At 50.1% G+C, this 57,671-nt stretch carries 53 protein-coding genes and 1 pseudogene (1 of these 54 cut by a window edge); 10 read left to right on the top strand and 44 right to left on the bottom strand.

The genetic code is table 11. The annotated features are described in order from the left end of the window. Nucleotides 1–161 precede the first annotated feature (161 nt). The 20 genes from V8Z74_RS15045 to V8Z74_RS14950 form a co-directional block, all read right to left on the bottom strand. Complete coding sequence (locus V8Z74_RS15045) at nt 162–995, bottom strand: type IV secretion system protein (protein WP_349709906.1); 834 nt, start codon at nt 993–995, stop codon at nt 162–164. Then, on the bottom strand, nt 979–1,788 hold the full coding sequence (locus V8Z74_RS15040; protein ID WP_349709905.1) for a TrbJ/VirB5 family protein: 810 nt from the start codon (nt 1,786–1,788) through the stop codon (nt 979–981). The genes V8Z74_RS15045 and V8Z74_RS15040 overlap by 17 nt, the downstream gene beginning before the upstream one ends. After that, entirely contained in the window at nt 1,775–4,345 is a 2,571-nt protein-coding gene (locus tag V8Z74_RS15035) for a VirB4 family type IV secretion system protein (protein WP_349709904.1), read from the bottom strand. The genes V8Z74_RS15040 and V8Z74_RS15035 overlap by 14 nt, the downstream gene beginning before the upstream one ends. After that, entirely contained in the window at nt 4,300–4,605 is a 306-nt protein-coding gene (locus tag V8Z74_RS15030) for a VirB3 family type IV secretion system protein (RefSeq protein ID WP_349709903.1), read from the bottom strand. Before V8Z74_RS15030 ends, V8Z74_RS15035 begins: the two co-directional genes overlap by 46 nt. Beyond that, nucleotides 4,606–4,944, bottom strand: a complete 339-nt coding sequence (locus V8Z74_RS15025) for a hypothetical protein (protein WP_349709902.1) — start codon at nt 4,942–4,944, stop codon at nt 4,606–4,608. Beyond that, a complete protein-coding gene (locus V8Z74_RS15020; RefSeq protein WP_349709901.1) occupies nt 4,922–5,866 on the bottom strand; it encodes an ATPase, T2SS/T4P/T4SS family in 945 nt (314 codons plus the stop codon). Before V8Z74_RS15020 ends, V8Z74_RS15025 begins: the two co-directional genes overlap by 23 nt. Before the next feature lie 119 nt (nt 5,867–5,985). Beyond that, nucleotides 5,986–6,546: a hypothetical protein gene (locus tag V8Z74_RS15015; RefSeq protein WP_349709900.1), complete on the bottom strand. Its 561-nt coding sequence runs from the start codon at nt 6,544–6,546 to the stop codon at nt 5,986–5,988. 3 nt (nt 6,547–6,549) lie between these two features. Further along, nucleotides 6,550–7,077, bottom strand: a complete 528-nt coding sequence (locus V8Z74_RS15010) for a hypothetical protein (RefSeq protein WP_349709899.1) — start codon at nt 7,075–7,077, stop codon at nt 6,550–6,552. Between the two features lie 103 nt (nt 7,078–7,180). Then, entirely contained in the window at nt 7,181–8,215 is a 1,035-nt protein-coding gene (locus V8Z74_RS15005; protein WP_349709898.1) for a DUF7146 domain-containing protein, read from the bottom strand. Between the two features lie 191 nt (nt 8,216–8,406). After that, complete coding sequence (locus V8Z74_RS15000) at nt 8,407–10,146, bottom strand: VWA domain-containing protein (protein ID WP_349709896.1); 1,740 nt, start codon at nt 10,144–10,146, stop codon at nt 8,407–8,409. A gap of 15 nt (nt 10,147–10,161) precedes the next feature. Next, nucleotides 10,162–11,406, bottom strand: a complete 1,245-nt coding sequence (locus tag V8Z74_RS14995) for a DUF3150 domain-containing protein (protein ID WP_349709895.1) — start codon at nt 11,404–11,406, stop codon at nt 10,162–10,164. An 844-nt stretch (nt 11,407–12,250) separates the two neighbouring features. After that, nucleotides 12,251–13,141: a hypothetical protein gene (locus tag V8Z74_RS14990; protein ID WP_349709894.1), complete on the bottom strand. Its 891-nt coding sequence runs from the start codon at nt 13,139–13,141 to the stop codon at nt 12,251–12,253. A gap of 7 nt (nt 13,142–13,148) precedes the next feature. Further along, complete coding sequence (locus V8Z74_RS14985) at nt 13,149–13,814, bottom strand: hypothetical protein (RefSeq protein WP_349709893.1); 666 nt, start codon at nt 13,812–13,814, stop codon at nt 13,149–13,151. Then, complete coding sequence (locus V8Z74_RS14980) at nt 13,804–14,907, bottom strand: AAA family ATPase (protein WP_349709892.1); 1,104 nt, start codon at nt 14,905–14,907, stop codon at nt 13,804–13,806. The genes V8Z74_RS14985 and V8Z74_RS14980 overlap by 11 nt, the downstream gene beginning before the upstream one ends. Before the next feature lie 12 nt (nt 14,908–14,919). Next, nucleotides 14,920–15,540: a hypothetical protein gene (locus V8Z74_RS14975; protein WP_349709891.1), complete on the bottom strand. Its 621-nt coding sequence runs from the start codon at nt 15,538–15,540 to the stop codon at nt 14,920–14,922. A gap of 52 nt (nt 15,541–15,592) precedes the next feature. Then, nucleotides 15,593–15,739, bottom strand: coding sequence for a hypothetical protein (locus V8Z74_RS14970; RefSeq protein ID WP_349709890.1), 147 nt, complete (start codon nt 15,737–15,739; stop codon nt 15,593–15,595). Between the two features lie 420 nt (nt 15,740–16,159). After that, nucleotides 16,160–16,795, bottom strand: a complete 636-nt coding sequence (locus tag V8Z74_RS14965; protein WP_349709888.1) for an IncC plasmid conjugative DNA transfer DtrJ family protein — start codon at nt 16,793–16,795, stop codon at nt 16,160–16,162. Further along, a complete protein-coding gene (locus V8Z74_RS14960; protein WP_349709887.1) occupies nt 16,792–17,346 on the bottom strand; it encodes a hypothetical protein in 555 nt (184 codons plus the stop codon). The genes V8Z74_RS14965 and V8Z74_RS14960 overlap by 4 nt, the downstream gene beginning before the upstream one ends. After that, nucleotides 17,346–19,256 (bottom strand): conjugative transfer system coupling protein TraD, encoded by a 1,911-nt coding sequence (gene traD / locus V8Z74_RS14955; protein WP_349709886.1) that lies wholly within the window; start codon nt 19,254–19,256, stop codon nt 17,346–17,348. The genes V8Z74_RS14960 and traD overlap by 1 nt, the downstream gene beginning before the upstream one ends. Nucleotides 19,257–19,271: 15 nt before the next feature. Next, entirely contained in the window at nt 19,272–21,242 is a 1,971-nt protein-coding gene (locus tag V8Z74_RS14950; protein WP_349709885.1) for a TraI domain-containing protein, read from the bottom strand. 212 nt (nt 21,243–21,454) lie between these two features. On the opposite strand from V8Z74_RS14950, the gene V8Z74_RS14945 reads away from it, so the two are divergent. Next, nucleotides 21,455–22,648: a hypothetical protein gene (locus V8Z74_RS14945; RefSeq protein ID WP_349709884.1), complete on the top strand. Its 1,194-nt coding sequence runs from the start codon at nt 21,455–21,457 to the stop codon at nt 22,646–22,648. A 61-nt stretch (nt 22,649–22,709) separates the two neighbouring features. Here the strand turns inward: V8Z74_RS14945 and V8Z74_RS14940 are convergent, their stop codons facing one another. The 8 genes from V8Z74_RS14940 to V8Z74_RS14905 all read right to left on the bottom strand — a co-directional run bounded on the left by V8Z74_RS14940 (nt 22,710) and on the right by V8Z74_RS14905 (nt 31,338). Further along, entirely contained in the window at nt 22,710–24,584 is a 1,875-nt protein-coding gene (locus tag V8Z74_RS14940; RefSeq protein WP_349709883.1) for a UvrD-helicase domain-containing protein, read from the bottom strand. A 65-nt stretch (nt 24,585–24,649) separates the two neighbouring features. After that, nucleotides 24,650–25,462 carry a hypothetical protein gene (locus V8Z74_RS14935; protein WP_349709881.1) on the bottom strand — a complete coding sequence of 271 codons (813 nt, stop codon included), beginning with the start codon at nt 25,460–25,462 and terminating at the stop codon, nt 24,650–24,652. Between the two features lie 91 nt (nt 25,463–25,553). Next, on the bottom strand, nt 25,554–26,687 hold the full coding sequence (locus V8Z74_RS14930) for a carbon-nitrogen hydrolase family protein (protein WP_349709880.1): 1,134 nt from the start codon (nt 26,685–26,687) through the stop codon (nt 25,554–25,556). A 100-nt stretch (nt 26,688–26,787) separates the two neighbouring features. Beyond that, nucleotides 26,788–27,630, bottom strand: coding sequence for a hypothetical protein (locus tag V8Z74_RS14925; protein WP_349709879.1), 843 nt, complete (start codon nt 27,628–27,630; stop codon nt 26,788–26,790). After that, on the bottom strand, nt 27,630–27,989 hold the full coding sequence (locus V8Z74_RS14920; RefSeq protein WP_349709877.1) for a polymer-forming cytoskeletal protein: 360 nt from the start codon (nt 27,987–27,989) through the stop codon (nt 27,630–27,632). The genes V8Z74_RS14925 and V8Z74_RS14920 overlap by 1 nt, the downstream gene beginning before the upstream one ends. A 2-nt stretch (nt 27,990–27,991) precedes the next feature. Beyond that, on the bottom strand, nt 27,992–29,437 hold the full coding sequence (locus V8Z74_RS14915; protein WP_349709876.1) for a hypothetical protein: 1,446 nt from the start codon (nt 29,435–29,437) through the stop codon (nt 27,992–27,994). A gap of 16 nt (nt 29,438–29,453) precedes the next feature. After that, entirely contained in the window at nt 29,454–30,344 is an 891-nt protein-coding gene (locus V8Z74_RS14910; RefSeq protein ID WP_349709875.1) for a recombination directionality factor, read from the bottom strand. A 40-nt stretch (nt 30,345–30,384) separates the two neighbouring features. Further along, nucleotides 30,385–31,338: a hypothetical protein gene (locus V8Z74_RS14905; RefSeq protein WP_349709874.1), complete on the bottom strand. Its 954-nt coding sequence runs from the start codon at nt 31,336–31,338 to the stop codon at nt 30,385–30,387. Nucleotides 31,339–31,434: 96 nt separating this feature from the next. On the opposite strand from V8Z74_RS14905, the gene V8Z74_RS14900 reads away from it, so the two are divergent. Continuing rightward, on the top strand, nt 31,435–32,301 hold the full coding sequence (locus V8Z74_RS14900) for a PD-(D/E)XK nuclease-like domain-containing protein (RefSeq protein ID WP_349709872.1): 867 nt from the start codon (nt 31,435–31,437) through the stop codon (nt 32,299–32,301). An 11-nt stretch (nt 32,302–32,312) separates the two neighbouring features. Beyond that, nucleotides 32,313–32,612 carry an H-NS histone family protein gene (locus V8Z74_RS14895; protein WP_349709870.1) on the top strand — a complete coding sequence of 100 codons (300 nt, stop codon included), beginning with the start codon at nt 32,313–32,315 and terminating at the stop codon, nt 32,610–32,612. 448 nt (nt 32,613–33,060) lie between these two features. On the opposite strand, the gene V8Z74_RS14890 is transcribed toward V8Z74_RS14895, so the two are convergent. The 5 genes from V8Z74_RS14890 to V8Z74_RS14870 form a co-directional block, all read right to left on the bottom strand. Continuing rightward, nucleotides 33,061–33,243, bottom strand: a complete 183-nt coding sequence (locus V8Z74_RS14890; protein WP_349709867.1) for a hypothetical protein — start codon at nt 33,241–33,243, stop codon at nt 33,061–33,063. A 125-nt stretch (nt 33,244–33,368) separates the two neighbouring features. After that, nucleotides 33,369–34,121, bottom strand: a complete 753-nt coding sequence (locus V8Z74_RS14885) for a hypothetical protein (protein ID WP_349709866.1) — start codon at nt 34,119–34,121, stop codon at nt 33,369–33,371. Nucleotides 34,122–34,171: 50 nt separating this feature from the next. Next, entirely contained in the window at nt 34,172–34,711 is a 540-nt protein-coding gene (locus tag V8Z74_RS14880) for a bactofilin family protein (RefSeq protein ID WP_349709865.1), read from the bottom strand. 28 nt (nt 34,712–34,739) lie between these two features. Beyond that, nucleotides 34,740–35,285: a bactofilin family protein gene (locus V8Z74_RS14875; protein WP_349709863.1), complete on the bottom strand. Its 546-nt coding sequence runs from the start codon at nt 35,283–35,285 to the stop codon at nt 34,740–34,742. Beyond that, a complete protein-coding gene (locus V8Z74_RS14870; RefSeq protein WP_349709862.1) occupies nt 35,272–36,480 on the bottom strand; it encodes a DUF1173 family protein in 1,209 nt (402 codons plus the stop codon). The genes V8Z74_RS14875 and V8Z74_RS14870 overlap by 14 nt, the downstream gene beginning before the upstream one ends. Before the next feature lie 1,117 nt (nt 36,481–37,597). Here V8Z74_RS14870 and V8Z74_RS14865 point away from each other — a divergent pair. Together V8Z74_RS14865 and V8Z74_RS14860 are read left to right on the top strand one after the other, a co-directional pair. Beyond that, nucleotides 37,598–38,845: a ParA family protein gene (locus V8Z74_RS14865; RefSeq protein ID WP_349709861.1), complete on the top strand. Its 1,248-nt coding sequence runs from the start codon at nt 37,598–37,600 to the stop codon at nt 38,843–38,845. A 21-nt stretch (nt 38,846–38,866) separates the two neighbouring features. Further along, a complete protein-coding gene (locus tag V8Z74_RS14860; protein WP_349709860.1) occupies nt 38,867–39,844 on the top strand; it encodes a ParB/RepB/Spo0J family partition protein in 978 nt (325 codons plus the stop codon). Nucleotides 39,845–40,169: 325 nt separating this feature from the next. Here the strand turns inward: V8Z74_RS14860 and V8Z74_RS14855 are convergent, their stop codons facing one another. After that, nucleotides 40,170–40,649, bottom strand: coding sequence for a hypothetical protein (locus tag V8Z74_RS14855; RefSeq protein ID WP_349709859.1), 480 nt, complete (start codon nt 40,647–40,649; stop codon nt 40,170–40,172). Nucleotides 40,650–43,056: 2,407 nt separating this feature from the next. On the opposite strand from V8Z74_RS14855, the gene V8Z74_RS14850 reads away from it, so the two are divergent. After that, nucleotides 43,057–44,502 carry a replication initiation protein gene (locus V8Z74_RS14850; RefSeq protein WP_349709858.1) on the top strand — a complete coding sequence of 482 codons (1,446 nt, stop codon included), beginning with the start codon at nt 43,057–43,059 and terminating at the stop codon, nt 44,500–44,502. 308 nt (nt 44,503–44,810) lie between these two features. Here the strand turns inward: V8Z74_RS14850 and V8Z74_RS14845 are convergent, their stop codons facing one another. After that, on the bottom strand, nt 44,811–45,509 hold the full coding sequence (locus V8Z74_RS14845) for a hypothetical protein (RefSeq protein ID WP_349709857.1): 699 nt from the start codon (nt 45,507–45,509) through the stop codon (nt 44,811–44,813). 58 nt (nt 45,510–45,567) lie between these two features. On the opposite strand from V8Z74_RS14845, the gene V8Z74_RS14840 reads away from it, so the two are divergent. After that, nucleotides 45,568–46,110: a hypothetical protein gene (locus V8Z74_RS14840; protein WP_349709855.1), complete on the top strand. Its 543-nt coding sequence runs from the start codon at nt 45,568–45,570 to the stop codon at nt 46,108–46,110. An 83-nt stretch (nt 46,111–46,193) separates the two neighbouring features. Next, the gene (locus tag V8Z74_RS14835; protein WP_349709853.1) at nt 46,194–46,766 is read left to right on the top strand and encodes a hypothetical protein; all 573 of its coding nucleotides are present in this window, start codon (nt 46,194–46,196) and stop codon (nt 46,764–46,766) included. 321 nt (nt 46,767–47,087) lie between these two features. Here V8Z74_RS14835 and V8Z74_RS14830 read toward each other — a convergent pair whose 3' ends face one another. From V8Z74_RS14830 to V8Z74_RS14810, 5 genes are all read right to left on the bottom strand, one after another. Beyond that, a complete protein-coding gene (locus V8Z74_RS14830; RefSeq protein ID WP_349709852.1) occupies nt 47,088–47,411 on the bottom strand; it encodes a hypothetical protein in 324 nt (107 codons plus the stop codon). Between the two features lie 111 nt (nt 47,412–47,522). Next, nucleotides 47,523–47,711: a hypothetical protein gene (locus V8Z74_RS14825; RefSeq protein ID WP_349709851.1), complete on the bottom strand. Its 189-nt coding sequence runs from the start codon at nt 47,709–47,711 to the stop codon at nt 47,523–47,525. 67 nt (nt 47,712–47,778) lie between these two features. Continuing rightward, a complete protein-coding gene (locus tag V8Z74_RS14820) occupies nt 47,779–48,051 on the bottom strand; it encodes a hypothetical protein (protein WP_349709850.1) in 273 nt (90 codons plus the stop codon). 74 nt (nt 48,052–48,125) lie between these two features. Then, nucleotides 48,126–48,446, bottom strand: a complete 321-nt coding sequence (locus tag V8Z74_RS14815; protein WP_349709849.1) for a hypothetical protein — start codon at nt 48,444–48,446, stop codon at nt 48,126–48,128. A 970-nt stretch (nt 48,447–49,416) separates the two neighbouring features. After that, entirely contained in the window at nt 49,417–49,608 is a 192-nt protein-coding gene (locus V8Z74_RS14810; protein ID WP_349709847.1) for a helix-turn-helix domain-containing protein, read from the bottom strand. On the opposite strand from V8Z74_RS14810, the pseudogene V8Z74_RS14805 reads away from it, so the two are divergent. Then, nucleotides 49,572–49,934: pseudogene (locus V8Z74_RS14805) on the top strand (DDE-type integrase/transposase/recombinase); the annotation flags it as partial. The gene V8Z74_RS14810 and the pseudogene V8Z74_RS14805 sit on opposite strands and share 37 nt — an antisense overlap. Before the next feature lie 1,035 nt (nt 49,935–50,969). Here the strand turns inward: V8Z74_RS14805 and V8Z74_RS14800 are convergent. The 4 genes from V8Z74_RS14800 to V8Z74_RS14785 form a co-directional block, all read right to left on the bottom strand. Next, nucleotides 50,970–51,896, bottom strand: coding sequence for a DUF4942 domain-containing protein (locus tag V8Z74_RS14800; RefSeq protein WP_349709845.1), 927 nt, complete (start codon nt 51,894–51,896; stop codon nt 50,970–50,972). Beyond that, nucleotides 51,893–52,690, bottom strand: a complete 798-nt coding sequence (istB, locus tag V8Z74_RS14795; protein ID WP_349709843.1) for an IS21-like element helper ATPase IstB — start codon at nt 52,688–52,690, stop codon at nt 51,893–51,895. Before istB ends, V8Z74_RS14800 begins: the two co-directional genes overlap by 4 nt. Further along, a complete protein-coding gene (gene istA / locus V8Z74_RS14790; protein WP_349709841.1) occupies nt 52,680–54,206 on the bottom strand; it encodes an IS21 family transposase in 1,527 nt (508 codons plus the stop codon). Before istA ends, istB begins: the two co-directional genes overlap by 11 nt. Before the next feature lie 466 nt (nt 54,207–54,672). Beyond that, the gene (locus V8Z74_RS14785) at nt 54,673–55,248 is read right to left on the bottom strand and encodes a hypothetical protein (protein ID WP_349709839.1); all 576 of its coding nucleotides are present in this window, start codon (nt 55,246–55,248) and stop codon (nt 54,673–54,675) included. 1,845 nt (nt 55,249–57,093) lie between these two features. Here V8Z74_RS14785 and V8Z74_RS14780 point away from each other — a divergent pair. Beyond that, nucleotides 57,094–57,671 carry the 5' portion of a hypothetical protein gene (locus V8Z74_RS14780; RefSeq protein ID WP_349709837.1) on the top strand. The gene runs 496 nt beyond the window's last position, so only the first 578 of its 1,074 coding nucleotides appear in the window; its start codon is at nt 57,094–57,096; its stop codon lies off the right edge, out of view.

Raw genomic sequence — 57,671 nt, 5'->3', positions numbered from 1 at the left:
AGGCAATACCAGGCACCATGATCATCAGATAGGCTGCACATGCCGACATGAGAATAATTGCCACGTGTACAAGAAAGTTACCGGAAAACAAGGATAGAGCGTCGACGTCTGTATCGACTTTCACTTTCGTTGCTATTGTGGCAATGCCTGTTATCCAGTTATCAGTCAGCTTTATGAAGAATGCACCAATGACTTTGAACATGCATGCCCCTAAAAAAAAACTTCAACCAGCCGTCGAATAGGAAACTTGCTGAGGGTAGAAGTAGCCATGGGATCATGATCGGCGCAAGTGCTTTCGCAATGATGAGCGATCCATACGCCAAAACTACATTAGCAACGAAAATAGCACAGCTAAGAACTACGAACGCGGCAGAAATAAACTTTGCGAACACCTGCAGAATTGTTTGGGGTATTGCAACAAGCACCTGAGCGACATTCCATCCACTGTTACTTTCAATTGATGGCATAGTGAGAATATCAAGGCAGGCTTTGAATGTTCTCTTCAGCGACGATTCGAGCGTTGAAGAAAGATTCGATAAATCGTCTCCAGCAATGTTCGTCGCAATGCTATTAATGAATTTCTCAATTCCGTCAATTCCGCCACTCCATAAAAGAAGCTGAATAATACCCATAACTAAAAGTAGTGAGATGGCCTCTTCCAGAAATGCATTAATACCTGCACCGAACATAGATCTGACTGATGCCCAAGCTAACATAACAGCCATAAGCATATACATGATTGTCTGACCAACATCATCAAAGCCAGCATTGTTCGCCAGGTCGTCAAATCCCTTCACTACTGCTTGGACAATTTCTGATATGACTTGCTGGATAAGCGCAGCTCCAGGGTAAGTAGCCTGGGGCTTCTTCTCACTGGAGCTGGTTGCAACAGCCTCTGTTCCATCAAGTGATGATTGAGCGAATACGTTGAAACCTGAAAGCAGAATAACGCAAACGAAAGAAAGCAGCCTAATTAATCTATTTACTTTGCACATTTAGGCGCTTCCCGGTCATTGCATTGAAATCGTCATTAAGCTTTGTTGCATTGGAGGTTGCGGTCGCCTTGTCCAACGCTTCTGCAAATTTTGCAGCGTGTCTAGCATTGGCTACTGCATCAGATTCTTCCTGAGCCTTCTTTACGTTTTCTTGACCAAGCTGAATGATCTGACCGATTCTGTTCATTGACACCAGAAGTTTATTCATCTGGGTATTCATAAGTCCCAGGCTTTGCTGCGTACCCTCGCTGAGTGGGATTTTCGTAGCCAAGTCTGCCACGTCATTTAGATCATCTTTCAAATGCTCAACGATACTCTGTTCCTGCTTAACACGTGCAACCGCCTGTTTCTCTTTGCGCTCGATCTTTTCCCCTTCATTCTGTATATAGTCTTTGATACTCAAACCCTGGTTATATGCCTCCTGATAACGCACCTCGATTCGTTTACCAAGATCAGAAACGTTCCCATAGATTGACTCAGAAAGATCAATCATTTTCAAGAGGTTTCTTAAGTCCTTCTCCTTAGCCATCCGCGCTAGACGAGTGACATCATTACCAATGCTCTTCAGATGCAATATTTCACGTTCGGCAGCCTGGTAGAGCTCGTACAGTTGTTTGATCTGGGCCACCGTCTGTGATTTGGCCTCGATAACCTGCATCATCAGTTGACCATTATTCAGAAGCTGCGTTATTTCAGTCGCCCCAGCTATGGCTCCACTCGCGTTCGCATTCTGGGAGGCAACACTGCAAATCGCAATGCAGACGGATGCTATGTATTTCTTAGATTTGGACATTTAGAACCTCCTTAATATATTTCCTGGACCAATTGATTGTTCCATCCCGGACCATTTCAAAAGCCGCTTCTCTTGCTTTCTCGACAGCACATGCGTCGTTGGATGCTAGTGTGAGTTCAGGCATCTTTGATATAACAACTTTCGTTATATCTGGCTGCTTGATGATGTAGTCACGCTTTGGAATTGCGTTTTCAATCATCTGAAACTCATCATCATTGACGCCAAATACCTCCTGAAAGCGAATCCGCTCTTTCGCGGTCATTTCCGATACTAATGGAGCAAATATTTTCGTTGGGCACAGATTGACGATCATGTCTCCACACGGAATTTCATCAAACTCTTTGGCGCCTTGAGTTGCAAATACGAGAAATGCCAGTTTCTTCCGCAGAGTTCTAGCCCAATCCTCAAATATTTCTGCAAATGAAAGATTTTTAAAATAATGCCAGCATTCCTCGATATAGATGATCGTTGGTGTCGAGCCATCCAAGCTTTTCTCTATGCAATACGTGACATAGAAAAGAAATGCTGGGCTTATCTCTTGAGACTTGATAATCTTAGTACATTCAAAGCACATGATGTCAGATATGCCATACACATCATCATCTGCATCGAAGTATCCAGAGAACAAGCCTTTACCGCTTAATCCACTATCTTCGGATATGTCAACGTAGGGTCGCAGCCTCTTGGCCAAAAGAGGATCTACACCTCGCACCATGGTGTAGAACATGGTCAAATTCCAGCTATCTTCACCGCTAGCCTGCGTCTTCAGGAGTGCATTACTTAAAACTTCTTTTTCGGCTCCTGTTAAATTCTCTCCTGAACTTTCAATAAGGATGCGGAGCCAATAATTTGCATTATGCAGGTCGCCATCCTTAAGGAATCGCTTCAAAGGATTAGAGTTAAGAGCTCCAGGTGTTGAGCCGTCAAGGTGCTTTCCACCCATCAACAACGTGGGAACCGACATTGAATAGTCTTTATCAAAAATATACGTCCTACAAGGTGTATATTTCTGATGTTCCGTCAGAGCCAAGTTAACAAAGGTTGTTTTGCCAGAGCCAGTGGTTCCAACAATAATAGCGTGACCAACATCACCCACATGGAAATTGAACTGAAATGGGACATTGCTATATGTCTCAAAGCTCATATGACATGCAACTTCGCGCCCTAACTTTTCACTGAATAGCTTGTGAATTGCGTTACCTTCATGCTTTCCACGCATGGGCATTAGGTCAGCGATCTTTTCAACAGACGAAAGGTACTTACGTGGGTTAACCACAGTATTGCCAGGCAGAGTAGACAGAAAAGCGCCGAAAAGACCGGTAGTCTCGGGTGTTAAGGAGTAGCCTTTCACCCGGAGCATTGAGGCAACTTTACCTGTGTCCTTTCTAAGATTTTCTTTGTCATTACCGTATACCAAGAGTCTCGAAGAGTGAAAACCATATTTCTTGTTCTTGACAGTAATGTCAATCAAGGCATCTTGGGCCTCATCTGCCAGAACCTGATTACCATGATTCTCCTTCTTTATCTCCTGATTTGTGAAGCGCTCGGCAATTCTTGTAAAAACATCCTTCACCTCACTTTGGTAATACATTTCATGAGATTGAATTAACTTCTTTGCCTTTTCTGTTTCGATAACCTGAAATACTTGGCACAGGGTATATTCAGCCTCAACATCGAGCAGTGCATCTATATGAATAGAGCTAACTTCATCCGGCTCTTCAACGATAGACAGAACATTAACGTACTTATCCATCGTTGCACCGATGAACTTAATAGTTCTGCCATCACGAACCATGGTATCGGATGTCATTCGCGATGGAAGATACCAGTTATTCTTAGGAACTTTTATAGGGCCGGCAATAGATGCAGGATTGGCCCGCTTGTGCAATTCGCCGTTTAGATCTTCGCCGATCAAGCGACGAATCTTAACGACATTACCAACCATAGTAATAAGGTTTGAAAGCATCACCTCGAAGTTTTCGAAGAGCTCACCAAACTGTCTTTTGATACTTGCGACAGTCCCTCTGCCGGACCATACATCAGTCGCAGCCTGGACTGCAGCTACGAGAATATTAGTATTTTCATCTGTGTAAGCAATTGTCTTGCTTACTAAGCTTGACGCCAAAGTAGGCTGTTTATAGCCAATGAAGAATGTATGCCTGAATGTCGAGTAATCATTTTTCTGTTTCTTCCTCAACTGTCCATGGCAAGTCTCGGCATACCAATTATTAAAAGTAGATGGTTTCCGATTAAATCCAAATCGCCTGTCAATATACGAGAACAATGTTGTTTTCTCGTCCAATGTATTCAGACACTTCTCCAACATTTCGATTTGGAGGTTTATATAGTCGTCTGTTTTTCCATCAACGTCAGTTCCTTCGAACTGGAATCCAGCCAATAGCATCCCATCGACTGTAAGGACAAGTCGATCACCAACGTTTGCATACCATGGGCACAAGTCTGCATATGACGATGCATTGCCAGTAGGTACAGACAGAATTTCTTGTAGTTTCACCATGGCAAACCTTTTCCCCAACCCCGTGGCAACTTTTCCCAAATACTTTTTCTAGGTAGGGAATCGTAGATATGTTTTTCTTTCGAAAAGCTTTGAAATAACTCAATGAAAGCCGTATCTTGCTGTGTCGCCTTTTTCATTGCAAACCAAATTATTATTAATGAAGGCAAAAACAGATATTTACGGAAGACCAATATACCAATTGCAATAAGAAGCAGCAAATAGAATGCGTTTTTTGGAATTCCAATATAGAGTTTTTCCCTTTTCAATGCTCTTCTAGAGTTACTGCTTCTTCTTGCCATTTAAACGCTCCGCAGGCAGCTTGCAGTTTTCAAATATTTCGCAGCGGTGGGATTCTCAACAATCAGCATACCCAGTGACTGTATGAATGCAAACACGGCAACGATGGTAATGACCCTGCCCCAGTCCATGGAAGTAAAAAATCCCACCACAAGCGCGGCTGCAATCATCACTGCGAAACCCCATGCTGCCAGAGATCCGGTCAGATACTCATAAATAGCGCAACCGATATTGGTAATAAAGCCAGTATCAATTGTCACGGCATGGGCATTCAATGCAGCCATACCAATGAACAAGGCCACAAAAAACTTCTTCTTATCAACGATTTGTGTAATCTTCATATACGTAATCCTTTAAATCCTCAGTTCTACCTACTACCTTGCAAATGCCAGTTATTCGTCGTCCTATTCCTTCCATATATTGAACATGTATTACCCAATTAATTGCCCGAGCAATTTTGGCTCTTATTCCCTCAAGCGGAATATTTCGACCTGCTTGAATACACATGTCTTCAAGTCGGCCTAGCGCATCAAAGTGACTATTTGCGTGTAGTGTTGTAGCGCCTGGATGGCCTGTATTTGCTGCATCGAGGTATGTAATCGCTTCAGGTCCTCGAAGTTCACCTGAAATAATGTTGTGCGGCGAGAATCTCATTGCTGTGCGCAAAGCAGCGGCGGGAGTAACGCCATGATCCGGATCAACCTCCATCCGAACAAAGTTCCGCTCTTCATCAATTAGGAGCTCTGATACTTGTTCTATGACAAATAATCTTCTTGAGTGCGGTATCGCGTCGATAACCGTATTAAGCAGGGTTGTCTTTCCACTATAAGTAGGGCCTGAAATAATGAAAGTTTCTCCACTCTCAGCAATCTTCTTGATTGTCTGTGCCTGGCCCATTGTCATAACCCCTTGAGTGACATACTCTTCAAGAGTCACTCGTTTCGGGTTATGTTTCCGTATCATCATTGCGATGCCTCGTACTGCAACGGGTGGCAACGTTACTTCAATGCGAACCCCAGGTAGTTTCGCACTGAGTATTTTCTTGGCCATCTCTTCTTGGGATGAAGTGATATTTGGCGCAATGGTTTTGTCGTTTAGGGATGCGATTAATGTGCATGCCGCTTCGAAGCGGCCAGGGTCAACCACAGTGGTGGTTAACCGATCTTCCCCCTCATACCGCACATAGATATTGTTCGGGGTATTAATTTGGATTTCATCAACCTTGGGATCTAAAAAGAGATCCCGCACAGCATCCAGGTTCATCCAGATCATCTGGAGAACACGAGCGCTGTATCCGTTTTGTTGTGACTCTTCGGGCATGTCAGCATTTGACCTGCCCTCTCAAAACTTTTGAGCTCTGAAAGTTTTGTTTTTGTGCGTATTTAGGCCACGCGCTTTGCCTGCTCACGAGTTGGGATGAGGCCAGTAAACAATGGCTTTGTGCCCTCTTCACAAGAGATGCATCCGTAAACATCTGTGGTTTCGGAACTGGAACGTATGTACTTGCCTGCACAAACGGAACAGGTCTCTATGACTATGCTCCTGTAGCCTTCTGATGTAACGGCCAAGATGAAACGCTCAAGAGTTAACTTTGTTCCGTTTTCAATCGTGTTGTGAACGATCTGAAAGTATCGGTATGCGTTGACTATCGCCCGTGGAAGGGTACCCTGCATTGATGCCGCTGCAAGGTCTTGACGATGGTACAGACAGATGGCGGTAAGCAGATGCTTTCTCACTGACTTGTCGCGGATCGAAACGCTGGTTGCCTCACGTCCACGAGCTGGCTTCAAGTGGTTCTCCCGAATGTATCTCTGGAAAAGCTTCTCGCTGCCCCGTTCATATAGGCCAATACGCTCCAGCAGAGGCATCTTGACCCCGTTTGCTACCAAGAAATGAGCGACTTCAGAGAACGCCGGATCGTTCCATTCCTTCAAATATGTCATGAATTACCCAACCAATAGTGTGCAACGCCGCTCTTCAATGGTCATCTGCGGATTTAGTACAAACTTTTCGAATGCCTGAGGTGAAATAACAATTTTCGACAAGCAAGTACCTTTCCGCGCCAAAGCTTGAATCTGTGTGAAAGTTAATTTGCTCAGCGCTGTGAAAAGGTTGCTTTTCGTGTTGTACAGGATCTCGTTAGGGAACTTTGCAATGGATCTCTGCCAACGATTAGTCAAAATCAATAAATTGCATTCATACAAAATTCGCTCTTCGACACTCATTTCTGCATAGTAGATTTCGGGGGCTGCAATATCTTTGAAGTCACTCGGATCGCAAGTAAGAGCGAACAGTGTTAGATCAACTTCTGCAATTTCACGAACCTCAGCATCCGACAAGCTCTCATACAAACTTTGGTAATTCTTTTCTTGGTACAAGAGGTCGGAACCTTTGCGGGTATCTAGCAGTATTCTTCTTGCTTTCAGCAGGTGGTAATTCTCTTCTCGTATCTGCTTACTTTCGAAATCATTCATTCGTAGCTCCATGTCACAATATTATTCAATTAGTAACTAATTGTCTAGACAGGGGCTGGAACTGTTACACAATTTGTGGCTAAAGCCACAAATTGTGTTCCAGTTATACGTCCACGAAATCTCCAATACGTGCTGTATAGGAAATTTGGACCTTCAAACGTTGTCCGCTTGGAAGTTTCACTTTCCGCAGTCTTTCGGCTAATTCACGAGCCTTTGTAACCCCAGGGTTCCAAAAGGTTCCATCAGGGCGTCTCCGCCAGCCGTCGTTGTCTGCGTAGATGATCACTTTTGAAAGTCGATGCAACACCCATTCTGGTAAAACAAAGTTTGCCAAAACAGTGTTTGAGTGGCATGCCCACACAGTGTGGCCAAATCTCACCGCGCACTTGGTCGATGTTTCAATACCTTCAGCAAGCCCCAGTACGCCATCCTCACGAAGATCCGAGAGTCTGTAGCAGAAACTGGATGATCCAATTGATGTTTTGACTTTCTTAGGATTATCGACTGGTGCTTTAAACCCATCCGGTGTCAGAAATGTCGTATGCAGTTGCACACAGCGATCTTCAGAATCCATACCACGCACGAGCATTGCAGGATATTCGCCAAGCATCTTCATAACGCCATCTACCTTATCCCAATATTGGGCTTTAGGCATGTACCGAATTTCTTTTGGTATTTCCAAAAGCTCAGGAATACGTCGCTTCAGGTATTTCCAAACTGGATCACCCTCGGTTACTGCTATTGCCAGTTTGTCGTATATCCAAGCGCGTTTTTGGACTTCCCTCTCGAATGCCTCCTTTTCAGTTGCCGGGTCGGGCTTATGAACTGGAGGCCTGGGCGATACTTGCGCTGTACCACCCAACTGATTACGGATGAAGTTTGCAGCTTCAGCGTAAGTTGAGAAATCGTTAAATCTCTTTATGAATTCCAGAGGGTTGGAATATGCTGAGTTTGAACACCCCGCACAAACCCAAACCCCTGGCTTGTTCTTGATAGCTGTACGGAATCCATTTTTCCAATGGCAACCAGGCAATGGGCATTCGGCATGTTTACCTGTTAGGGCCTCCTCAGGAACACCCATATTGCGGAAAAATGTTGGCCAGTCTTTGACCAGGTCTGTAGGCTTATTCGTAGTCATTATGGCTCCAAGTGGAAATATGGAGCCATCGTTGGGATTGGCCCCAACGGGATTGAGTTAAAGGCTGGAATACCAGCACAAGCAAAGCTCGTATCCATAACTATACATGTATTTCAAAGTATTGCAAGGTGGTTACTAAATATTGGAATATTTAGTAACCACCCTGAAATTCAGGGTGATTTTTGTTTGGCTTAGGCCAAAACTTGGTTTTGCAGGGATCTGCGCAGTGCGCCTTGCAACTCTCCCAAGTTATTGATGGTTATGGCCTCAGGAATGAAGGTTTTGATTGCCTTCCCATGAACCCCAATCCCGATACCTATGATCTCAACGCCTAAAGCCTCCGCATGGAGCACTGCAGCTTGCGCTACTTGTGTGTTACGGGCTTGCCCATCGGTGATGATCACCATGAGTTTGCGCTCTTGACGTTGTGCCATAAGAGGCACCAATCGTTTGAGAATCGCAGCTCCTGTTGGGGTGCCACCACTCGCAGTAATGAAACTTAGTTTTGAGCGCACCTTGTGGACACTCTCTCCATGTTCCTTTACAACTTCCGACACCCCCACGTCACCGCTGAAGATTGATACGGCTGAACTCGATTTCGGCAGCCTCTGAAGAGCATCACAGAAGGAGATACTTACTTCACAGGCAACTTTGAGGCCAGCCCCCATACTTCCAGAGCCATCTACCAGGATCTCAACGGCAACTTGACTGCCTACAACCTTCGTTGTGTGCTTGAAGATCTTGGTATCGCCCAATTTTTTCAGACGCCACACATGCTTAGTCGAAATACGACGGCCCTGGCGCTCCAAGGTGTTGTGCCTCTTATCCAAAGACTGAAGCATCCTCAGAATTTCTGAAACTAAGTTTTGATTCTTTGCAAAGAAGTCCCCGTTTTTCTGAACCAAGTTTTCACGCTTGGACGAATCACCAGTAATCCCAGCAAGGAGGGCTTTACAGTTCGATTCACTCTCCTGCTCTTCGCTATGTATGGACAAAGCCATACCGGTAAGAGCATTCAGTGCATCATCAGCCTCGTTTTGTTGAGAATAGTTACTATTCTCACGCTCTTCCGATTCCACGGGCACATCTATGCGTTCTGCCTTCGCAACTGGTTCTTGAGATTCCAAGCCAGCGCCAGCATCATCACTCGCCCCCACTGGATCACCTTGATTGCCCTCTGAGTCTTGTTCCTGGCCAATGCCCGAAGCTTCACCAGTCAGCGCAGTGTCCTGAGGCTCGCCTGAGGCATATGCATCACTCGACGGTGTTGCATTTCCCCTTGGGTCATCTATTTGGACACTCTCTTCGCTTTCCGTTTCATCATCGGATTGGTCTGAACACTCTCCACCTACATCGGGAAAGAGTTGAGCCGCTATGTCGGCATAGTCTTTGGTTACTTCAGCGGTTTGCACCGAATCCATGACCTTGCCGACCATTTCAAGGATCTGCTGGTTTGACCCGGCGGACACAAGCAGGCCTTGGCAAGACACTTCAATATCCGGGAATCGACCTGGTGGAAGCTTTGAAGCACAACTTGCAGCCACCAGAAGGTTTTGCATGCTGGGCTTATCGCTTGTCACATCCTGACCATTAAGCACGCTCACAAGAAGTGCCGCTACCTTTCTGTCATGGATATGAGCGACTTCCGCGATCATTGCTCCGAAGTGCATGGAGAGTGCGGCCACACGCCGCATTGCCTTTGCAGGCAGGTCGATTCGTGTGGTTTTTACCTTGGTGTAATGGAGGCCCATTGCCAAGGCTAGAAGAGCATCAGATTCGCTTTCTTCGCAGTGCCTGGGGAGGCGCATGCGATTGATGGCGAGACCGTCGATGCAGTCCTTCAAAGAGAGAGCATCGGCGCTCCACTGGAAACGCGGCGCATTGCCGGTTCCCAGGGATGCCAATGCCTCAATGATTGCTTTCTCAATCATGCGAGGCACCTCTTGTTAAAAGCTAAGAAAGTGATCGATCCCTGCGTCAGCAGGTGCGTCAACTTGAACCATCACCGTCGAAACGGATGCAGGTTCTGGGATCGTAGGAATGAGCTCGATCTGGTTGGCCGGCGAACGGTCTGCCAGGTCTGTCACCGTTTGCGATTGAGCTGTGCTTGCGCATTGCCTCATCGCTTCCAGTGAACTTTCGAACCCTGCGAACGGACCTTGCACTGCAGGGGTTTGCACCGCTGTAGTCGTACCCTCAGCGTTGGCAGATTGTTCTGCTGGTGCTTCGGTTTCGGTCGTGGTAGTGATCAGATCCATCTGCAAGAGATGGTCGAACGCGGCTTCAGCACCCTCATTGCGCGATTTCTCGGCAAGTCGTGCAGCAGCTGCCGGCGTCGCAAAGGTATTTGCCATCGCCAGAACAAGCATCATCGGGCCATCGCTGATCCGGTTTTTCTTGTCGGCTTGAGCAAACGCCAAAGCTTGAGACACAGCAGTTTCGATGAGTTCAGCCGCACTGATCGCACTCGGGTCAAACGCTTGGAAGTCGCGGAAGCGCTGTGCAATACGTTTGATAGGACCGAGTGTTTTCGGCGTGATGTATTCACGCTTAGAGCCGTTCTTGTCAGCCAGGCTTTCAATCAGAGCGACAGCTTCTCGTGCTGCTTCGTTGTACAGCTCACCACGCAGGCCAGAAAGCTTGGTGGTGAACTCGGCTCCCGCTTCATCATCGAAAGAACCCTTTGGAGGCTCAACGCGATAGCAGTGGTAGTCAAAGGACAGTCGACCGAAAACGGTTTCGGCTTTCGGTATGCGATCTAGTAAGTGGCCATATCCAGGGTTTTCTTTTTCCCACTGGTGACGCCATTTTTTGATGACTTCGTCGTACTGAGCCAACAATTCGCGGGCCTGCTTGTCGAACTCCACCTTGATCGCATCGAGCTTGTTACGCACTTCCTCGTACCTGTGAGCGGGGATTGCTGACACCTTAAAAAGGGGCAGTCCTATCCCAGCAAGCAGGTAGTGGGCTTCACGTTTCAAAGTTTCGAAAGCACGGATAACTGCTGGGTCGCAGATCTTGACGCTTCCCAACGATGCGAGAGCGCTGTCGGGTAGAGCGATGTCTTTCGCAGAAAACTTCTTCAGTTCATCTGCCTTCAGCTGAATACGCCCGCTCCAGAGATGGATCTCCAGGGCAAAGCAAACCACATCGTGCGATGCAACAGTTTTGAGAGTATGGATGGTTTCCATGGTGAACTCCTTGCGGAAGAAGGAACACCACGGCCCAAAGGGCGAGGTGCCCTTGTGGGTTAAGTAAAAGAGTAGGCAAGCTACCTATCGAGCCAAGCGGCCAGATATCACTATCTTGCCAAATCGATTCAAAAAGTCAATCGGCAAATGAAAAAACCCACCCTTGGCCAAAGCCAAGGATGGGTTTCTCTTATGTCCTTGATGGACTGTCAATACTGCACACGCGGTTGACCGGAAGCACGTTCGAAACGGTTCTTCGCTGCCCCTTGCCCCTCAGCGCCTGAGCGCGGTGGGTTGTAGGTTGGCGCCGCAGCGGGAGCTGCAGCCGGTGTCTGTCGCGGTGATGCTGACGGAGAGGGTGCATGCTGCACAGGACGAGGGACAGGCTCACTATCGTGATAAGCCTCTCCACGCCCTTGGACATGAGCATTAGGACTTGCGTAGCGCGGTGAACGCGAGGCGGGGCTTTGCGGAGCTTCCCCTTGCCGTTCATCATGCTGCTGTCTTTGCTCACGATACGGAAAGTGCACATTCCCCAGCTTGAACACCCAATCAGAGTGTTCTTGCTGGGTGGATCTGCTAATCCACTTTTCAGTTTTGGGATTAGATCCGATGACCTCGACATCTCGGCCCTTCGTCAACTTCTCAGCAAGACGAATGGCCTCTTCTCCCCAAGCCTCGAAAGTGACTGTTTCGTAGTAGGTCCCAAACTGGTCCGATCCTCGCTCCTTACGCCGTTGCCTATCAACGACTTTGAACTTGATCTTTGCAGACTGGGGGCCTTGGCCCGTGTAAACGAGTTCGGGTTGCTCGGAAATGAAACCCGTTACAGTGATGGAAATCATTACTTGACCTTCAAGATATTGATTCGATAGAGATTCTTGTGGCGGTTGTCCGGCAGGTGCTGACGCCCCATGTCGATAACTTCCACAGTCTGGCCTGGTTGGACGCCGCGCTCAGAGCATTCGCGCTCCAGCTCGACACCGTAAAAGGGAACATGCGTTCCCCCAATATCCAACTTCAAACAAAAGGTCTTGAATCGAGCTTTTGTGTCACCAAAGCCGCCACGCCAGATAGTGCCGAATTCCACGACAACACCTTTATGGCACATACCTACAGCAGCACGATTCACTGACCCTTGTTGAGGGCCAGGCTCCGGTTGCTCAGCTACGTTTTCACTGCTTGATGGTTTCGAGAACACCACCGGCTTTTCAGCTTTAGGTGTGCTTGGAACTTGAACCACAACCGGCGCGACCTTGGCATCAACTTTCGTCGATTGCTTGCCCACCGATGGACTCTTGATACACAAGTTCTCGATTTCCTTCACAGCTTCCTGGGCCAGCTTGCGGATATCTTCTTCGGAAGTATCCCCAATCCAGTCCACGATTGGCAGCGCTAATCTCTCTCGTTTGATACCCAAAAGCTTTCGCACTTGGGAATCGTCTGCAACAAAGTTACGCTTCACCTTGCCTAGTTCCTTGTAGAACTTTAGGTGTAGTTTTCCAATGTGCACATCTTTCACCTGCACAGGAACAACGCGAATCGCGTCGGCTATAGCAAAGTTTGATGTGCATTCGCGTGTCACGATTACCTCACCGAAATTGAGATTCCGGCGGGCAGACTCGAACTCGCGTCGCTCAACGACGGTAACAACCACCGCAGGCACTTCCTGGACCATTTGCACAGTACCAGTACGTGTCAATAACCGCGCAACATCGCGGGAACGAATCTGCATAACTCACCTAAAAGGGAAAGCTCAAAGGATCATCTGGAAGTTCAGATACCGCTTGAGCTGGGTTTAAGAATGGCCGGTTAGACCACAGCAATGAAAAGGTTTCAAGAACCTTAGCCTCGCTGAACATTGGAGAAAGCCACCTCACCCACGACTGCTGATCAGCAGATGGGGCAGCAGCAGGAATGCCAGGCCTGGATGCATAGAGGCACAACGATTTCTCGCGTGCATATTCACTCAGCGCCAGCACGGGAGCTGGATCATCGTCAGATGCAACGAGGTAGTCACTACTCAGGTCAAGGCTTCTCAGCCAACCGTCAAAGTGCTTTCGTTGATCCCCACGGAGCCCCTTTAAGCCTATCGCCTCAATTCGGGCGACAGCAGATTGGACGTTGCCTGTTTCCTGAACAAAGACCAAGTAGTTCCTGTTCTGAAAATCGGCATGGCGCATCGCAAAGGTGCAGGCGGACTCATTAAAGAATGCGCCGTTGAGAGTGTGGTCGAAACCAGAACGATTAAGGGCCGCTATATGCGACCCTAACTCGTGCAGGCAAATGACCTTGGTGTTTACCACAACGCCATCCTTTATAAAGATGATGTTGCGGCTTTCACCAAATTCACTGATGCCGACCTTCTCTCCGTCGCGTTCGAAAACGCTGAAGAGTTCAGCTGGCATATGTGGTGTTCCCGATGGTGCGTTCGATCAGTTGTTCAACCGCAGTCTTCATCTCTGCAGAAGCCCCCGAAAAGGCTTTATGCATCGAGTAGATGGTTGGATCAACTCCCTTGGCATTTCGGTATGCGTATTGCAACTGTGCCCAGCGCGTCAAAACACGTGTGGACATTGGCTTATGGTAAGCCGCGTTTTCAACCAGTTCGTTCGCACGAAACTTCTTTCGAATTTCGTTTGCGACCTTCACCAGATTAGACGCCGTGGTTTCCACCACAGATTGCTCGCTCTTCTTGTCGAACTTGCGGATGGCTGCAACAACCACCTTCGTCTCCAGATCTGCGGGCAGATAATCGACCTCCATTTCCATGAAGCGATCATCACTGGCGGCATCTTGGACATAGCGTCCTTGAACTGCCGTTTTCCCATCAATCGGATTCTGTGTAGCGTAGAACCGCACTTTCGGATGTGGCACGACAACCTCCCCTGTTTGAGGAATGGTTACCGTATAGCCTTCCAACATTGCGTTCAGCATCGTCGCGGCATTCGGGTTCAGGTTGTTCCACTCATCGAGCAGCACACTTCCCCCATGCCGATACGCTGACATCACCGGCGAATCAACCCATTTCAGGGTCCCATTAGCTTGAGGAACAAACTGGCCGATGAAATCAGTTTCAGTCATGTTCTCGTGGCAACCAATGATGAAAAGTGGCATGCCCATGCGAGCGTGCCATTGCTCAACAATGGAGGTTTTGCCAGCTGCAGGGTCACCAATGATCTTCAAGGCACGATAGCCCATCACCCAGAACGTCAGCATGTCCCGGAAACGGTCCAATGCAAAAACGTAGTCAGGGTTCAGCTTCGGAGCAAAAGGATTGCCCGGAGCCATGCCAGCAAGCTCCATCCCACCTACATCAGGAAGATTAAAGGCCGTGCTCACTGCGATTTTGGCCTCGGGATGATCCATGTGGTTGGACGTGAGTGTCTGGGTAGCATTCGCCCCCACAGCAAGGCCCAAAGCCATTGCACCTGCCACCTTCGGCAGTTTGAAATTTACGCTCATAGAGCGCACGGGTACAGAATTGTCCGAGTTGAACATTTGAGTCTCCAATTAGAGTCGATCCAAGAGATCCAAGTCCCCAGTCGATTGCAGATTTGCTTCGACAAAGGCTTGAATTGCTTCAGGGTCACAGCCTGTCAAACGACAGGCGCAATAGAAGGTGAAGGGAATGTTGCTTGTGAGAATCGGCTTATCGACCTGACGGCCAAGCACGAACCCTTTTTTGTAGGCATGGATTACTGGTTCACTGAAGATCCAGTCCAATGCCTCAAGCTTCTTCTCCCGCGAGGACGGGGGGCGACTGGCAAAGACTTCAAGGTGAGTATCGAGCACCCCCTGGTGCATCTTCACGATGTCGTCATCTGTCCAATCAAACTTACTTTTCCCTTGATCAGGAAAATCCTTGGGATTGAACTTGCGTTCATTCGAGGTGTTCTGCTGTCCGTTGCGGACGAGCAGATCCAAGGGTTCTTTACTGAAGAAAAGTTCGAAAACTGACTTCACCTTTTCGGGCGGAGTCAGCGAAGCACTATCCAGCACGCGCGGCACTGGAACATCGATCATCCTCACAGGATCGCTTCGCGTTTCGACCGCAGCCCCGTGAAGGACCGCTGGTTCGAAACAAAAAGCAAACCCCATTTGGCGATCATCTTTTACGAGTCGTCGCTTCATGTAGGTAACTCCTTTCAGTGCAGGCCCACAGGGTGGTTCTGGTCTTCAGGAGTCAACGCAAGGCAGCTTCTACCTGCGCATCAATGGTCGCAGGGCGATTCTTGACGGAGGCGTGAGCAGCTTTAGTTGCCGACAGGGAGGAATAGACCAGGAACATGGTCAATCCGATGATGGCAATCACAGTCAGAGTTTTCTGCATTTTCATCTCCAGGATGGAAAACGCAGGCCAGCCCTTGCGGGATGGTCCCGCGCGGGTTGGTTGAGTAAGGAATGCTCAGGGCATCAATCGAGGCAAGCGCCAGCGATACCTAAACAAACTTTCGCAAAACTTAGTTTTGCAAATTTCAGTTCGCTTAAGTATCGAGGCTTGTGGTTCGAAGGAGGCTGAGTGAGAGGGAGTGATGACCACTCCACAGCTTGGATCGGCAAAAGACGAATGCCGAGCCAAGTGTGGAGAGTCTTGTGAAGTATGAAATTGCTAGGACAGCGTGCCCGTGCCGTCGCACTGGGCAATTTGTTAGGCAGACCTTTTTATGCTGCTACTGCTACAGCTGCTAGAGAGCATTACTCTAAGCGTTATCTTTATATCAAGAATGGACGTTGGCGTCCAGAGCTATTCCTACCTTTCAGCAAACAACGGCTGGGAATGTGCCAGTAGCAATGCCAAAGGCAGCAACATGATGCTTGTGATCATTGGCAAATACGCCGGGCTGATCGTAAAAGGAAGGACCAAATAGACGAACGGAGCTAGGGCAAAGGGGATTACAAACAGCGACAAAGCGCTGTGCGTGGTGGGTCGGGTGGACTTGAAGTTGTAATACCTTATCTTGCGTTGGCCAATGCCATCAACACACGCAGCGATTAGCATTGGCGCAAGAAGCGTGAACCAGCACAAAACGATCATGAAACGGATGCACATCACGAAAAGCATCGCCCCCCATCCCGCTAAGAGTCGGTTGCCGTACTCCATGAAAATTTGTGTACCCCATGATTTGTAAATGAGGCTCTCCCCTTGGGCCTGGTCGTATTCCCCCTTCTTCAGAAGGTGTACACCCAGTTGAACCGGGCCAGACTTGATCAGTTGGGCTGATTTCGAAACGATTCCACGCCCCCAGGTATCGCCCAAGGCATCAATAGTAATTGCAGCTTCTGAGCGTACAAAAGAATGCATCTGCTTTGGCGTCCTGTAGAAGGGGCCAAGTAAGAATGCAACCATGATCATGAAGACCCAGAATCGGATGTGAGTTGCATTCATAGCCGGCTCGCAATGCGTCCAATAGTTTCGTCTTCGACACCAAAGCAAAGGAGCCTCAGGGCCAAACCCAATTTCTCCAATTCGCTTGCTTCAACCTCATGCTTCTTCACAAAGAACACACTCTTCCTAGTTGTCTTGAGCCAGGCGCTGAATGGTGACGTTGTCATGTCCCATACGTGCTCCTGGTCATCAACATGAACGTAGACCTTCCAGTCACGCAGCATGGCCACCGCTTGCACAAGAGACATCACAAGCAGGTCCGACAGTTCCACGTTTTCAACGATCTTGCTAACACGATGCTCTTCGGCCTTCGCAACAGCGGTGACAATTGCCTGATCTAGGACTGACAGCCCATTGACGCTGATATCAAAGCCTACGTGCTGCGAAAGCACTTTGGCCATACGCGAAAACTGCGGGAAGGCCTGCATTAGTTTGCCTGCAACCTCTCCCTGAGACGCGGCCTTGAGATGCCCGGCCAACGTCTGTGCTTTGCCTGCCACTTGCTGTGTGCGATGCCTCTGAGCACCGCTGAATTCGAATATTTGTGCCATTACGCATGCACCACTGGGATGCGGCCTTTCCAAATCTGCGAGCGATTCACCAGCGCTATGTAATGCAGATCCTCAAGATTTCTTAGGATGTCCGTCGATATCAACGGAACCTCTTCGTTGATGACGTTGGCTGAACGGTTGGCCGAGAAATCCAAGCCTCCATCATCGGTTTTAGTCCCGTTCCCTTTTCCTTCTCCTGCCAAAGACTTGATGCTGGTGGTGCCGAACTGTTCAGCAAGCATTTCCAAAGTAACCGGGTCTTGCACTGCGCCGCAAATCAAATTGTTCATGTTGCCCATGAACCGCCTCGCGCTTGCTTCATCACCACCAAAGGCCACCACTAAGTCAGCGAACGTCTGCCCCATACCCCACAGGTGCACTTGTGCCCCACGTCCTTTATTGGCTTGTTGCACAAGGGGCTCGCACATTGCATCACCCCATTCGTCAACAAAGATATGAATGCGCCTGTCTTCCTGCTTCTCTCCTTTTTCCAGCTCGAAACCGTAGTTGTAGATCTCGGCGGATACGGCCGCAGATTCCGCAATCAACATTGCGGAAACTGCCTTACCGATAGTGGAGTCTGCCAGCGCGTTTGTACCTACGTACAAGACATGACGGCCATCGACTATTCGTTTGCCGTCCATGATCGGCCTTGGGTCATTCACATCTTCATAGTCAGGCGACAGCAAACCCTTCAAGTCATCCGTGGTGAGCTTGATCAACAAGGGCAAGATCGAGTTGATCATCTTGCCGAACCACTCTTGAGACGAATCCAGGACGTTGACAATGCCGCTGATGTCGTCCTGCTTGTCCTCCACATCAAGCTTGAACACCTGAACCATACCCGTCAATTCAGGCAGTGAGGTTTGTGTCTTCAGCTTGTTTGGCTTCCCCTTGGCAGCCTCAGTGAGGGCAATGTTGTGTTCTTCCTTGCAGCGGTCGAGCAGATCTCTGCGCTCTTCCGTAAAGTATTTCCGCAGCATCTTCAAGGCGAGCATTTCAACGGTGCTACGCGACTCCATGTGCCGTTTCAACGAAAGCAGAGACGCACGATCACCGATGTACTTGAGACCATTGGTGATACGGTGTACAGCTGACCAACAAAAGGACTTAAAGCTGTCGTCTTCACCCGCGCCCAGAACAAGGCCCAGGCGAGAGGCAACCTGCGAGGTCGAGTCCCAATTCTTCAGCAGATCCAGACGAATGCTTTCGCTCGCAAACGACGGGTGAAGCATCATGAAACGCTCGGGGGTTCCGGCAAACTCACAGGCCTCGCGGGCAATGTTCCTCAGATCCTTGTCACCCTTTGGATCAAGGATGATGACGGTATCGCCTCGCGCAACCAACTGTGTAATGATCAGCGCCGCCAACCGGGTTTTGATTGCGCCTGTGGTGGCGATAATCGCACAGTGACCTTTGAAGGCCTTGAGCGGAGTCAGCACGTCGGCTTCCTTATCGCCCATTCCATGAATCCACGGAATGCCTCGCGCATCGTAAGGGTCAATCTTCGATTTCGTGAGATTCAGAAGCCACTTCGGCGGGTAGATTTCCTCAGGCGTCCTGCGTCGCAATTCGTGAGCCATTGCAGTGTGTGTGGGATTCCAGCGCCAGCCCTTGCCCATCCACAAATTACTACCCATCTTGGGCATCGCTCTAAGCAGTGCGCCAGCCTTCAAGAACTGGATCTCAGTGCCCGAAAAACGCATCTTCCGATGGAAGTTCCTCTTGGCTTGTAGCCCTCGATAGATCGACATGGCTCCACACACTCCGCATAAGCCAACAGCCGAGCCATAGCCTATCGAAAGACCCGTAGAAAGGCCTGCGCCCCACAGCGAGGCAAAGGCCCACGAAGCAGCACTTACGAGCTCATAGTTCGGGCGAACAATCGTCTGAAAATCTTGGGTGTTCATCGTCAGCTCTCTGATTTAGAAAGGCAACTGCGCCTTCTTGATAAAGCCGCGCGTGAACATCGCGTACTTCATTTTGTTGCTGCCGCCAAGTGTCGTGCTCAAGTCGTGAACCATCAGGCGAGGCTTCTTCGGATCTGGGTGCAACCAGCCATGTTTTTGCATTGCCGAGAGGAAGTCCGCCGGGGATGAAATTGCTTCTTGGATTGCATCGAAAGGGATGCCTACGAATTCGCGCTGCGTTGTGATGAGAAGGCTTTTGTTTTCAGGCTTTTCTACCTCTTTCACGATCCTGGCCAGCATCAAGGAGAGAGCTTTGCCAAGCTGCTTTTCCACATCATCTGGGACCATATAGGAGCCCTGGGTTTCTTGATGCGCAGGAGTCGAAGCTGGCTCTTTTCCATCGCCCTTTGCAGGAGCAGCGCCTGCAGATTTGGTGGACTCAGGCACCGACGCTAGGGTCGGTGCAATCTCTGCAGGTGCAATCGCTGCGGGCGCAGGTGCAATAACTTCAGTTGAAGAAGCAGGTGGTTGCGGAGTAGGTGTTGAACTTGCAGGCGATTTACCGGTTGGCACTGCCTCGGAGATGCCAATAGTTGCAGCAAGCAAATCCATGGGCGCGGGCGGTGGAGCATCAGGAATAACGCGCTTCGGTTCAGGTGTTAGGTCTGTGCCGTGCTCCTCATCTGCCGAGACAGGTTCAGGGGGCTTTGTCGTTTTGGCCGGCTTCGGCTTCGCTTTTTTAGTGGCGAGCTCGTTTTCAACCAATGGGTCATTCTTAGCCACAGATTGAGCGTCTACCAGACCTCGGTAATCATTCGGCGAGTACCCTTCTATGCACGACTCGGGCTTGATGAGTTTTACCGCCAGGTGCAGTTCACCATGCACGTCTGCTACATCCACGTACGCAGACTGCTGGACATCGATGTGAAGCATTTTCTCGTCCATCATCGCCTGCAGCAACCCAGCTGGTGTCGATGGCAAACCCTTGAGCTCATTGAGCTTCACGCTTTCCAGCAAGTCTTTCGCTGCCTTTGGCCAGATGAGATAGACGCCGTTCGGATCAGCCAGGACCGTCTGCTCATTCACGACCCATTTGCCGGCTGCGATGCACTCGCGCATCGCATCCACAATCAGTGGCGCTATGTGTTGGCCAAATTGCACACGACCGTAGTTTTGAGGAAGCCGCGAAAGTTCATTTTTCTTGAGGCTTGCCCAGCGTGCGGCAACCAAATCAAAGGCAATCGCATTGAAGTCTGTGCGTACATTTGATGCGATCTCGGTCATCGCAGTGATCAACTCAGCACTTCCCGCTTCGATGAATCGAATGCCTTCCAAGCCCACCAGTTGCAAAGCGAGTGATCCGCCAACGACACTCGGACCTGGTTCCACATCTTCCTTAGGCCAAGAGATGAAGTAGGAGTCTGTTCCATGAGTTTCTGCCCACGATGTAATTGACTCTGCCCGTGTGAACCAGGTTGAGCCTCCTTCATCCCGTATCCGGATCTTTTCGAGAATTTGGCCAAGCGGGTACATCAAGCCGGCCAGAAAGCACACATAGCGCCAACGAGTCTCCAACAAGTGCCTGGCTTCCACTCCCAGCTGACCCGTGAAGATCTTCCCGTCTGAAGATTGGAAGCTGAAAAACCCACATTCAACACACGCTCGAAACAAGCCACCTGGTCCTCCGTAGATGCTGTCTCTCGAACCAGGTATGTTGGAGATGTACGCTGCAAGGTTCGTAAGGGGAACCTCAAACCGGTTGGTGAAGTTGCTTGGCAACGTTGCAGCATGGGTCTTCAACCGCTTGATGGTTTCCGCTTGAGCTTCAAGCAGCTCCTGCACTTGAGCAATTGGTATGCCGTTGTGACGAGGGGGATAGGTTGCGTGCACCAGTGGCCTGGGAGGCTGTACCTTCGGTGCACGACCAGCTTCTGCGGTCGTGCCATCTGTTTTGCCGATTCCGAGAATTCGCTTGATGAAACTCATGCCAAAATTTTGCCGGCTGAGTCCTCTCGTTCACGGGCCTATTGATAACAAATATCGCCCAAAAAATTCTTACCCCACACGGCTCAACGTTCCTTTGCTATATTCCGTGCACAAGTTCATCTTGCGGCTGCATGCCAGCCCTTTATCTAAACCCCCTGGGGCCAAGCCCCTCATGGGGCATGGCTCCATCTACCAACGTACTGGAGCCAACAATGAGCATTGATAGCTTTGCCTGCCACGCTGTCCGAGCAGCAGTCCTTGACGGTGATCTGGACAGCAGCGCTGGACAACTCCTGAGCCTCTTGCCAAAGAGCACTCAAGAAACAACTCTGTCGAGATTGATGAAGCTTTCGGAAGCGCCCACCGGCAAGCAGCTGATGGGAAGCCTGAATGCCATGTCTATTGACCTAACGAAGACCACCTTCGCAAAGTCCGAATGCAATTCGTGTCTGCACAACTCCAACATCGCTAATAGGTTTTGTGGGGATGTTGGAGAGTTCAAGCCGAATCATTGCCTCTTCCCACTATGTGCCCAGCATGGAGCCAAAGACCCTGAAATCCTTTCCCAAAGAACGATAGTTCCTCACGAAAAGGAGCAGAGTCCATCGGCTGTGCAAGATGCGCCTGATGCAACGGGGCATCCTAATCCTGATGCGGATTCCAAAGACATCGCTCTCGTTCCTGTCGAAGGTATGACGGTAGCGTTCGACTTTGAAAAAGAAGCGCAGATGGATCTCGGAGAGCCAGACCATACGGAGCCCGATCATTCGGACGCTGTACCTGGCCTGCAAGGTTCCCCCGAGCTCCATGCTGCTAATCTTGATAACGACGCGAATTTGCCACCTGACAGGCCCAACACGGGCATAGAAGAGCCAGCACAAAGCGCGACCTCGCCAGAGCCTCAAGCAATGGTGATGAACTATGTGGATGAAGTACGAAACGCCTGGTGGCGCAACGCTTTGAAAGTGCGCGTTGCTGATCAAGGTACCCATAGGGAGTTTTTGGATTTCCTGATCTCGTGCTTTACCGCTGGGTTTAAGCCGCTGAGTTCAGACCACGAACAGTCGGCTCCAGACTACTTCTACGCGTTTGCGCAACCTGACGGCGCGAGACATCTTGCACCCCTTGTGGCCAGCATGATCGATGCGCTCCCGTTGGAAATGGTTGGCGAATTCCTTCAGGTGTTCAACGTAGATCTCACTGAGTCTGGCTCCATCAGCGTCAAGCTGCTGGCAGCGCTGGAACTTGATGAGTTAGCGCATATCGCTGACGAATTGAATGTCCCAGACACAGATGAACTCTGCAACGCTTATCAAGGTGGCAGCGCTTCGTTCGCACAAGCTCTCGTAGATACAGTAGGAAGTAAGGTGCTCTCAACTTACATACCTCCGTCTCTTCGACCATAAAAATACCCCGGCTGCAGTATCAACTGCAGACCGGGGTTTTCTTTTGGGAATCACCAAAAATTCAGGCTTCTACCTCTTGCTCCTCGTCATCCCACAATGTTGGATCTTCTTCTCCTGCATTAGCAGCTGCGCCAAATGGCTTGGGTGAACTTAGCAAGTTCTCCACCTTAGCCTCCAGCAGAAAGAGTGGTGTCTTGCCTCCATAGGTCATCCATAGCGACTCACGAGCACGCGTCATCCCAACGAAGAAAACACGCCTCTCGGAAGGCCCGAGGGTAACGCTTGAGTGATCGTCGGTTTCATCGCAGCCGATCATGTAAACATGATCCCATTCCAGGCCTTTGCTGCCATGCATGGTCATCAAGCGCACAACGCCTTCCTCGGGCTCTTCCTTCTTCTTACGCGTAAGCAACCTTACCCGACCCTTCAGATCCCCCCGAATGCGAGTCAGCGCCTTCTCGACACTCGTCAGCCCCCTCTTCAGCCGGGTCACCTGCGGATGCTCACTGCCACTCTTTTTGGCGACCGCCCCAAGCATTGAGTACCAGCGTGAAAACTCATGAGAGGATTCATAAATCACAAGGTCGATTTCACCCTCTTTGGCATCGTTTCTCCACTTCCCCATGCACTTCGACATCTGGTTGATGACCTGGCTTTCGATTGACTCAAGCCCGTCTATTTCAACGCCATGGCCACGCCTGAATTTGATGTGGTGGCTGCTGAGTTCTTGCATGATGGCATTCACGCTCTGAGACTTGAAACCTAGCAGACCGAGCGACGGAGAGAGAAGGTCTGCAGAGCCTTTGCACATGAAGAGCAACATCGAAAGGTAGGCAGCTATATCGTCCCGCTCCCATAGTGAGGTGCCTGCGCGATAGCATGGAATTCCAGCGGCTTGTAGCGCGGCTTCAGCGATGTCCAAGAGAATGTTGGTTCTCGAAAGAACGGCCACGTTGTATGGAGCTGTGTGGTTCTCTGCTATGTGGCCAGCAATCCATTCGGCCTCTGTCTCTGGATCATCTTGGTGGCAACCTCCAACAAACCCACCTGCCCCACGGATTGCAACCTGGTTCTTTTCCACGCGATTTGGGTTGTTGTACCTTATGAGATTCGAGGCATGGAAAACAACTTCCGCTCTGGATCGATAATTCTCACCAAGGCGTACAACCTGAGCCTTGCACTCCTGAACAAATCGAATCATCCCTTGGTAACCGCATGCCGCACGCCAATCGTAGATCGTCTGGTCATCATCGCCTACGAGGGTCGTGACAACATCGTTCTGGCCATGCACGATGGCAATCAAGAGTTGTAGTTCATCGCTGTCCTGGGTCTCGTCAACAATCATGTCTGTGAAAGGGAACAAGGGCACCGTCCCCTCGTATAAACCAAGTGCCACGGTGCGCTTGATCGTTGCCAAGTCGAGCATGTTGCATGCCTTCAAGAAGGCGTAATACTCATTGATCAAGACCAACGTATTGGGACTCTCGTTCTCCAATTTTTCAATGAGCTGCGTGCGGTCCCTTGTCGATTGGTACGCATCAAATAGCTGCTGGTGCTCGTCTAAGTTTCCAAGGCCGAACTCCTTACAGATCCCACGCAGTTTGGGGTACTGGCTTGCAGGATTGAGGAGTTTGAACTTGTCGCCGATGGTCGATTTGTAGTGCCACAGACATAGTGAGTCCAGCGTAGACACTCTCAAACGATGAGGAGCTGGAAGGGGCAGACCTGCTTCTGTCATTGCCTTTTCCAGCCGATGCTGCATCTCCTGTGCTGAGTCGCGCGTGAAAGTGCACATAAGCAAGCTACGGTTTGGATTGCTCAATATGCGCAGTGCCTTTTGTACTGATGTCGCAGTTTTCCCAGATCCCGGGCCAGCGAAGATGATGGCGTTCTCGTCGCAGGTGATTGCTGCCTGCTGCGAAGGTGATGCTTTCATGTTACCCCCGTAAGGAAAAAAGCCGCCAAGGCATGACCATGGCGGCTTCGGATTCGTAAAGGGAATCAGGCGGCAGTGGCTTCTGCTGCTTGCTCTTGTGCGAACTCGTTCATGGCAGGGGTATCCGTAAATGCCACGCCGTCGATCTTCGCGTTGTTCTTTTCAACTACTGCACCTTCTGCAGCCGCTCGTGTTTGCGTGTCGATTGCCGAATCCAGTTCCTCGTCATGAATGCCTTCACTTTGCATTTCATTTCGAACACGAGTGGCTTCCTTGCGAAGGGTGATTGCCTCATTGCGAACGGTGTTGCCAATTGCCCGGAAGGAGAGAATCACCTTGCGCTCGATCTCGGTCTTTTCGTTGGAGTCGATAAGCCCAGACAAGACCCCAGCCGCAAGCTTCATGAAGAGCTGGTCAGCGCTCAACAACAGATCCAGGTACTGGCGGGCCTGAGCGTGAATCACTGGGACCAATTCCTTGTACTCACGGAGGTAACCGATTTCATCATCGGTTTGATTGTTGACCTTCAGAACATGGTCCACCTGGCCATGGTACTTGGTGAGGATTGCAGACACACCCCCCAACTTCTTGGCCATCAGATCAAAGTAGCGCACCAGGAGGTCGCGGTTGTACTTTGCACGCCGACGATACACGTATTCAGAGAACAGATTCTTCGACATGAAGGCGTAGTTGTTCTCATAGAACTTATGGATGCGATAGTTCAGGAAACCGACGCTCAGGAAGTGAATGGGGTCGGTGAACCGTTCCATGTAGTTCCCGCCGAAGCACTTTTCGAATGCTGCATTGCGCTCTGCGCGCACAACTTCGCGCTTCGCCGCTTCGTCAGCGAGGGAGGGGGTAAGGGTTTCAGTAGTCATTGATTGCTCCGCAAAAAGCCAATCTCTACTTTCACCTTTCACTCTCGAAAAAGGGCTGCCTAAATATTAGGATTTGACGATGATTCGGCGTTTAAGGCGTTTCCTTTGACGGATAGTTCACAGCCCGGACTACTGCCCTATCGAACATCTTGGCCATTCCAAGTGAGTGCAGTCGCTGAATTTCAGGGAGGCGCCTATCGGTTGCAGACCAATTGCTTGAGATGATCACGGACAAGTCATGCCCGCCTCGAAGTTCATCAAGCATAAAGAGAACTGGTATGTACTCCTCATAGCAGACCATGATGCGCCCGACCATCCCGCTGCCGATCTGCATGGCAGTATCCCTACGCCAATCCATGGGAAAGTGCTCTGCATTCCACGGGCGCCACATCGATAGAAGTGCGGGCTGTCTTTGATCGACCGTCGCACGAATCTGCCCGTCTTCGATCAGTGCGGCCTGGTTGAGGTATCCATCTTGCCCCAGTGCCAGCTTGCCAACGACTGCACTTTTTCCGGCCTTCTTGAGCGGTCGCAGCACTTTGGACTCCACCAAGAATGTTAAGGCCGGATCGTCCAAGTTCAGGGAGTTCTCAGGCAGCACAAGCACCCTCGCATGCTCGCCATCACCGCCCTGCCCTATGGACTTCAACAATAAATCTTTGATGGCTGAATAGCGCTCTACTTGCTCGTCGTCGTTAGCTGGAGGCTTGCCAAAATGCGTATCAAGTCCAACAACCCCTTCCACCGCTCGGTAGGTAGGCACTTCCTGCACCGCACCTGCAGCTGTTATGAGTAACAAACACGCGGCAATGGCATAGCGTTGCAGAACCCAACCTCGTGTCGAATAAACTAGCGCCGCCGCAAAGCCAGTTAGAGCAATCGCTGTAGCGACTCCAAAGAATCCCCAGCCTTTTAGGATGTACCCCCAAGCAACGACCGGATGGCCATCAAGTACCAGGGCAAACGGCGGAAGCAATCCGATGAGTAGGCCTAGCGCGACACCCACGCCAGCCCGCACTGGAGTCGATGTGCATGAGCCCTTTGAGAGCAAGGGCCACACAAGCGAAGCAAGCAGTGCGATCCCGCTCCAAGCAAGAGCGCCCATCAACAAAGAGTTGTCGAACCAACTGGCCGCGAAACCCATCAGCCCATAGACGGTTGCACCGTGGTAGCCGAAGGCGTATGTATAGACGCCGGCACGACCTGGCATAAGAGGGAACAGCATCGGGAAGGCGATTGCTGCCAGAGGTACATTTCCAAGTTGCCATGCTCCTGCACCTATGGCAGAACCGATAAGCAAAGGCCAAAAATATGGGCACGATGCCCTATAGAGAGCGGGGCAACGAGGCAGCGCAGAGTTGCCTGATTGTGGCGAGGTCCAAATGTTCATCGTTGTATTTAAGTGCCTCTAGTGCCAGAGACAGGATTTGATATCTGTGCTCCTGACTTACGCGAATCGGCCACCTTTTCCCACCTTGCTCAAGCTTCAAAAAGATGCTGGCCGCTTGCTCTTTGGCCCGTAGGTGTTTGTCGCGCGTTCGTCCATGGTTTCCAACGGCCCAAACTTGCTCTGGTGCCAACTTTCCTAGAAGAACGGCGGTGAACTGGGGAAGTTCAAGCAAGGTGAGCTGGAAGGAAATTCTTCCTTCCCAGTCATAGCTGCGTTGTGCAATTTGGAGGGCCGCTTCAACCGTCAACGTTCGCTTTTGCTTGCCATGCCCTGGCTTAGCCTTAAGCCAGTCCAGCTCGAACATGAAAGCGCACTTCTGCCCGTAAACATAGTGCTTCTTTCTGAAGACCTCTTGCTCCTGTGCGGTTCGCATAGTGCTCCTTGAAGGAGTCATGCCCTGTGGAACAACACTGAAGTCATTGGCTTCAATTTGGCTCACCTGGGCGACGGTATTGCGCTCAACCGAGTGGCAGATCTTGGAAAGCAGCAGGTCCCGGCTGCTAACCTTATACCCTTTAGCCAGCTGCGTGAGGTCACCGAAAAACTGCTGGCTCAGTTCGTCATCCTCACTCCTTGCCACGGCGTGCAGATGCATTTCAACCAAGCAGAGGTCTTCAACCGAGAGTCCGTTCAGCAGAGGCCGATACTCGTGAGCCTGCGCAGAAGGAAGGCCCCTACTACGGAGCACCAAACAGATTTTCTCGGAAGTAATCGTCATCAGGGGAGTTGGAGCAGGCTTGCAGTAATGGCCGCGCCAGCGTAAACCTGATAGTCCTTGGCATGCACACATCCGGTGATGGTCGAGCCCTCGGCAAAATGGGCCTTGCCTTTGATGACAACCCGCTCAGCATGAATGGTGCCCAGAATGTAGGCGTCACCGTCAATTTCTACCTCACCGGATAGCAAACCGTCATGTAGAAGCACAAGAGCACCCCCTACTCTCGCTTGCTCCTTGCAGTTCAGTGTTCCCTCCAGTAGGAGCCCACAAGGGAATTGCGCATTGCCCTCGATGACAGCTCCGGTGGGAATTCGAGAGCGCACATTGAGTGCATTGAAGTCTAGATTGAAGGCCGACATTTTTAGTTCATCCCGTAAGAGCCACGATTTGTTTTGATAATGCCGCGAGCGGCGTCAAGCCCATCCACGACCGCCCCATTGGGCAGGGTTCCGCCAATGACCACGCGCATTGGGAGTTGGGTATTGGGATTGGTCACAAGGGCATAGGCCGATTCGACATGAACAACTTCCACCGTCCCACTGCTACGACCATTATCACGACTTGCATTCTGGCGAGGCTCCGCATATCGAATTGGTGCCTTCTCTGCCGGCGTGGTTGTAGGGACTGCAGGAGAGACTGGGCGTCCGTTCGCATGCACCTCTCGTATTGGCAACGCGAAGCCCGCTGTATCCGCGTCTTCACGCTCATTTTTTGCAGTCTTGGCCTTGGTTCGATCTTGGTTAAATTCCTGCTGTCGAGGCTTTGCTTCTCCCCTTGGCCTTTCTACTTTTGCAACAGAGACTTGCTTCGGGTCACTGGACTTGACCACATCCGGCTTCTTGGCGGCAATCGCTACCTTCGGGGACTCGGCGATTGATTGGACTGCGTCCTTAGCAGAGACCTTTGCTTCTGGCTTTGAAGCTGACTTTGCCTCAGCCTTATCTTCAGTAACGCGTGCCTCTTCGAGCGGCTTGGCCAACTTCGAAGAAGGTGCTGTGCTAGGCACTGCCGATTGCTTCAGTGAGGCGATATCTGCCGAAGTCACACTATCACTGGTTAGGGGAATATCCATGGATGAGCTGTGTTTATCCAGGGTTGTGGACTGGCTTGGTAATTGGGGTGCTGCCAGCGGCGTGGAAGGCTGCTGCGGTACTTGTGGCTTGGTGGTCGGCTCAGCTTTGGCCGAAGCAGCATTTACTGCCACGCTCCCCGCTGGCCCCGGCATGGCCGGTGGTTGGCCAGCCAGCGCCTTTGGAAGTGTCCCTGCGGTTACTTGTTCCAATGACTCAAGTGGCATACCAGTACCTGTAGATGTCACACGACCCAAGACCGAATCAGGAACGACCTTGCTGCTTGGCTCAGGTGCCAACATATCCGGCATAGCCGAGGCTTTAGAGGATGTTGGGGTGGCAGGGGCTAGTTGCGCAATGTCAGTGGAGACAGATGGGGCATCAACTTTTGTCTTCAACTGCGTGCCAATGACAAGTAGCAGTGCCGTCACTCCACATACAGTGGGCAACAAGTATTTCTTGGTTCGGGAGGGGGGCTTACGTGCAGAGTTTGCACGACCTTCATCTCGTTCTCCCATAAGACCCAGTCCTGCTACACCAGCATCAGCGGCATCCGGGATTGGTGTATGTGTCTTTGCACCCCTCTTGGCGAAGCCCCAAATGTCCTTTTTGGTCGTGGCAGGAGCGTGGAGAGCTTCTCGCTCATCAACCGGGGTTCCAAGTTCGACGCTCAACCTCCTACCCACAACTACGCCGTTGATCTTTTCTTCCTGAGTTACTTCTTCGATGTGGTCCATGTCATCTTCGCTCTCACTATGCCGTCGTCACATGCTCCTGACGATTGAAGCCAATCAGGGCTGGAAGATTGAATAATGACTCCATGCCCGCTGGAACAGGCAGGGTTTTGGTACGAGATTGCACATGTTTCGACCCGACGATGGTTTGCTCCACGGGCAGGGGCAATGCATCAAGGTCCACACCAGCACGATGAAACTTGCTTTCCCATTCACCAAGTAACTTGTCCCCATAAGTATTCATTGCCGCAGAAGAAGGCTTGGCCCCTGGTGCAATCCCTGCATACCGGATATCTATGGTAGTAAAGGGCTGGTATTTCGAACCACGCGTACTCTTCTCCCACACTGTCACATCCAGCAAAGCTGCATTTAGCATTCCGTTAGCCTTTGCCTGTGCATACTCCAATCCGGATAGCATGGCCAAGAATCCGTTTTGTGAGTTACTTCGGATTTCAATTGGCATTTCATCAAGAGTGGCGTTCAGCCTAACATCTATCACGCACGGGGAAGACCCATTGTTGGCGATTGGGCAGCGTGATGGGCCAAGACAACGCCTCTTAACTTCTGTCTTGTCAGCCAACGTCTGATTTGCGACTTTTCCGTTCCCTGTGCAGACAGGATGGTCCAACTCTGTATCCGACCACTTCACAAAGGCGGCTCTTAATACATGAGCAGGATTATCAAACTCAACCCTGACACGGATTGAATCAAGTTTTCTGGCATCGCCTTTTTTGGCGTTATGCAGTTCGTGCCTTTTGAAGGCCGGTGACTGCAGTGATGCATTCGGATCACCAATCTCTTCATGCACATGAGTGACTATCTCAAGACCAGCCTTTTCGCCTTGAGCCGCATTTTCCACCCTGATGATTGCGACTGGAGATCGATACGCTCTGTGAAGATCAATATGCATTTTTTAAGATTCCTTCACTACATCAAATCACATTTCTGGCTCAGTGCAAGTTTTCTGAAGATACAACCACATTCGAGATCTCCTCTGCCAAGCTCCCCATCCTCGAACTAGCAAACTCGAAAATGCGCCGTATGGCTTCCATCGACACAAGTGAAGTATTCAGGTGGAGCTCGCGTTTGTAGAGTCTTGCACCCTCAGTCATAACACTGAAACGGATAATGAAGTTATGGCTACTGGTTAAAGTTGCGTATGGCCTCCCTGTCAAACAGGTATCTGCCAGATGTTGGATTAGAAACTTCATGCCTTCTTCATATGCATCAGCCAAGTTACTTATCGCGCCTACTCGAATATCTGATGTGGAGGGCAACTTCATCATACTGTGAAGCGCCAGGCGACCCTGCATCTCTCTTGAGAATCGCTCCCGCTCCACCAACGTTTGCTCATTAAACTTGGGCATCCGGTTGATCCTTGATGCCGAGCCCACGATGAAACAAAGTTCAGGTTCCATACCTGACTCTATACGCTCCGCTAATTCCAGTGGCATCTTGAATGTAGGCATGACCCCATCAAATCTCGCATCCTCAGCCATGGCCCCAAAGAACTTTGCTTGGTTGGAAATCTCCATCCCTGAGATCAGGTCAGCATGCATTACACCGCTAAAATTTCTGATACGACAATCATGGCCAAAATACTTCATGATCATTCGCCGAGCATCATTATCAATTACTTCGATGGCTTGCCCCCCTGTGGAGACAAAGCTCGACGCTGCCCTATAAATCAGCACAGGCACAGCCCAGATGACTGCATTTATCGTATGCGCAAGCCCTTCCGTTTCTTTTACGTAATTGCATAAAGCAAACCGGAGGCTATGCCCGAGCAAATCCCGCCCACACTCACTCCCCAATAAGGCTTCGATTTTTTCATCGTCCCCTGCGGTCAGAGCTGCTCTGAGCTCAAGGATGCTTCCAATGTTTTCGCTGTGTTGCTTGATCATTTTTTCTCCGTACCATTCACTATACGAACAACGTCGTTCAGTGCAAGTCTTCGGCGGCGCACTTGCACTGCGAGCTATATCAGGTATCTTTAATGCATGAACTCCAAGATCCAGTGCATCACCAAGATCAACAGTAACCGCGAATACCATGCGGATGTAGATATTTATTCGTCCACCATGCTCAAGAAGGCCATTGATTCGCCGGCCACTTTTATTCAGGGGCTGCTTGAGCGGTATATCACCAAAAGGTCTACAGACTTCGGTTCATTGATGCACGCACTGGTGCTTGAGCCAGAAACAGTCAATGATTTAGTAGCTATATATCCCGATGAGTTCACCAGGGCCAAAGAGTCAACATTGTTTAAGGAGGTCAATAAGGGGCGTTTTTGCTTAACATTGCGGGAATTTGTCCAAGCACAAAACCTAGCAGACAAAGTTCTTAATCAAAAATTTCGCGGACGCCCATTCCATCAGTTTGTTGCTGAAGGTGTAGCGGAGGAGAGTTATTACTTTACAGATCCGACTACAGGCTTGAGCTGCCGCACAAGGCTGGATCTCCGTCATCCAGAGACCACGTTCGACCTCAAGACTACACGGTACTCAGAACCGGATAGTTTTGCAAAGCAAGCGGTAGACTTACACTACGATCTGTCAGCGTACATGTACGCTTTGTCACGCCTGCTCTACGAAATCGCCCACCCTGAGGAATACTCTTCCCCTACGCTAAAACCCTTCGTTTTGGTCTCGATTTGCACCGAAGCACCACACAGTGTGTTCTTCCGACCTGTATCGTCTACATTTATGGAAAACGGCAAGAAGAAATATGAAAATGCACTTGCTATAATCAAAGCCTGCAGCCAGGTACAGGCTTGGCCTGCGATGGGTGGCGAGATCGAGCTTGATATTGCTCCATGGCAGAGCTTCACTCCGAACTCTTCTGCAAACTTGTGCGCGTCTATTTGATCGGAAACTACATGTCTACTTACAAAGAACTCCTTGCCCAACGCGAGCAACTGGAACAACAGATCGCAGAGGTTCGCAAAGCCGAACTCGCTGGAGCTGTTGCCCAAGTACGCACGCTCATCGCTGAATTTGGCCTTACCAAAGATGATGTGTTCCCCACTTCGCGCCGCTCCTCGCAGGCTGGCACCAAGGTGGCACCGAAGTACCGCGACCCTGCTACTGGTAGAACATGGTCTGGCCGTGGCAAGGCCCCCAAATGGCTGTCCGATCTGCCCGAAGATCAACGCCAGTCTTTTCTCATTGCCGAATAATTGGCAACACCAATCAAAAAGGGTGCCCAAGGTTTTTTCCTTGGGCACCCTTTTCTTTGTTTGTTTCAAGCCTATGACCTCACTTTTCTTGATGGGGCCATACGCTTATTTCTCTGCCATCGATGGCTTAGAAGTTTTCTGATAACCAAAATGCTCAATCTTGCGATAGAACTTCTTCAAATCAAACTCCCCATGATTCCAGTCTGTGACATCGCTCGTGATCGCATCTTCAACTATCTGCGGGACACCTACGCCCCAGCTATCGAGCTGATTAAATAACGCAGTTTCTGTCGGGAGTGGCTTGGATTTTCTGACGGGTACCGAATCGATGCCGCCGTCATAGATTGCTCCAAAAAAAAGTGGCCGTTATTGGGCAAAAACCTGTCATAACAATCGAGGTTTTTCCAGCTACCTTAGTGGTAAATGTGTACTGTGACATTCAGGCCTCTCAATCTTTGAACAGGAACTGACTCAGTGCTTCCGAATCGTTCAGGTTCAGCTTTGAAGGGTCGATGTCTTTCTTCTCCTTGCACCCTTTGAGGCGTGAGGTGATCTCCTTCCTTGCTTTCTTGGGGTCAATAGGCAAGGTGCAGGGAACCCTGATGGGGTCGAGAAATTTAGGATTGGCCATATGATGCTCCTCTTGGGTAGTGGGCATCACACGCCAGGGCGCTAGATGCCCTGAGTGGGTAAAGGTTGAACAGGTCAACAATGACGCACAAATGCGTTCATAAATATAAATATATCAGCAAGCTACTAAATAAACAAGTCATTGGTTTGTTCTGCTTGCCAAAGAATAACTTCCACGCTTTTCCCTGCTGCTCGAATTTCAGAAACAGCCCGCTCCCCGCGCTTTTGGCCTTTGCGATCAAACACGAAGAAATAATCTGGAGAAGTATGTAATAACTTTACTTCATTCCCGACTAACCTCTGATCCTTCTTGCCTACATAGCGAATGGGAATTCCCTCATTAAGAGCATAGTCATGGATAAATTGGTTTCCGTGCCGCCCTCTCCAATGAACTAGAGACCACCCGCCTTCAAATCGCTTGGAAATGAGGCGCAACCGGCGATTTAGATTCATTATTGGCACAGCTAGTTCAGCAAGAATGCATACCGTTGGCATCCTGGCCATCCAAACCCCCTGCTTCACCCATGTAGCCGCCATAGGCTCAGATGCTCCCGAGCGCATGACTTCCTTGATGATGGAATCTAGGAAGAAGTCATTCTCCCCATGCTCTATGCAGTAGTAGGCAACACCAAGAGCAATCGTGCGAGGCCGGATCAATTGCCAGTCAGATCGCCAGCAGTGGGTATGCCTCCGAGAGAATTTTCTCGCCTCGTGCTCACCCGGCATCATCAAGAGCTCTTGGACCAGTTCAGCATGCAATCCCAAATCGAATTTTTTGGCCTCTATCCAGTGAGACAAGGTCAAGAAATGCGCCGGTGCACCGTTCTGCAGCTGAGCAATTTCAGGCCCATGGAAGCTGCTCAGTGGTTGTAGCAACATGCGTTTCAGCAGAAAACTAAGTTTCGAACTTTTCTTAAACTAAGTTTTGATCATTCGGGCATGTGGTGCTCTGCCCTTACCTTGGCTCCATGTTGGATGGCAATTTCTTCATAGTGAATCTTCCCCTCAACCACAGCTCCCCCTGCTATTTCGAGCTTTTTGGCAAAAATCACCCCCTTGAAATTGCCTGCGATCAACACAGCATCAGCCTTGACGGTGCACATCTCGGCACGGCCTGTGCAATCCAGATGGAAGAGAGATCCGGCTGCCAGCGCAACCTCGCCTGAGATGATCCCGGACACCAAAAGGCCTGCATTGCTCTGCTTTGATGTATACACACCATTGAAGTCAGTTTCGCTGGTCAACCGTGTGGTCACGCAGGCCAGTTCTCGCTCCGTAATCAAACGAAAACTTAGTTCGCTGCATCGCTGTACGAGTGGCACATCTTGCACAGTCTGCCCTCGCATCGCGGAAGGCTCTGCATTCTGCCCTCCCAGCTGAGTCTCAGCAGCATCAGATTGGGCACCTGGCCTCGCTCCAAAATGAAAAACGGTGGAAGGGGGGGTAACTGGTGGCATGGAGAGTGTCATTGGATTTCCTTGTAAAACTTAGTTTTGATCAGCGTGCCAGAAGTCGCTGCTGTGTATCCTGGTCTTCGCGTAGCTCCCTTAGTGCTGGATTCCTAACGAGTCTCGCTCCTGACAGTCCACCTCTGATGCGAATGTTCCGGTACTCGATCTGAGCAGCAACTTTTGCAGTCTGTTCAATTGCGATTGCAGAGGCTGTGATTGCCCCTTCCACTTCGCCGTAGACCAATGCATTAGAGGCATGAACTTCGCCGCGAACAACAGCCTGTTCATCAACATAGACATTTGCCCCAGATGCCATCTCGGTGATCTGACCACTGACACGCCCTTCAATAATCACTCGACCACCAACTTTCAACGTACCCAACATCACTGCATCACCTGCAATGACTGTGTCCGTCGGCTTCGGTTGTGGGAAAGGCGAGATTCGCTCCTTTTCCCTGGTGTCCAGGTTTAGTTGATTCGTAAGCGGTTCAGAAGGTACTGCTTCTTCTAGCTCAACGGCAACCGCCCTACTCTCAACTATCTGGGCTCTTTTCCTGCGGAAAGCCCCGAACATCCGCTCAATGAATTTCATTGCCACACAGCAAGTTATTTATGGCGTCAGCATGACCGACGAACTTAGTCATTCTTCTCATTTTTACGGATTGCGCATGGATTTTTGTTCGGTATTGCTGCAACTTTTGAGCCCCCATCGCATCGCTGTAGGTAAAAACTCTGATCCATTCCGAGTTATGGGGTAGTTTGCAAATCAGGTAGGGCACTCCTGATCCCCATTTGTGATCCTTCGTGACGTGCAATTCATGGCCACTCTGTACTAAGGACTCCACCAGCTCCCGTTCTATTGGTAGCGATGCCGGCAGCCAGCGCGATGACACCTCAAGTAAAGCCATATCGAGCACGTGTACCAGTCCAAGATGATCGATGGCCACACACAGAGCCACTACAGGCCTGTATTGACTACCGAACGAAAGCTGCTGGAGCTTACTTGTCAACCTTGGATCTATCGCTTCTGCCGCTTCTGGGACCAATCCAAACTCTTCGAAGTGGTTTCGTACGCGGAGAACCCAAGTTCCTGATGTCCACGCAACTGAAGCCAACTCTCCGATCACCAAAGATGTGGCGTATGGGGACTGCGAATCATCTGGTGAATAGCTAAAGGGGTTTTGCAGCAACGGCATGATGAAATCCTTCCAAGCGTTGTTCAGTTCTGCTTTTCTCGCTTGAGAGAAGGTATCTGGGACAAACAAGTGCCTTGCTACTGCCACACGATTCACCACCATATTCTTAGCGGCTTTCAAGAGCCTATGACGAACAAAACTCCAATCACGTCCCCAGCCGGGTTTCCATGACGAAAGTAGGGCGCTCTGCCAAATCTCTGAAAGCAACCAATTCAGATCAACATGCGTCTGACTAACATCTGAGATGGCTTGATGCAGCCATTCGTCACTTCGCCAACCATTGCGGTACATAAGATGATGGTGCTCATCTTGCTTCGAGTCTGTGTCATCCCTTGGGGCATACGTGGCCTTATACGTGCCTCCGAATGGGCAACCGCTGACGTGAAGGGCAGCCGTTCCAGGCCAAGCAGCCAAGATGTACCCTCCAGACAGCTTGCGCACTACCAGTTGAAGTTGTTTTGCACCATCGCAAAGGCATCTGGCATTCTTTTTTCGTTTGGCTTGAAGCATTTCTGACTGGTAGAGCTGAGGCTGTCTTTGTGCTAGCGCTGCCTCTACGAATGCACCATCTAATGCCACGATATAACTCATAAATCCCCCCCTTTATCCATAAGACGTATTCCGCAATACATACAGATAAGGGCAGACTGAGTTGTTATCAGACTACCCCTTTTTGTCGCTACTAACGTAGATCGGACCTTTTTGTCAGAAAACTGGACTACAAATTGCTTGAAGCCAATAGCAATAGCGCCATCAGCTTTTCTTAGGCTTCGAGATCACCCCAACTACAGCTATGTAGCCTATTGGAGCCATGTTGAACATTTGTCTTCAACGGCTGATGCAACTTTCCGTTTTTCTCACGCAATTGAAGCATCTCATATCTTGTCAAAAAATTCTGGGCGCCTGATATCAAAAACTCTTGCAAAAGGCTCCTTTCAAGATCGTTTTCCTCCGAAAAACGGCCCCAGCAATGGTCATCATTCGGTTGTCCGCGCGGTATCAGAAGGCGCTGGCGCGCTAATTTGCCAATCAACATCCGCCTGAGTTCTAACGAGAATGTCTCCACACAGAGATCCTCCATTGGATGTGTAATTCGACTCAATCTCACACCTCGTCGTCAAGCACAGGAAAGACCCCAATGATTGCTTACGAACGATAAGTCTCAATGTCAAACGCACTGCATCCACTTTGCTTATCCACATGATTCTCCAGCAAAGCGTATGCACATGACATGCAAATTGAAATCTGTAGAAATCCAATCTCAATTACATCATTACTCCATTCATCGCCACTAATACATTGCACCCGCACCTATGGCATCCATTGATGCATAACGCGGTTTCAACCACCATTCAATAAAACGACTGGGCCTTAACAATTCCATCAAATGCAATAGTAGAACTGACACAAACATGACCTCAAAAAATTGCCAAAAAACCACGAATTTTGAGGGATCAGACCTCGATATCCAGACCCTGGAGGAATTTTGAGCGGAGATTTTTTAATGCTCAAAAAGGCAATTTCAAGCAACAATCTTGCACCATCCAGGTATCTATCGCAATATTCATGCTTAGTTTGCTATTTTCGCATCCAGGCGGAGGTGCAAAAAAATGCACGAGAATTGAGTCTCTAGGCTTATTTTTAGCCTTCGGCTGAATTTTTCGCCCAATCCTTAATTTTTCGCCTATGATCTCGGAAAGGAGGTCACATGGAAACTGAACTACCCCATCCTGACGAAGTTTCGCTGAACGGACTGGTTGATATATGGGCTACAGCGCAAGCTGCTATGCAAGAGGGCAAGACCCGTATGCTCAGCCCGAATGCTCACAAGATCCCTCCAACCTGGAGTCTTGGTGATCTTGCGCAGGTGTATGGAGAGGACTACGACAAACTCCGAAAGCGTCTCGCCTACAAGGCTTCACGAGGAGGAAGTGACCTACCCGTTGGGTGGTTCAAGTCTCCTGATGGGGAATTGACCCCAAACGATGGCTCAACGAAGGGTCGCGTCGTATACAAGCTTGCCGAAGTTGCACTGATCGTCAAAGCATTGTTCCCAGACTGGGTCCGCCCGGATGGAGTTGACGGCGTTGTGGTGACTATCTGCAACTACAAGGGCGGTGTCACCAAATCAACATCCACTCTCGCATTTGCGCAAGTGCTCTCGCTCCGTGGGCTGAAGGTTCTGGTCATCGACCTCGACTCTCAAGCAACCACGACCAAATGGCTAGTCACAAAGCATGTGCGCGAGGAAGACTCGTGCATCAAGATTTTCGCGGAGCAAGCTGGCTCCCTTAAAGACTACATCATGCCCACGTACTGGCCAGGTATCGATGTAATACCCGCGCACGATCTGATTCAGACGGCAGAGTCTCATTATCACAACTTGCTTACGAATGTTGGACCTGAGTCTGTTCAATATTTCCCCAAGGAAGTACGCAAGCTGTGCTCCGAATACGATGTCATTCTGATTGATACTCCTCCGTCACTGAACAATCTGACTCTCAGTGCTCTCTTCAGTTCTGACGGATTGGTGATGCCAATCGTTCCCTCTAACCCCGATATCGAAAGTGCGTCGAACTTCTGGCGACTCTACATTGACACCTGCAAGGCACTTGGAGTTTCGGGTGATGCAGTGCTATTCCAGTTTGTGCGAATCCTGATTTCCAAAGCCGATATGGCCTTGTCCTCCACGCAGAACATGATCAATTGGATACAAGAGTCATACCCTGGGAAGGTGATGAAAACGCACATAACAAAGACAGCAGCCGTTGCACGAGCGGCTGATTCTTTTGGAACAGTCTTTGATGAAGCGAAGGACTTGACGAGAAGCGCCAAGGTCGCCCGCGATCAGATGCGTAGTCTCTACATCTCTGGAGCTGCTGAGCTTGCTCAACTAATTTACACCTGCTGGGACAAGGCCAAAGCCAAACAGCCTACACCCGCAACATCCGTCTAACCACCAATCAGGAGAATCAACATGGCCCTTCCAGGCATTGCAGAAGCAGCAACCCATCATCCCGGTCGCAACGTCAGCCCCACAGCGCTGCTCGATGCTGACCGTGTTGCCGAGGTGGCCCAGAGTCTGAAGAAGGAGGAAACTTTAGGTCTACATCCGACTGCACAAGCTATCGCAACGTCCAAGGCACAGAACCCTCCACCACAAAAGATTGATCCCAAAAAGGTACGGTGGTCAGCTTGGGGGAACCGGCTTCCCGAAAGATTCCAAGGCCCGGCCTTCGCTGAATTCGTTGAAGACATCCGCAGTACAGATGGGAACAAGCAACCAGGAGTAGTTCGTCGCCTCGCCAAGCCGGATGACAAAGGGTATGAATACGAAATTGCCTCAGGCCATCGCCGTCATAGGGCATGCTTAGAAGCCAACAAGTATTTTTTCGCTTTCGTACGAGAACTCGACGACCTTGCCCTACAAGATGAGCTGGAAACTGAGAACCGTAACCGTGCAGACACGGCACCAATGGAGCGAGCCATCCAGTACAAGCGTCAGATGAGCAGCTATCGCAGCCAAGAGCACATGGCTGCTGCAATGAAGATCCCGACCTCCACCATGAGCAGGTACTTGATCTTGGCGGAGTTGCCTGAAGAAGTTCAAAATCTGATTGAGGATCGTCTGCAGATCTCGCTGGAGGGCGGCTGCGACCTGATCAAGTTCATGAAATCCCACCCGGATACCTACAAACTCAATCTCGAAAAGCTTCAGGCGATGAACAAGAAGCTTCCTGCGAAGGAAGTTTTCAAGTTGCTTCGAGAAAACAATGAGGCGAAGAAGACGAAGATTACCGACAAGTCCGTGACTCTTGAAGCAACAAGTGGCGCTACCTTTGGAACAATGACCGTCAACCGAGCCAAGCAGTTGAAGTTGTCGGTCGATGACATTACACATGAGGAGTTCGACAAGATCCTGGAGTTCGTAAAGAAGACCTGCAAACGAAAGTAATTCTCAATTGAAATACTAATAAGCCGATGGAATTAACATCGGCTTTTTTATTCAATTTTCTAATAAAAGGTTCTAACTCAGCAGCTCCTTGCAAGGTCAAACATCAGTAAACGCGCCAAAACGCCCCAGAATCGATTTTTTGAGTACATAGCCACCACTGCATCGGCAGCGGTAAGAAATCCCGGTACAACCCCATCTGGAGGCTCGGGTATTGATCAATTTTTAAGCACTTGCATGTCTTCGTGCAGATCTTTGACTGTCCCAATCAAATTTGGACATTAAAAAACCCGGCTGCATTTAATGCTTGCCGGGTTTTTGCTTTGTATCAACGAGCTTTGCGCTCCTGTCTCAATTCAAGCTTAAGACGTATCTCCAACTCGAACATGTGATTGGTCAGGATCACGTCGCCATCCGAATGAGGGGAGCCATCAATGCTAATGACTCCTCCTGTCGAAACTCCCACCTTAAAGGATTCTTCTTGCAGCTTCAGCGTGGTGTACTTCCACTCGACTGCATTGCTTTGCTTCCATGGAGTGAGTTCTGCGCCCAGAATTTCTGAGACACGCTCGACACAGCAGATTCCTTCAAGTTGGTTGTTTGCACGTTTGCCAGGGTCACCGTCGAGGCGATAATTTTCAAGCCAGGCTGGACCGTACTCGTTTCGGATTTGACGCAAGAGCGCTCCGTGTTTTTCTTTTGCATCCGCACCTGACCACCACATCGAATTCAGACGCAATTTCCAATTGCGTCCATACCGATGTGCGAAGACACGAATAGCTGCCAGATGTATGGCCGAAATTTGCATAACTCTTCTCCAGAAGGAAGAGGGCATGCACCCAGAGGGTGCATGACCCTATGGGTTTAAGGAACCGCAAGAAATTTACTTGCGAATTAGTTTTGTGACTTGCCGAAAGCGTTGCAGGTGACTACATAGCCATCAACATCCACACTACCAGGCCAGGATTTCTGGCATGAACTGAGCTGGCCAGGTCGATAAGCACAATGATTGCACGTAGAGCACAGGTCATCATCACTGATAGATCTGTTGGGTGCGAGCGATCTCACTTCGTAGCCGTTGACTTCGGTACTCATAGGCGTAACCTTTGGGGGATGCGAACACTGGCTACCTTGGTCGAAAGTACCCAGTAGACTGAAATTAAGCGTTACGCCTGTGGCTTACAGGAAGTGGAAGCCTTGTGAAGATTCGGCGAATCAACTTTCGAACGATGTTTTGCCGAGGCAAAGCACTTGTTCATCGGTTGCTGAGGAGGCTTTTGAGGATGCTTGGGCCCAGAAACAGCGCTGAGAACGCTGAATAGATAGAGGGCAGGTAGTGTCTTGAGCATGCAGGAATTTCCATGAGGAATGTGGGATGCACGCTCACCGTAGGAAGCGTTATCCCACGGGATTGAAAAAAGGTGAACTTAAGTCCACACATTGCTTGGAAGCAAAGTATTGAATTTATAGCACGTTCACCATGCATTGAGAAGATCCTGCGCGCGAAACTTTCTCCGTCAAGGCACGAACCTCACAAGTCCTGAGCGGGAGGCTAAGGCGTTGGCTTCGTTAAGCAGTAGGTGAACGATCCCCATCTCTGTCTAGTGCTTCATATCACGGGAGGGTTCCGCTGCCCCCCCAAAAACCCTCAAAATTTTTACCAAATAGGGCTCGGGTAGGCCCTGCTGACCCACTGAAGGTTCATTTCACCCGCTCAAAGCATCAATTTTTTGCCGTTTACCCGGTTTGGCCCTCACTTGTTCACACACACCCGATGACACCCCTTGAGCCCCCCCCTTTTTTTGCCGGAAACAGAGCAAAGTTAGTTTGCCATAGGGTAGAAGCAACTTATGAGTAGCTTTTTCACTAGGAAATCCATGAAGTAGGGGAGGGGGAAACCAATGGAGGGGGGATGAGTGCTAAGCAAGAGACCAATAGGAGGGAGTTAAGCAGAACTTTTCGCACACGCCCCTTCGCTATACCAATCCAGGGGAGGGTGATGGTCAATTTTTTCTGCGAGACCACGCACCAACATGCAGACGTACCAATAGGAGGGGGGGGGCAGGATGAAATTTCCGCACGCTATTGATGTACCAATAGGAGGGATGTAAGACCCAAAAATTGCGCGATACGCCCTAAAACACACACCAACGTAAGGGTGGTGATAAACCAATAGGGGGGGGCAAAGCGTACCAAATAGAGGGGTCCAACTGAAGGTTTTTTAACGATCTTCTGGGGATATCAAAGGACTGATACGACAAAAAATCGCACAGTGCAGGGGTGGAATCTCATGTGCTACTGCACAAAACCTAAGGTAAAAGCAGCACATATCAAGGTGTGAAACAGCACATATCAAGGGTTCTAGCAAACCAAGGCGTGGGTGAAGTAGTACCAAACAGAGGGCGTCATCGTACCATCAAAGGGGAGATATACCGTTGTAAGTCGTTGAAAACAAAGAGGAAATTACCCCCTTTATTGTATTTATGTATCAATGTTTTAATGTTTTAACAACACGCACGTGGCTCTGAAAAAGGTCGTGGTTCTTTCAGGTAAAAATTTCAATTTTTTCGGGGAGGAAGAACAACCAAGCGTCAGCATTTTTTTTTTCCGAATGACCCCGTTCGGACCTATGCGTCCTCAACTGTTCTTCATGCCCTTCAACTCATACCAATGGCCGGGTGAAATGGAGTTTTTTTTATCAGGTACCAACAGGAGGGAGAATTGGTACCAAATGAAGGGTGCTATAGAGCCAATTTCGCACGTTTTCAGGGGAGGCTTCGCTTCACCGCCCAGACCATTCGTCATAAGCTATGCCCAAAAAAAGAACTCATCTAGTGGGTGCAATCCAACACCTTTGTACTCCTGAACCTATCGGTATGAAGGGTGTTAAACAGCAAAATCATTGGTTAGAAAGAACCAAACGAGGGGTGTTGACGTACCAATAAGAGGGTTCTACGAAACCAAACGAAGGGGGTTTTCTTCGCGTAAGTTATTGATTTATAAGATTATTTTTGAGAACCTTTCATACCTTTTTTCTAAGCCATTTCCTTCATAGCTCGACTTGCTCAACCGAAGTGGGGACTTGCCAAGTTATCGAAAATTTCCTAGATTAGATGGGTACAAGCGAATGGCTGTTTGATACAATTTTTTCCGAGACCCGGTGCTATTCGGGAAATTTCAATGGGTTCATCGCTCCACCACCATCGAGGTTGATAATGGCTAATCTTGAAGACGGGAATCTTCAGCTGTCCCAGTCGGAGGACGGTCAGATCGACTTAGATGGATTTCCAGCAGGTGGAAAAGCAAAGAGGTATCGCCGGATCAAGGTTCGGGTTGCAACACCAAATGCTGTAACGATCCGGAAGAACTACCCGCTGATCAATTCGCTCAGTGCGTCACTCCAGACCAACAGCCAGCAGAAGCTATTGAACATCATCATCAAGTGTGTTCAAACGCAGACGCCTAATAAGCAAGGATTCTGGTCAATACCTTTTTCTGATCTGAAGGTTGCGCTCAACATGAGCACGAACAACCGTACGCACATTGCTCAAGTTGCGAATTCGATGCAAAAAATTCGCATGCATTTCGATATTGAGCAGGAAGATTTGAACAACCCAAAACTTGCTTGGATCGTTTGCGTACCGACTATCCTGTATGAGCAGGGGCAAATCCTATTCAAGATCAACTCTGACATAGAGCATCTATTCTCGAAGGATCATCGTTATGCGCTCATGGAAGAGCGGGAGATGGCTTCTCTGAGGTTACAGTGTTCTGTGCCCTTGTATGAGCTTGCCTGTCAGTACGCAGGTATACAGCACAGCTCTTTGATGCCATGGGAATTGCTTCGCGGTCTTATTATGGCCCGTGAGATTCCTAAGAAGGCTGAGACCTGGAGCGGGTTCTCTGAGCGCTATCTTATCCCTTCGATTAACGAGGTATCACAGCAAACCAAATACAACATCGAGCTGGATGTCATTAAGCGTGGGAAATTCATTGACAAAGTTCGGTTAATCATAAAACCAAAGGGCAGCCGTCAAGAAGTTCTATCGGGTTTGAGTGAGTCACAGGCCCATGCACAGATGAGAGGTTTCTTGGAAAAGTGGCCCTTAACTAATCCAGACATTCTCAACTTGTTTGGTAAGCACAAAATTGAGGACATACAGGCTGCTTATGCACATACTTTGTACCGAGCCAAGTTCGAAAAATATCAGCTGAAATACCCGCATCGGTACTTCATCCGGTCACTGGAGAACGGCTATTACCGAGAGTACCCTGATTGCGCCAAAGTCATGGGCATTGTCTTTGTCACGCCCAGTCCTGCTGTGGCCAAGACGCAAGCAAATGAGACAAATGTAGAGGATACAGTTACTAACGCACAGATTGAAGAATTCGTGATGGCTCGACGCAAGCAATCCGCTATTGCGGATCTTGAGGCAATGACAACTGAAGCAAAGCATGCATGCTTCAAAGAGTACAACGCTACGCTCACAAATGACAAGCTTGCGCTCAATATTGGCCGTCGAAATGGGCACGGAAACATGGTCTTATTCCACACTTGGTACATCAAGCAGTATTACGGTGAAATTACTCCTGATGAACGAGAAATGGCGAAGCAAGAAATTTTGGCAAACCAACGCAATTTGACATTGGGCGCTGCATGACTGTCTATCGAGACCGCCTTACTCGCGATTATGGCGATGATGTAGGCAGTATTGTGGGTTGCGGACTTGATCGCTTGGGACGAGACATAAGTACAGACGAAATCAAGAAAGCAGTAGACCATTACATCCAAAATCGCACCGAAATTGATGCTCTACCCATTGGAGCTCGACGCGGTTTGATTGCGGAATTGTTTTCAACACATTAAATGGGGCACCTCGATTGGGGTAGGGCGCTCGCCTATGCCCTTAGTCGTGGCTGCTTGAAGCTGGTGGGCCTAGCCTCATGAATGCGTTCTGGGTCTTTGAAATTATTCACTGTGACCCCGCTTAGCCATTACCAGTGCGCTACTGATAGAACTGCAAACCAAATCAACTACTGGTTTCATGCTGCGCATGTACTGAATTGCACCGATGAGGTCCGCCAGCACGTATCCATCGCCTGTTTCGTTGACTTGGCCATAAGATGAGGGAAGGATTTCATCCCAACCTTCAAACTTCGGGAAAGGGACAAGATGATGTTTGCCTCCACGCGCTTGTACCCTGAGCCAGACAGAGCCGTCTGGCATCTTGAGTAGCAAAAGAGAACGTGCTGGATCAACCCATGCCCAAGGGGATGGTGAGTTGATGATTGTGCCATTCTTGATTCTTGGATTTGGAGCTGTATACCGTGCTTGCCATGGCGGAATCTTTGGGATATCGATGGCTGAACGCTGCTCAAATTCATTCCTCAGCCTCTCAATAAGCGCTGCAGTGTTTTCAATCAGCATCAGTCTTTCTTCTGGACTAAGGAGTCTTCCTCCACTGCCACCTTCGGTATAAGCAGGTTCACCCAGGTTGTAGCTGTTGCTGTCCTTGGTGATGCACGTTGAGCCTATAAGCAATATTTCCTCCCCGGCCCTAACAACGTGGATACTTCGGTAAATTGGGTGGCCACAACCTGGATACTGGCACCTAACTTTTTTGGACTCTTCCACTGAGACAATTGCCAGCAATTTGCGCTGAAACATACGAGTACCTTTCTCAAAACACATGAAAACACCACCCCCTCTACCATCAGAAGAGTCGATGAGCACATTTCTGGGCAGAAGTGAGATCCAGACCATCTACTTAGCGCTGACATTAGTCGAGAAATCCTTTGACGGCGACACAGCGGCTGGTGTGCATGCAATGTTGCATGATGAAAAACAGCTCAAACAGAAATTTCAAAAGTACCTTGCAACTAACTTAAAGCGTCTGTTGTTGAGGGAAGGGATACGGATGTTGCCGAGCTTCTTGATCCTCGGCTATTTCACATTCGAGATGATCAGGGGCAGAGTGGAAGACCTGTTCATCCCGGCATTCATCCTGCTCATTGGTACTTCCTATTTCTGCATAACTTCATTCACAAATTTGCGTATGCATCTTGCAATGAGAAGACACTGCATTGGCTTCTATGAAAGTCTTGAGCGCTCGCCGCTGGGTATGAACTACGCTGCCTACAGAACGTTTCTGAGCAAGAATCCTGAGCTCCAAGCATACGCTGCTTCTCTAGGCCAGAATGGCGGCCTTTTACTTAGAGACATGGTTGCTATCAAATTTCGTGAGCTTCAGATTTTGGGGGCTGTGTAGCCAAGCATATGGTGCGGCAGGTCAAGCACTTTTCATTCAAACGATGGGTCGCTGTTAGTGATCTTGAGCGGGCCAGACGTTGGATGCAAAAGTTCAGCCAGGCATTGGGAGCGTTGAACCTTCCTGAAGTATCGATGGCACTAGGAGAGAGGCGCTCAATGCAACAGTGGATGCGCAAGGATGGTTCAATCGTTCTAGCTCCGCATGGTGTGCAACTTTCGTCCGCTCGCAAAACTGTCTACGTGATTCCTCAAGTGGAAGTTGAAGTGAGGGCCATGCTTCCAGTTTCAAACGATGGATTTGGGATCTCTTCGAACGTGCTTGCAGCGATCTACAAGCGCTTTGAGGACTTCATTGAACCGGTTGTCTATGCCACTCCGCTAGAGGTTACATTCATCGACTTCTTTGCTCAACTCACATACGCATTAAAGGCAATCGAAGCACCTGGTCATGCGGGATTCATCACCGCAGAGCACGCTTCGTTTGCTATCAGAAGATTGGGAGTTGTTGTCCCACAGCCTGCAGAAATGAAGAGGGCAGAGGAGCTTGTAGCGATGGTCTACGACCGCATCACACAATTAGGCAGAGGGCATCCTGCACCAAAGGACAGCTATCGAAATGAGAACCTGTCTTCCGACTATCAGCGTTTTTTTTGAAGGTGGTCTGATCTCGGTCGAGATGGGGAAGCCCGATGTGCAAATGGCGGTGAGGATCTATGCATGGGTTTCTGGATTTCGGGTGTCCCCCCTCTGGTAGGGGCTCAGTGTTTAGAGGCCACAAGACTCCACATACCCAAGAAAAAAGGCTGCCGGTTGGCAGCCTTTTTTGCATTTGAGTCTATGTGTGCTATGCCTGGGGCTCGTTCTTCAACTTGTGAAGAATGAAACCGGTCAAAGCAACACCCACGACAGCTATAGCAGTGAGCCAGTTCAAGAACTCGCTGAAGCTGATCGATGTAGTACCTTCCATTGTGAACCTCACTTCTCCTGGTCGACCTTGCGTTCTTCAAGACGAGCTCGAATTTTGGCAAGGTTCTTTCCAAGAATATACAGTAGCAAGAAGGTGCCTGCAAATTGGACCTTTTCGGTCCAGGGCATAGCACGCATTTCGAGGCTTACTCCCGTTGTTGCGACCATGAAGGCCGTGAATGCAAGGTTGTCGCTCATGAACACAAGGAAGTCCAAGATCCATGCGCGAAAATGCACTACGACTCGCCAAAGCAACTTTGTCAGGCCATAGAGGCCGAAGAGTAGGGGGGTCAGCACGATGGCTAGCAACACTAGCCGAAGAAAGATTTCCATATTGTCTCCTGGTTGATAGGCAATGCCTCCGTTTGCGCCAGGAGCTCCCAACTGGGGAGTTCCCAGCTGGGTTGGAAAAGAGCCTTACTTCCGTAGCGGCTCAGGGTGAAATCACTCGAAGTAGGCCGGGTGAGGGCGCTTCCAGTGGGGTACGGAACACGACGGAATTGCTCGCAATTCAGCATAAAGGCCCTGCTGTTGCAGATCCAGAATCGCTGCTCTGTCGAGTATGGCTGTCGTTTCACGCAATGAAGTTTGGCGAAGTGCTTCGTCTGCGACTTCGATCTCATAACTAGCCATAGCAGTCTCCTTTAGTGAAGATGGCAGGGTAGCCCCATGGGGCAGGGCCCTTCCGGGGAAGAAAAGTCTAGCTATGAGCTTGACTCATAAGGCTAGAACCCGACTCACACCAGCCCAGTTGCCAGCGCTCGATCAAGATGCGTTCGCCTCTGAACATGATGGGGTGCTCAACGTGGCAGAAGCTGTCGAAATCACCAAAGCCAATAGCTCGGGCTTCCTCGATGGCCTCTGTGAGTAGGACTTGATATTGAGGGGAATGCTTGCCATAGATGGCCGCTTGCACGTTTGCCTGTGCGAGCTTTACGCGTGCAGACAAACCTCGCAATTCTGAGGTGTTCATGATTCTCCATATATGGAAAAGGATGAACACCATCCACCGGATGAAGTTCATCCAGCGGGTGAAGTAAAGTTTGTTTAGCCGTGATAAGGGCAAGGGTCTCCAGCAGCAGTTTGGCAACTCGAACAGTGCCGAATTTCATCTAACTCTGCGGCTGAACTCCACCCCATTCTCCAAGCCTCGATCAGGCCAGGCTCTCCAATGAAGAGACCTGGTACATCTTCGATAACACGAGTCCGGTACTCTTGATAGCCAAGAGCTTGAGCCTCCAAGAAAGCCTCAAACTCAAGATGATGGCCGTTAAACTCGTCGGGGTCTTGACTATGGATCACAGATTGCACTTTTGCTTTTGCAAGCAAAGTTCGAATCTCGATTCCACGTATGTTGATTTCGGTCATATCCATCTCTAAGGAAAGACGGAGACCGAGCCAAGAGGGCAGATAGGTGCCCGTCTGGGTTATTGAAAAGTTTGCTGGCACGAAACCAGATATCAGCCGAGGCTTGATGTATAGATCCTAACGAAATGGGAGCAAAAAAACAAGCCTGAGGGGGAGGAGGGGGAGCTGGTAGCCAATGAACAAGGACCTAGGAGATTGCCTTGCTACGGCATGAAAATGAGCGAAATGAACCGCGCGAACCTCTTAAGACCTGTTCTGAGGTGCGTGGCAGGGGCTCTCCAAGCAAAAATTTGCAGCTATATCTAGCCGATATATCAAAATATCTAGAGAATAATTGCTTGAAATTGGTACTTATCGCATTAAAATTGCGTTCGCACTGCAAATCTCAGAATTTTTATGTGCATGATTTGCTGGGTCCAGGGGCGGGATCTGTGAACGTTCTTTAAACGAAAGTCAATCCTGTAGACGCCTCTTTGGGGATTTGTACGGCTTCCGGCCTTAAGCGTTTCTGGCTAATTTTTGACTGTTTTTCCGTCCATTTATGCCTGCGCCAATTTTTGCAACGGACTTGGAGACAGTACAAATGCGCGCTTACTACTCTCCATCGCCTGTACCGCACGAGCACTCTTGTCCATGTGAAAACTAAGTTTCTGAATTTGGCGGTCAGACCGACAGTGCGTGTACAAGCACCCGAGGGACAAGGAGGTCCCGGCCCATCCAACCAGTATGGGCAAGCACACATCGCGTTAGGGCGCGGGATGCCAGAAGCGGCAAAGAATTCCCCTTCCAACCCAAAATTGGAATAAAGAAAACTTAACAACCGGAGGGTGCTGTTAGAGACTAAGAATGCGAGCTGATACTTTTTTCAGCACTCCAGCCGGTCACTTGAAAAGGTGGCTGGCTTTTTTTTATGTCATAAGACCTCCTTGTCTGTCTGCGAAAGAAGTATTTGGCGGATGTAATCTGGCGTTCAAGTCAAAGAAGGTGCAGTCTTATGGCCAAGCGCCACAGCGATCTTGAAGCTCTGACCTCTTGACGCCTTGTTCCGTCCCGTTACGACTGCATAGACCAATCTCTCGGAAAAGCCGTAGGCCTGTGCCCAGTGCCTGATGGAGATGCCATGCGCCACTCTGCAAGGCTTTGCAGATTGCCCCTTCGGCATATCGACGCCATGCGGCGCAGCTGCGAGAGCCCTATAGGCGCTGCGCCCGCGCTCATCGCTACGAGATGCTGATTTCGCAGACCTGATGCACGGTCGAGCGCTTGATGCGCAAGCTGGGACTTCGTGGCGTGATGCGCGGTAAGGTGCGTACGCACCACGGTCGGCGATACCAAGACTCGATGTTCGTGGGCAGGGTCAACAGGCAGTGCCGTGCCGAGCGACCCAACCAGCTGTGGGCCAGCGACTTCACGTATGTCTCGACCTGGCGGGGCTGGTTGTACGTGGCCTACGTCATCGACGTCTTTGCCAGTCGCATAGTGGGCTGGTGTCGGTACCAACTCAGTTTTGTACTCGGTCTCACGAAAAATCAATGACTTAGCTCATGATTTCTCACGGAGTTTTGTACCCGTGTCTCAGTGAGTTTTGTACTTTCCAGTTTCCGTCTCACTGAGTTTTGTACTTTTGGTGCGATCCGACTGGCGAAGCAATCGAACTCTGCTCGTGATCTGAACACCTGCTAGCCAAGACCCGCGCGGCATCCATAGATGCGATGCCTTCACCAGGCCGTTACAGCGACAGGGCGCGACCAGGCCAAACCGCGACTGAGAACAACACTGAGTGAGAAAAGTACAAGACTCAGTGAGAACCGACAAAAGTACAAGACTCAGTGAGAACCGACATCAGTGAGAACCGACACACATTGAAGCTAAGTCCTTGTCTCGATTGATTTTTTGGCTTTCTATTATTGAACTCATGTATTAATTTGCTAGATACTCAATTGCACTTATGAATCTAGCATAAATGTGGAAAAAATACGGCATTGCCGTTTCTGAACAAATTTAGAGCGCCCTGAGGCCTTTGGTGGCTGCCCTTGATCGGGTGTTCAGCGAGCTAAATCCTTGTCCTTATTGAGTTTCGAAGCAATTCCTTGAATGCTCGATGAGCCTAAATCTGGCATCCCTTGCTGTTTCGAAGACCCTAGTGAGTGCTATCGTCCGTGCAAATAGGTAACGATAAACGGCCCGCCCAGAACCTATCCCAGACGATCTTCCTCAACACCATGGTTCTACTGCGAACGTTCAAAGTCAACAAACGTCTAGTTCACCCTAACGAACCTGACTGCAATGGCTCTTTGCAAAAAAATGCAGGGGGTGAAAAGCGTGCGGAAGCACATTTGCGATGAATAATTGTGCATGCATTCGTCTTGCGCAGTTTTCATGCATTGATATCGCTTGGTGGAAAAAATTATTGCTCATTGTCTGGCTGATCCAGAGGTGGGATGCGCTTTCGCAAAGTTACTTGCTACAAAAGCGATGCCCGCCCCAGTCCGGAGACTGTAGGGCGGGCATCTTTTGAGCTGCTTACGCGGCTGTTAGGAGCAATTGCTCCTGTGACTGATAAGACAGTGCGGTGCCTGCGTGGATACCAAGATCCACTTGTACTTTGCAGACGGAATCAGAAAGTGCAGAGATGGCATGTTCATACTCTTCCCTGCGATCTTCGCTCGCTTGGAGGAGCCCATAAACTAGGCAATGCTCGCCTTCACGGCTTCGCTTTGAGAACTCTGTCTGGTACCGTTCTTTGAAGGTCTCTGCCTGGCTGTACTGCGTCCTGAAGTCGGCGTTGGCCTCCTCCATGTCAGTTGGCAACCATCTTCTAACCTTGCCTACAAACAAGTTGATCTTCTCAATGACATCATCATTCTTGGGAAAGAAATGGATCGTGCCACCTTTGTAGAGCCGAAAGTCAAAATACTTTGTAGCGTATCGAGCCCCTGGCTCAATCTTCTGAGTTTTGAAGGCATGGACCAGGCCATTGAATGGCCCTGGCTCATTGGTTAGGTAAGCAGAAATCTTGTCAAGGTCGGCTAGGAACGACAGGCTAGTTACACCCCGTTCGCCAATGTCAAAGGTCCTGAATCTTGGAATGATGAATCGGCTTCGCTTCAAACGTACACCAAGACTTTTATGCCTTTCGTTGGACTTCCAGGACTTATAAAACATCACATTGTCATTGGAAAGACCGCATATGTTGTCGAACATATCGCAGATCATCACCTTGTAGATCTCTCCCAAGTTCTCCATAAGACCAAGGAGGAAACCTTTGATGTTGGCGACGGTGAATTCGAGTTCATAGATGGTCTCCGCTTGCGATTCAACCTTCTTTTGAGCTTGTTGGGAGAGCTTGTCAGTCAGAGCAGTTGACCTGATTGTTGATTTCCACGCAGAACTGACCCGCCATTTCCATCTCAAACTGACCCACCCTTTGGCTTGAGCCGGCAGGCTCAAGATGTGGATAAGGTTTTGTTTCTCTCCTTCTTCATGGGCGGTTGTTGGACTGCACTGCTGTGCTTGAAGCGGTAGCTGTCGTTGCCTGTTTCCAGAATATGGCAGTGGTGGGTCAAGCGGTCCAGCAGGGCCGTGGTCATCTTGGCGTCGCCAAACACGCTGGCCCATTCGCTAAAGCTCAGGTTGGTGGTGATCACCACGCTGGTGCGTTCGTAAAGCGTCGAGAGCAGATGGAACAGTAGCGCACCACCAGATGAGCTGAAGGGCAGATAGCCCAGCTCATCGAGTATCACCAGATCCGTATGCACCAGCCTGTGGGCGAGCTGTCCGGCTTTGCCCTGTGCCTTCTCTTGCTCCAATGCATTAACCAACTCCACGGTCGAGAAGAATCGCACCCTTAGGCGGTGGTGCTCAATGGCCTGAATACCCAGGGCCGTAGCGATGTGCGTCTTGCCAGTACCGGGGCCTCCGACAAGCACCACATTGTTAGCCTTCTCGATAAATTCACAGCGGTGAAGGCTGCGCACCAAGGCTTCATTAACCTCGCTGTGGGCAAAGTCAAAGCCCGCCAGATCTCTATAGACTGGAAACTTGGCTGCCTTGAGCTGATAGGCAATAGAGCGCACTTCTCGCTCTGCGCTCTCGGCCTTGAGCAGTTGCGACAGTATGGGGTGTGCCGCTTCAAAGGCAGGAGAGCCTTGCTCGGCAAGTTCTGTCACGGCCTGGGCCATGCCAAACATCTTGAGTTGGCGCAGCATGATGATGATCGCAGCAATGGCGGGGTCATGACGCATGGTGCACCTGTCGGAGTTGGTCATAGCGCACGACGTTGGCCTGGGGCTCAACGATCAAAGCCAGGGCTTGTGGCGAGTGGATGGGCTCAGGCTGGGGCGCACCGTCAATCAGGCGGTGCAAGACATTGATGATGTGGGTCTTGCAGGGTGCGCCATCCTCCAGAGCCAACTCGACAGCGGCTAGGACGGCTTGCTCATCGTGCTGCAACACCAAGGCAAGCACCTCCACCATCTCACGGTCGCCGCCAGGCTGCTTGAGCAACAGGGCTTGCAGACGTTTGAACGCGTCTGGCAACTCGGCAAACGGCGCACCGTTGCGCAATGCGCCAGGCTTGCGCTGCAATACGGCCAAGTAATGGCGCCAGTCATAGACCGTACGCCCAGAGCCTTGGTGATTGCGCTCAATGATGCGCGGGTGTTCACAGACGAACTGGCCTTCGGCCACGACGACCAGGCGGTCGGCATAAACCTGCAAGCTCACAGGCCGGTTGGCATAAGAGGCTGGCACGCTGTAGCGATTGCGTTCAAAGTGAACTAGGCAGGTGGGCGAGACCCGTTTGGCATGCTCGACAAAGCCGTCAAACGGACGAGGCATGGGCATCAAGGCTGGGCGCTCCTGCACCCAAACATCCGCGACAGAGCCAGGCAATTGGCCATTCGCAATCTCTTGCCATAACTGCTGACACCGTTGCTCTAGCCAATCGTTGAGGGCTCTGAGTGTCGGAAACGCTGGTGCAGATTGCCAGATACGATGGCGAGCGTCCCGAACATTCTTCTCGACCTGTCCCTTCTCCCATCCCGAGGCCGGATTGCAAAACTGTGCCTCGAACAGGAAATGGCTGGCCATGGCACTGAAACGGGCGTTGACCTCTCTGAGCTTGCCACGGCCGACACGATCGACGGCTGTGCGCATGTTGTCGTAGATCCCACGCCTAGGGACGCCTCCAAACACCGCAAAGGCACGGTTGTGGGCATCGAACAGCATCTCATGGGTTTGCAGGGGATAGGCCCGCAGATAGAAGGCTCGGCTGTGGCTGAGCTTGAAGTGCGCCACTTGCAGCTTGGTGCGCACACCTGCAATGACAGCCCAGTCCTCACTCCAATCAAACTGGAAGGCTTCTCCAGCGCCGAAGACCAGGGGCACAAAAACGCCTCTGCCCGTTGTCTGCTCAGCCGCATGGCACTGAGCCTTCCAAACCCTTGCAAAGGCAGCAACTCGGCTGTAGGAGCCGGTATAGCCCAACGCTTGCAAGTCCAGAAACATCTGCTTGATCGTGCGTCGCTGCTTGCGAGAGCGGTTAGCTTCTGTGCGCAACCAGCCAGACAGCTTGCTGGCAAATGGATCGAGCTTGGTAGAGAGCGTGCGCTGTGCAACGCGAGGCTGCACAACATCGGAGCGCAAATACTTGCGGATGGTATTGCGAGAAAGCCCAGTTCTGCGGGCGATCTCCCGGATGGACAGGTGCTCACGAAGAGCCCAGCGCCTGATGACACTCAAAGTAGCCACGTCAATCACTCCTGCTCTCCTGCTGCACATAAAAGCAGCAGGCTAGGGTTAATGCGTGGGTCAGATTGAGATGGAAAAACCGGGGGCTAGTGGGTCACTTCTGGGTGGAAATCAACACTTTATGGCAGCGAAGCGAATTTGTGGATGGAAGCCTGCAGAAGCAGGTAAGCGGCCTTCAAGCCACAAGCGCGGGCATCCACGATTGGAGCCGAGCTTGCGGATAGACACTGCGTGTACATGAGACATGGGAGACTCCATTCAGGAAGGAGTCGGGCCATGCCCCATCGGGACACGGCCCGACAGGGTTTAAGAAAGTAAAGGACTGGACTTGCCAGCTACGCCCAAGTGATTGGGAGATGAGGATTTATACCAGGTATCGCCATCCAACTCCAGGCTGATTTGGCTGTTTTCGGTAGCGTTAGCACTTGACTGCTCGCAGGGAGGCTTGGCCATCCAAAGCTCTTGTGCTGTTGGCTTAGATCCGGCAGATAGTCTGCTGGCCAATGGACTTGAGCGGGCCTCGGTATGACTTCGGAACAGTGACATTGCTCAGTCCAATTTTCATCGTGTGGACCTCGCAACCGAGACTGATGCTCTGGGCCTCATACAGAGCGATTTGACGAAGTGCAGAGAGGTTTGATGGCGTGGCTGAAAAGGCCTGTCCAGCTTCAAACGCAACCATTGCGCCAGATGGATCTACAGTGATCGAGATGCCGCTGGCGATGCACTCGCCGGTATTGTCGATGACGTTGTTTCCGACGACGTGATATGTCCTTTGGCCTGCAGCGATTTCTACTTGGTCACGTTTGATCGCTTCGTACCCAATAGACGTAATGAGGAAGCAGCGTGTATCAGCATCGGCCTTGGCCAAGTAGGACGCCAGGTCCGCAGCTTGTTTTGGATGTGCGCCCACGAACTGCAGGTAAGTACCATGCTGGCCAATGCAATATATTGCGCGCGAGCCAGCCGATTCGAAGAATCGAGCGTGTTCAACGTCGGTGACCAGTGCCTGGGCCTTTTGGCCCGTTGACAGCAAGTTGGATGAGTTCACCAGAGTAGCCACAGCAGAGCTGATATTTCGCATTTTGATCACCAATGTTGACCTTTCCACTCTTCCCCCAGGGAGCAGTAGGGCCGGGTTCATTTGCATGCTCGGTGGATACACGAAGGCATGTTGAGGGGCGTTGTTGTGCTAATGCTGGCGCTGGTGGCTGCCACGCTTGCTCTGATCCACTCCTCTCTTATGCTTTTCGTATGAGGAATGTGATATCGCGTGAGATGGTGGCTCTAAAGGTGTAGCGCTGTGTGCCCCATGAAGACCTATCGCAGGTCGTTAGGGGGTGTGCGCTTTGAACGAATCACGAATACTCTTGGCCTGCCGAGCCAGGTTGACGCCTATGTCGCAGAGCTTGAAGCTCAGTGCTGTGCCTTAGCTGATGGCAGTGAAATTCTGTGCGTGGATGGAGCGAGCTCTCTTCCGCGATTCGTTGTTGTGGGCTGTTGCTTAGAGGCCGGCTGTGTTGTTGAGAATGGTTCTTACCATTTCAAGCAGCGCGACTGCCTTTTCGCTAAATGTTTCTGCGAGAGTGAAGTCCACCTCTTTTGACTTCATTCCGCGAGATCATCCGTCCAGTGTGAAGACTGTCTGGGTTCTAATTTTCTTCGCGCGCTTGGCGCATGCAACGCAGCCACTGCTTAGGGCTTCATCGCATCCTGCGTGGCTTGAGGCCCGCTCTATTTCGTAGACTCTTCTCCTTGTCTACGAGGGTTTGCACAGACCCTTCCTTGCGCCTCAGATGAGGCTGATGCCGTGGGGGTAGCATCTAGCTCTGCTCAATCACTTGAACCAAGAAACCCTTGGTACTTGAAATACCCGAATGCAATTGTGCTCAGGTGGTCCGGTTTGCACCGTTTGCTTGTGAGGATGCCAATTTGCTTGGCAGTTGTGTATCTGGGCTGCTTGAAGGCTCAGCAAAGAACCCTGCAGCGGCATTTGGTGGCAGAAGCCTTGTGTTCCTCGTCCTGGCCACGTGGCCAGGACGAGGAACTGAAACAGCCTTCGCTCAATGTTCACTGAAGCGGTGCGCAGTTTTCTGCGACAAAAAGGCGTGTTGCGGGAAGTAATGATCGCTTGACCACGTTGTCTAAGGCACATGCGTTGGGCTGATCAACAGGGATCGCGTTGAGCTGTGCAGTTCAGATATGTCTGAGGGACGCGGACGTGGAGGATCATTTGGATGGCTGGGCACTATTGCCAGGCCTGCTTCGGTCAGGAGCGAAACACCAACGGTGAGACGGTCGCATGCCTTAGCAGCGCTACTGGGTCAGGTGCTGCACAGCGCAGCCGAGGGAGATGAGCCTAAGAGGCTATTCCGAGTCATAGAGGACGTTTGAATGTCGTCAACAGCTAGACCCGATTGGATGCTCAGACATGCAGCAGCTGCATGTGAGTTGTGGCATTGCCACTGAAAGATTGTTGGTTCTTGATGGAACCAAGACCGCACTGTGACCGAGGTCCGTGGGTAGAGAAGTTAAGGTTGCACTAGGCAACATATCTGCCGAAGCAAGATGAGGCAATCATACATGCAACTCCTGCGCTCTGCAACAGGTTTGATTGCAGGTGCTCCTCGAACCGACAGATTGACTGCTAGATATAGCACTTGGTCATTAAGTTTCTGGCCGTCTTACTAGCCTAATTTTCGAGCTCTCTTTGGTTGGTGAGGGTTCAATCGCAGGCCAGGATTCGCCAGTCCAGTGATAAACTGTTAGACTAGAGAGAGTTTGATAGGAGAGGTATCTTTACGTAGGTATTTAATATGTTAGGCGCTTTTACTGTGTCTTTCGTATTTTTATTTTGTAAGGGATGCTCATTCATTAATAGAATATGGAATGCTTGGTGAATTCCGACACAGCGCGCAATAAAAACACGGACCAAGGCGGAAAAAATAGGCCTGTCCCGAAGCCAGCGCCTAAGCCAATTTATTTGGTTGAGGCTGATGCTGCTCAGTTCATTAAACACCAAAGATTTAGCGCGACTATCTGGAATACGCGTGAGGCTCGCGTGTTCGGTTTCTTTGTTGAGTATCTGCGTATGCTGCAGATCAACTCTTATGAACAAATTGATCCAGGTTTTTTCAATACCCTGCGCCATAACGTAATCCAGACTTACTATGAAGGTGCTCTGAATAACCAAGGTCTTATATCATTGTGTACCGGGATAGACGACTTTCTCAATTCGAAATTTGATTCGGGTCTTACGCCTCTCTTTTTTGAGGACGAGCTTTTCGATCTCATCCACGAGAGGAAAAAGTACGCGCGTTTTGATGCAGACGCCTTTGAAGATGTTCTAGCTGACCTGCGCTATCACTCCTTGCACACCGAGTCTGCTTTGCTTGAGGTTGTGCGCTATCTGGGCTTGACGCTCAAGGAGGCGATGCTGCTCAACCCCGCCCTGACAATAGACTATGCCCGAAA

This window comes from Comamonas sp. w2-DMI (genome assembly GCF_040187735.1).
Classification (GTDB): domain Bacteria; phylum Pseudomonadota; class Gammaproteobacteria; order Burkholderiales; family Burkholderiaceae_C; genus Comamonas; species Comamonas terrae.
The sequence above is the reverse complement of the archived record's forward strand: the minus strand, read 5'-3'. Positions and strand labels throughout refer to the sequence as shown.

Bases quoted from the DNA above. Each gene is read 5' to 3' on its own strand.
- V8Z74_RS14885 (WP_349709866.1), bottom strand. From the start codon at position 34,121: ATGTTGCTACAACCACTGAGCAGCTTCCATGGGCCTGAAATTGCTCAG.
- V8Z74_RS14910 (WP_349709875.1), bottom strand. From the start codon at position 30,344: ATGCATATTGATCTTCACAGAGCGTATCGATCTCCAGTCGCAATCATC.
- V8Z74_RS14860 (WP_349709860.1), top strand. From the start codon at position 38,867: ATGGCCCTTCCAGGCATTGCAGAAGCAGCAACCCATCATCCCGGTCGC.
- V8Z74_RS14915 (WP_349709876.1), bottom strand. From the start codon at position 29,437: ATGGACCACATCGAAGAAGTAACTCAGGAAGAAAAGATCAACGGCGTA.
- V8Z74_RS14890 (WP_349709867.1), bottom strand. From the start codon at position 33,243: ATGGCCAATCCTAAATTTCTCGACCCCATCAGGGTTCCCTGCACCTTG.
- V8Z74_RS14980 (WP_349709892.1), bottom strand. From the start codon at position 14,907: ATGTTCAACTCGGACAATTCTGTACCCGTGCGCTCTATGAGCGTAAAT.
- V8Z74_RS14865 (WP_349709861.1), top strand. From the start codon at position 37,598: ATGGAAACTGAACTACCCCATCCTGACGAAGTTTCGCTGAACGGACTG.
- V8Z74_RS14905 (WP_349709874.1), bottom strand. From the start codon at position 31,338: ATGATCAAGCAACACAGCGAAAACATTGGAAGCATCCTTGAGCTCAGA.
- V8Z74_RS15040 (WP_349709905.1), bottom strand. From the start codon at position 1,788: ATGTCCAAATCTAAGAAATACATAGCATCCGTCTGCATTGCGATTTGC.
- V8Z74_RS14840 (WP_349709855.1), top strand. From the start codon at position 45,568: ATGAGCACATTTCTGGGCAGAAGTGAGATCCAGACCATCTACTTAGCG.
- V8Z74_RS14970 (WP_349709890.1), bottom strand. From the start codon at position 15,739: ATGCAGAAAACTCTGACTGTGATTGCCATCATCGGATTGACCATGTTC.
- V8Z74_RS14935 (WP_349709881.1), bottom strand. From the start codon at position 25,462: ATGACTACTGAAACCCTTACCCCCTCCCTCGCTGACGAAGCGGCGAAG.
- V8Z74_RS14845 (WP_349709857.1), bottom strand. From the start codon at position 45,509: ATGTTTCAGCGCAAATTGCTGGCAATTGTCTCAGTGGAAGAGTCCAAA.
- V8Z74_RS15045 (WP_349709906.1), bottom strand. From the start codon at position 995: ATGTGCAAAGTAAATAGATTAATTAGGCTGCTTTCTTTCGTTTGCGTT.
- V8Z74_RS14985 (WP_349709893.1), bottom strand. From the start codon at position 13,814: ATGCCAGCTGAACTCTTCAGCGTTTTCGAACGCGACGGAGAGAAGGTC.
- traD (WP_349709886.1), bottom strand. From the start codon at position 19,256: ATGAACACCCAAGATTTTCAGACGATTGTTCGCCCGAACTATGAGCTC.
- V8Z74_RS14835 (WP_349709853.1), top strand. From the start codon at position 46,194: ATGCAAAAGTTCAGCCAGGCATTGGGAGCGTTGAACCTTCCTGAAGTA.
- V8Z74_RS14880 (WP_349709865.1), bottom strand. From the start codon at position 34,711: ATGACACTCTCCATGCCACCAGTTACCCCCCCTTCCACCGTTTTTCAT.
- V8Z74_RS14990 (WP_349709894.1), bottom strand. From the start codon at position 13,141: ATGCAGATTCGTTCCCGCGATGTTGCGCGGTTATTGACACGTACTGGT.
- V8Z74_RS14870 (WP_349709862.1), bottom strand. From the start codon at position 36,480: ATGAGTTATATCGTGGCATTAGATGGTGCATTCGTAGAGGCAGCGCTA.
- V8Z74_RS14920 (WP_349709877.1), bottom strand. From the start codon at position 27,989: ATGTCGGCCTTCAATCTAGACTTCAATGCACTCAATGTGCGCTCTCGA.
- V8Z74_RS14825 (WP_349709851.1), bottom strand. From the start codon at position 47,711: ATGGCTAGTTATGAGATCGAAGTCGCAGACGAAGCACTTCGCCAAACT.
- V8Z74_RS14930 (WP_349709880.1), bottom strand. From the start codon at position 26,687: ATGCTGTTCCCTCTTATGCCAGGTCGTGCCGGCGTCTATACATACGCC.
- istB (WP_349709843.1), bottom strand. From the start codon at position 52,690: ATGCGTCATGACCCCGCCATTGCTGCGATCATCATCATGCTGCGCCAA.
- V8Z74_RS14950 (WP_349709885.1), bottom strand. From the start codon at position 21,242: ATGAGTTTCATCAAGCGAATTCTCGGAATCGGCAAAACAGATGGCACG.
- V8Z74_RS15010 (WP_349709899.1), bottom strand. From the start codon at position 7,077: ATGAATGATTTCGAAAGTAAGCAGATACGAGAAGAGAATTACCACCTG.
- V8Z74_RS15030 (WP_349709903.1), bottom strand. From the start codon at position 4,605: ATGGCAAGAAGAAGCAGTAACTCTAGAAGAGCATTGAAAAGGGAAAAA.
- V8Z74_RS14960 (WP_349709887.1), bottom strand. From the start codon at position 17,346: ATGGCACAAATATTCGAATTCAGCGGTGCTCAGAGGCATCGCACACAG.
- V8Z74_RS14995 (WP_349709895.1), bottom strand. From the start codon at position 11,406: ATGGAAACCATCCATACTCTCAAAACTGTTGCATCGCACGATGTGGTT.
- V8Z74_RS14975 (WP_349709891.1), bottom strand. From the start codon at position 15,540: ATGAAGCGACGACTCGTAAAAGATGATCGCCAAATGGGGTTTGCTTTT.
- V8Z74_RS14830 (WP_349709852.1), bottom strand. From the start codon at position 47,411: ATGGAAATCTTTCTTCGGCTAGTGTTGCTAGCCATCGTGCTGACCCCC.
- V8Z74_RS14900 (WP_349709872.1), top strand. From the start codon at position 31,435: ATGAACTCCAAGATCCAGTGCATCACCAAGATCAACAGTAACCGCGAA.
- V8Z74_RS15025 (WP_349709902.1), bottom strand. From the start codon at position 4,944: ATGAAGATTACACAAATCGTTGATAAGAAGAAGTTTTTTGTGGCCTTG.
- V8Z74_RS14875 (WP_349709863.1), bottom strand. From the start codon at position 35,285: ATGAAATTCATTGAGCGGATGTTCGGGGCTTTCCGCAGGAAAAGAGCC.
- V8Z74_RS15015 (WP_349709900.1), bottom strand. From the start codon at position 6,546: ATGACATATTTGAAGGAATGGAACGATCCGGCGTTCTCTGAAGTCGCT.
- V8Z74_RS14940 (WP_349709883.1), bottom strand. From the start codon at position 24,584: ATGAAAGCATCACCTTCGCAGCAGGCAGCAATCACCTGCGACGAGAAC.
- V8Z74_RS15005 (WP_349709898.1), bottom strand. From the start codon at position 8,215: ATGACTACGAATAAGCCTACAGACCTGGTCAAAGACTGGCCAACATTT.
- V8Z74_RS14855 (WP_349709859.1), bottom strand. From the start codon at position 40,649: ATGCAAATTTCGGCCATACATCTGGCAGCTATTCGTGTCTTCGCACAT.
- V8Z74_RS14965 (WP_349709888.1), bottom strand. From the start codon at position 16,795: ATGAATGCAACTCACATCCGATTCTGGGTCTTCATGATCATGGTTGCA.
- V8Z74_RS14810 (WP_349709847.1), bottom strand. From the start codon at position 49,608: ATGCCGAAGGGGCAATCTGCAAAGCCTTGCAGAGTGGCGCATGGCATC.
- V8Z74_RS15000 (WP_349709896.1), bottom strand. From the start codon at position 10,146: ATGATTGAGAAAGCAATCATTGAGGCATTGGCATCCCTGGGAACCGGC.
- V8Z74_RS14895 (WP_349709870.1), top strand. From the start codon at position 32,313: ATGTCTACTTACAAAGAACTCCTTGCCCAACGCGAGCAACTGGAACAA.
- V8Z74_RS14820 (WP_349709850.1), bottom strand. From the start codon at position 48,051: ATGAACACCTCAGAATTGCGAGGTTTGTCTGCACGCGTAAAGCTCGCA.
- V8Z74_RS14925 (WP_349709879.1), bottom strand. From the start codon at position 27,630: ATGACGATTACTTCCGAGAAAATCTGTTTGGTGCTCCGTAGTAGGGGC.
- V8Z74_RS14945 (WP_349709884.1), top strand. From the start codon at position 21,455: ATGAGCATTGATAGCTTTGCCTGCCACGCTGTCCGAGCAGCAGTCCTT.
- V8Z74_RS14815 (WP_349709849.1), bottom strand. From the start codon at position 48,446: ATGACCGAAATCAACATACGTGGAATCGAGATTCGAACTTTGCTTGCA.
- V8Z74_RS15020 (WP_349709901.1), bottom strand. From the start codon at position 5,866: ATGAACCTGGATGCTGTGCGGGATCTCTTTTTAGATCCCAAGGTTGAT.
- V8Z74_RS14850 (WP_349709858.1), top strand. From the start codon at position 43,057: ATGGCTAATCTTGAAGACGGGAATCTTCAGCTGTCCCAGTCGGAGGAC.